Annotated in this window: 40 protein-coding genes and 2 pseudogenes (1 of these 42 running past the window's edge); 26 read left to right on the top strand and 16 right to left on the bottom strand. The window is 71.9% G+C overall.

The annotated features are described in order from the left end of the window. Together AC07DW_RS26145 and glxA are read left to right on the top strand one after the other, a co-directional pair. Positions 1 to 1257, top strand: partial view of a glycosyltransferase family 2 protein gene (locus AC07DW_RS26145; RefSeq protein WP_478860132.1) — the 3' portion only. Its footprint begins 540 nt before the window's first position; 1257 of the gene's 1797 nt are visible here — the last part of the coding sequence; its start codon lies off the left edge, out of view; it ends in the stop codon at positions 1255 to 1257. 3 nt (positions 1258 to 1260) lie between these two features. After that, positions 1261 to 3219 carry a radical copper oxidase GlxA gene (glxA, locus tag AC07DW_RS26140; RefSeq protein ID WP_478860131.1) on the top strand — a complete coding sequence of 653 codons (1959 nt, stop codon included), beginning with the start codon at positions 1261 to 1263 and terminating at the stop codon, positions 3217 to 3219. Positions 3220 to 3225: 6 nt separating this feature from the next. Here glxA and AC07DW_RS26135 read toward each other — a convergent pair whose 3' ends face one another. Then, positions 3226 to 4275, bottom strand: coding sequence for a glycoside hydrolase family 6 protein (locus AC07DW_RS26135; RefSeq protein WP_478860130.1), 1050 nt, complete (start codon positions 4273 to 4275; stop codon positions 3226 to 3228). A 159-nt stretch (positions 4276 to 4434) separates the two neighbouring features. Here AC07DW_RS26135 and AC07DW_RS26130 point away from each other — a divergent pair, with 159 nt between their 5' ends. The 5 genes from AC07DW_RS26130 to AC07DW_RS26110 all read left to right on the top strand — a co-directional run bounded on the left by AC07DW_RS26130 (position 4435) and on the right by AC07DW_RS26110 (position 8089). Beyond that, on the top strand, positions 4435 to 4944 hold the full coding sequence (locus AC07DW_RS26130) for a MarR family winged helix-turn-helix transcriptional regulator (protein ID WP_189551834.1): 510 nt from the start codon (positions 4435 to 4437) through the stop codon (positions 4942 to 4944). Between the two features lie 53 nt (positions 4945 to 4997). Next, entirely contained in the window at positions 4998 to 5330 is a 333-nt protein-coding gene (locus tag AC07DW_RS26125; RefSeq protein ID WP_478860129.1) for a DUF3817 domain-containing protein, read from the top strand. 74 nt (positions 5331 to 5404) lie between these two features. Further along, positions 5405 to 7105: an acyl-CoA mutase large subunit family protein gene (locus AC07DW_RS26120; protein WP_478860128.1), complete on the top strand. Its 1701-nt coding sequence runs from the start codon at positions 5405 to 5407 to the stop codon at positions 7103 to 7105. A 10-nt stretch (positions 7106 to 7115) separates the two neighbouring features. Beyond that, a complete protein-coding gene (locus tag AC07DW_RS26115) occupies positions 7116 to 7505 on the top strand; it encodes a hypothetical protein (protein WP_478860127.1) in 390 nt (129 codons plus the stop codon). Positions 7506 to 7597: 92 nt separating this feature from the next. Further along, positions 7598 to 8089 carry an N-acetyltransferase family protein gene (locus tag AC07DW_RS26110; RefSeq protein ID WP_478860143.1) on the top strand — a complete coding sequence of 164 codons (492 nt, stop codon included), beginning with the start codon at positions 7598 to 7600 and terminating at the stop codon, positions 8087 to 8089. Between the two features lie 31 nt (positions 8090 to 8120). On the opposite strand, the gene AC07DW_RS26105 is transcribed toward AC07DW_RS26110, so the two are convergent. Next, on the bottom strand, positions 8121 to 8747 hold the full coding sequence (locus tag AC07DW_RS26105) for a TetR/AcrR family transcriptional regulator (protein ID WP_189551830.1): 627 nt from the start codon (positions 8745 to 8747) through the stop codon (positions 8121 to 8123). A gap of 383 nt (positions 8748 to 9130) precedes the next feature. On the opposite strand from AC07DW_RS26105, the gene AC07DW_RS26100 reads away from it, so the two are divergent. From AC07DW_RS26100 to AC07DW_RS26085, 4 genes are all read left to right on the top strand, one after another. Further along, positions 9131 to 10099, top strand: coding sequence for a tetratricopeptide repeat protein (locus AC07DW_RS26100; RefSeq protein WP_478860126.1), 969 nt, complete (start codon positions 9131 to 9133; stop codon positions 10097 to 10099). Positions 10100 to 10687: 588 nt separating this feature from the next. Continuing rightward, positions 10688 to 11353: a DUF6230 family protein gene (locus AC07DW_RS26095; protein WP_478860125.1), complete on the top strand. Its 666-nt coding sequence runs from the start codon at positions 10688 to 10690 to the stop codon at positions 11351 to 11353. Positions 11354 to 11445: 92 nt separating this feature from the next. Further along, positions 11446 to 11961 carry a DUF6114 domain-containing protein gene (locus AC07DW_RS26090; protein WP_478860124.1) on the top strand — a complete coding sequence of 172 codons (516 nt, stop codon included), beginning with the start codon at positions 11446 to 11448 and terminating at the stop codon, positions 11959 to 11961. Further along, positions 11951 to 13231, top strand: coding sequence for a DNA polymerase III subunit gamma/tau domain-containing protein (locus AC07DW_RS26085; RefSeq protein WP_478860123.1), 1281 nt, complete (start codon positions 11951 to 11953; stop codon positions 13229 to 13231). The genes AC07DW_RS26090 and AC07DW_RS26085 overlap by 11 nt, the downstream gene beginning before the upstream one ends. Before the next feature lie 183 nt (positions 13232 to 13414). Here AC07DW_RS26085 and AC07DW_RS26080 read toward each other — a convergent pair whose 3' ends face one another. The 5 genes from AC07DW_RS26080 to pta all read right to left on the bottom strand — a co-directional run bounded on the left by AC07DW_RS26080 (position 13415) and on the right by pta (position 23289). Then, positions 13415 to 13813 carry a hypothetical protein gene (locus AC07DW_RS26080; protein ID WP_478860122.1) on the bottom strand — a complete coding sequence of 133 codons (399 nt, stop codon included), beginning with the start codon at positions 13811 to 13813 and terminating at the stop codon, positions 13415 to 13417. A 16-nt stretch (positions 13814 to 13829) separates the two neighbouring features. Next, the gene (locus AC07DW_RS26075; protein WP_478860121.1) at positions 13830 to 17675 is read right to left on the bottom strand and encodes a hypothetical protein; all 3846 of its coding nucleotides are present in this window, start codon (positions 17673 to 17675) and stop codon (positions 13830 to 13832) included. A gap of 767 nt (positions 17676 to 18442) precedes the next feature. Beyond that, on the bottom strand, positions 18443 to 19873 hold the full coding sequence (pyk, locus tag AC07DW_RS26070; protein WP_478860120.1) for a pyruvate kinase: 1431 nt from the start codon (positions 19871 to 19873) through the stop codon (positions 18443 to 18445). 87 nt (positions 19874 to 19960) lie between these two features. Further along, the gene (locus AC07DW_RS26065) at positions 19961 to 21181 is read right to left on the bottom strand and encodes an acetate kinase (protein WP_478860119.1); all 1221 of its coding nucleotides are present in this window, start codon (positions 21179 to 21181) and stop codon (positions 19961 to 19963) included. A gap of 29 nt (positions 21182 to 21210) precedes the next feature. Next, positions 21211 to 23289: a phosphate acetyltransferase gene (gene pta, locus AC07DW_RS26060; protein WP_478860118.1), complete on the bottom strand. Its 2079-nt coding sequence runs from the start codon at positions 23287 to 23289 to the stop codon at positions 21211 to 21213. A gap of 265 nt (positions 23290 to 23554) precedes the next feature. Between pta and AC07DW_RS26055 the strand changes: the two genes are divergently transcribed. Both AC07DW_RS26055 and AC07DW_RS26050 read left to right on the top strand, forming a co-directional pair. Further along, positions 23555 to 24580 (top strand): ATP-dependent 6-phosphofructokinase, encoded by a 1026-nt coding sequence (locus AC07DW_RS26055; RefSeq protein ID WP_478860117.1) that lies wholly within the window; start codon positions 23555 to 23557, stop codon positions 24578 to 24580. Positions 24581 to 24750: 170 nt separating this feature from the next. Next, complete coding sequence (locus AC07DW_RS26050) at positions 24751 to 25737, top strand: helix-turn-helix domain-containing protein (RefSeq protein ID WP_478860116.1); 987 nt, start codon at positions 24751 to 24753, stop codon at positions 25735 to 25737. A 3-nt stretch (positions 25738 to 25740) separates the two neighbouring features. Here the strand turns inward: AC07DW_RS26050 and AC07DW_RS26045 are convergent, their stop codons facing one another. From AC07DW_RS26045 to AC07DW_RS26035, 3 genes and pseudogenes are all read right to left on the bottom strand, one after another. Then, positions 25741 to 26427, bottom strand: a complete 687-nt coding sequence (locus AC07DW_RS26045; protein ID WP_478860115.1) for a helix-turn-helix domain-containing protein — start codon at positions 26425 to 26427, stop codon at positions 25741 to 25743. Positions 26428 to 26536: 109 nt separating this feature from the next. After that, positions 26537 to 27248 (bottom strand): annotated as a pseudogene (locus AC07DW_RS26040) (response regulator). Beyond that, positions 27245 to 28954 (bottom strand): sensor histidine kinase, encoded by a 1710-nt coding sequence (locus AC07DW_RS26035; RefSeq protein WP_478860114.1) that lies wholly within the window; start codon positions 28952 to 28954, stop codon positions 27245 to 27247. The pseudogene AC07DW_RS26040 and the gene AC07DW_RS26035 overlap by 4 nt, the downstream one beginning before the upstream one ends. Before the next feature lie 124 nt (positions 28955 to 29078). Between AC07DW_RS26035 and AC07DW_RS26030 the strand changes: the two genes are divergently transcribed. Continuing rightward, positions 29079 to 30425, top strand: coding sequence for a cation:dicarboxylate symporter family transporter (locus tag AC07DW_RS26030; RefSeq protein ID WP_478860113.1), 1347 nt, complete (start codon positions 29079 to 29081; stop codon positions 30423 to 30425). A 130-nt stretch (positions 30426 to 30555) separates the two neighbouring features. After that, positions 30556 to 31743, top strand: a complete 1188-nt coding sequence (locus AC07DW_RS26025; RefSeq protein ID WP_478860112.1) for a YncE family protein — start codon at positions 30556 to 30558, stop codon at positions 31741 to 31743. A gap of 2 nt (positions 31744 to 31745) precedes the next feature. Here AC07DW_RS26025 and AC07DW_RS26020 read toward each other — a convergent pair whose 3' ends face one another. Then, on the bottom strand, positions 31746 to 32345 hold the full coding sequence (locus AC07DW_RS26020) for a TetR/AcrR family transcriptional regulator (protein WP_478860111.1): 600 nt from the start codon (positions 32343 to 32345) through the stop codon (positions 31746 to 31748). A gap of 102 nt (positions 32346 to 32447) precedes the next feature. Between AC07DW_RS26020 and AC07DW_RS26015 the strand changes: the two genes are divergently transcribed. The 5 genes from AC07DW_RS26015 to AC07DW_RS25995 all read left to right on the top strand — a co-directional run bounded on the left by AC07DW_RS26015 (position 32448) and on the right by AC07DW_RS25995 (position 38937). Beyond that, positions 32448 to 34067, top strand: a complete 1620-nt coding sequence (locus AC07DW_RS26015; protein ID WP_478860110.1) for an MFS transporter — start codon at positions 32448 to 32450, stop codon at positions 34065 to 34067. A 217-nt stretch (positions 34068 to 34284) separates the two neighbouring features. Then, positions 34285 to 34674: a MerR family transcriptional regulator gene (locus AC07DW_RS26010; RefSeq protein ID WP_478860109.1), complete on the top strand. Its 390-nt coding sequence runs from the start codon at positions 34285 to 34287 to the stop codon at positions 34672 to 34674. Continuing rightward, positions 34671 to 35006 carry a thioredoxin gene (trxA, locus tag AC07DW_RS26005; RefSeq protein WP_478860108.1) on the top strand — a complete coding sequence of 112 codons (336 nt, stop codon included), beginning with the start codon at positions 34671 to 34673 and terminating at the stop codon, positions 35004 to 35006. The genes AC07DW_RS26010 and trxA overlap by 4 nt, the downstream gene beginning before the upstream one ends. A gap of 137 nt (positions 35007 to 35143) precedes the next feature. Continuing rightward, positions 35144 to 37366: a HelD family protein gene (locus AC07DW_RS26000; protein WP_478860107.1), complete on the top strand. Its 2223-nt coding sequence runs from the start codon at positions 35144 to 35146 to the stop codon at positions 37364 to 37366. Positions 37367 to 37659: 293 nt separating this feature from the next. Next, positions 37660 to 38937 (top strand): phospholipase D-like domain-containing protein, encoded by a 1278-nt coding sequence (locus tag AC07DW_RS25995; protein WP_478860106.1) that lies wholly within the window; start codon positions 37660 to 37662, stop codon positions 38935 to 38937. 160 nt (positions 38938 to 39097) lie between these two features. On the opposite strand, the gene glgB is transcribed toward AC07DW_RS25995, so the two are convergent. The 5 genes and pseudogenes from glgB to AC07DW_RS25970 all read right to left on the bottom strand — a co-directional run bounded on the left by glgB (position 39098) and on the right by AC07DW_RS25970 (position 48128). Continuing rightward, positions 39098 to 41401, bottom strand: coding sequence for a 1,4-alpha-glucan branching enzyme (gene glgB / locus AC07DW_RS25990; RefSeq protein ID WP_478860105.1), 2304 nt, complete (start codon positions 41399 to 41401; stop codon positions 39098 to 39100). 29 nt (positions 41402 to 41430) lie between these two features. Further along, positions 41431 to 42813: a maltokinase N-terminal cap-like domain-containing protein gene (locus tag AC07DW_RS25985; protein WP_478860104.1), complete on the bottom strand. Its 1383-nt coding sequence runs from the start codon at positions 42811 to 42813 to the stop codon at positions 41431 to 41433. A gap of 436 nt (positions 42814 to 43249) precedes the next feature. Further along, positions 43250 to 44941 (bottom strand): annotated as a pseudogene (gene treS / locus AC07DW_RS25980) (maltose alpha-D-glucosyltransferase); the annotation flags it as partial. After that, positions 44938 to 46923 (bottom strand): alpha-1,4-glucan--maltose-1-phosphate maltosyltransferase, encoded by a 1986-nt coding sequence (locus AC07DW_RS25975; RefSeq protein WP_478860142.1) that lies wholly within the window; start codon positions 46921 to 46923, stop codon positions 44938 to 44940. The pseudogene treS and the gene AC07DW_RS25975, both read right to left, overlap by 4 nt. 263 nt (positions 46924 to 47186) lie before the next feature. Beyond that, entirely contained in the window at positions 47187 to 48128 is a 942-nt protein-coding gene (locus AC07DW_RS25970; protein ID WP_478860103.1) for an SDR family oxidoreductase, read from the bottom strand. A 129-nt stretch (positions 48129 to 48257) separates the two neighbouring features. On the opposite strand from AC07DW_RS25970, the gene AC07DW_RS25965 reads away from it, so the two are divergent. The 6 genes from AC07DW_RS25965 (at position 48258) to glgP (ending at position 57551) form a co-directional block, all read left to right on the top strand. Beyond that, the gene (locus tag AC07DW_RS25965; RefSeq protein WP_478860102.1) at positions 48258 to 49229 is read left to right on the top strand and encodes an AraC family transcriptional regulator; all 972 of its coding nucleotides are present in this window, start codon (positions 48258 to 48260) and stop codon (positions 49227 to 49229) included. Between the two features lie 118 nt (positions 49230 to 49347). Then, positions 49348 to 50799, top strand: a complete 1452-nt coding sequence (locus AC07DW_RS25960; protein ID WP_478860101.1) for a 4-hydroxyphenylacetate 3-hydroxylase family protein — start codon at positions 49348 to 49350, stop codon at positions 50797 to 50799. Between the two features lie 133 nt (positions 50800 to 50932). Then, positions 50933 to 52324 (top strand): MFS transporter, encoded by a 1392-nt coding sequence (locus tag AC07DW_RS25955; RefSeq protein ID WP_478860100.1) that lies wholly within the window; start codon positions 50933 to 50935, stop codon positions 52322 to 52324. A gap of 61 nt (positions 52325 to 52385) precedes the next feature. Further along, entirely contained in the window at positions 52386 to 53522 is a 1137-nt protein-coding gene (locus AC07DW_RS25950; RefSeq protein WP_478860099.1) for a monodechloroaminopyrrolnitrin synthase PrnB family protein, read from the top strand. After that, a complete protein-coding gene (locus AC07DW_RS25945; RefSeq protein ID WP_478860098.1) occupies positions 53519 to 54799 on the top strand; it encodes an FAD-dependent monooxygenase in 1281 nt (426 codons plus the stop codon). Before AC07DW_RS25950 ends, AC07DW_RS25945 begins: the two co-directional genes overlap by 4 nt. 124 nt (positions 54800 to 54923) lie before the next feature. Next, complete coding sequence (gene glgP, locus AC07DW_RS25940) at positions 54924 to 57551, top strand: alpha-glucan family phosphorylase (protein WP_478860097.1); 2628 nt, start codon at positions 54924 to 54926, stop codon at positions 57549 to 57551. The last annotated feature ends 120 nt before the right edge of the window (positions 57552 to 57671 follow it).

Raw genomic sequence — 57671 nt, 5'->3', positions numbered from 1 at the left:
ACCCGGGCCGGTGTGGCCGCGTGGAACCGCCCCAGGGGCGTCCACAAGGCCAAAACCAAGCACGGCAACTACAACGCCTGGATCGCGATGCACGGCGACGACTACGACTTCTTCGCCTCCGTCGACACCGACCACGTGCCGCTGCCCAACTTCCTGGAGCGGACCCTCGGCTACTTCCGCGACCCCGACGTCGCCTTCGTCGTCGGCCCCCAGGTGTACGGCAACTACACCTCGCCCGTCACCAAGGCCGCCGAGTCCCAGCAGTTCCTCTTCCACGCCCTCATCCAGCGCGCCGGGAACCACTACCGCGCCCCCATGTTCGTGGGCACCAACAACGTCGTACGCGTCGGTGCCGTCAAGCAGATCGGCGGCCTGTACGACTCGATCACCGAGGACATGGCCACCGGCTTCGAGCTGCACCGCACCGTGAACCCGCGCACCGGCCACCTCTGGCGCTCCGTCTACACACCCGACGTCCTCGCCGTCGGCGAGGGACCGGCCTCCTGGACGGACTTCTTCACCCAGCAGCTGCGCTGGTCGCGCGGTACGTACGAGACCCTCCTCCAGCAGTACGGGAAGGGGTTCTTCCGGATGCCACCCGGCCGGCTGCTCAACTACACCCTGATGCTCGTCTACTACCCGATGACCGCCGTCAACTGGTTCCTCGGCATCCTCTCCTGCGTCCTGTTCCTGTGGTTCGGCGCCTCCGGCACCCAGGTGTCGACCTCCGTGTGGCTGATGCTCTACAGCGACGCCGCCGCGCTCCAGATCGGCCTGTACCTGTGGAACCGCCGCCACAACGTCTCGCCCCACGAACCGGAGGGCTCCGGCGGCCTGGCAGGCATGGCGATGTCAGCGCTCTGCGCGCCCATCTACCTCAAGTCGCTGTCCTCGGCCCTGCTGCGCACGCAGGGCCGCTTCGTCGTCACCCCCAAGGGCGGCGAAGCGAGCCCCGACCGCCTGACCACCTTCCGCGTCCACCTGTACTGGGCCGCCGTGCTCGCCGTCTCGCTCGTCGCCTCTACCGTCCTCGGCCACACCCACGCGGCCATGCGCACCTGGGCGGTGCTCGCCCTGGGCATCGCGCTCGCCCCGGTCGGCGTGTGGGGCTGGGGCCTGTTCCAGGAGCGCCGCTCGCGCGCCCGTCTGCGGGCCCGGGAGGCGGCGTCGACCGTGGTGGCGGCCACCACGAAGGTCGCCCCGAAGACCGGCGACGAGCCGGAGCCCGCGTTCGCCTCGACGGCAGGAGGGAACTGAACCATGGCCTACCGGCCGTCGAAGAAGCTCAAGAAGACGCTGCTGGGCGGCGGCGCGGTGGTCGTGCTCGCGGGGCTGAACGCGCCGGCCGCGGTGTCCTTCGCCGAGGCGAAGTACCACGCGTACAAGATCGCCCAGCCTGGCTACAAGGCCAGGTACGGCTCCTGGCAGCAACTCGACGTCCCCGGCGAGTTCCGGCTCAACGCCATCCACGCGGCCCTCCTGCGCACCGGCAAGGTGCTGCTGATCGCGGGCTCCGGAAACAACCAGAAGAAGTTCGACGCGGGCACCTTCGACACCATCCTGTGGGACCCGGTCAGGAACACCTTCAAGAAGATCCCCACCCCGGAGGACTTCTTCTGCGCGGGTCACAGCCAGCTGCCCGACGGACGGCTCCTGGTGGCGGGCGGCACCGCCCGCTACGAGGTCCTCGACGGCGAGGTGAAGCGCGCCGGCGGCGGCATGCGCGTCAAGAACGAGAGCCCCGACAAGGCCGTCACCCTCAAGAAGGGCACCGTCTTCCGCTCCCCGTCGGGCGTCGAGTACGTCTCCAAGTTCGACGTGACGGTCCCCAAGGCCAAGCGCGACTTCAAGATCTCGTACTTCAAGAGCGGCCAGATGAAGCCCTGGGAGACCAAGGTCGTCGCCGCCGAGGCGCGGGTCTTCGTCGAGGCCAGGAAGGAGGGCCCCAAGGCCCTGACCACGGAGGCCGCGCAGTACAAGGTCCTCGGCCTCAAGGGCAAGGACGCGGACAACGTCTACGGCATCGCCCAGAGGCTCACCACCGAGAAGCAGGACTTCCAGGGGATCAAGGCGGCGTACGAGTTCGATCCCAGGGCCGAGAGGTACGTCCCCGTCGCCCCCATGAAGGACGCCCGCTGGTACCCCACCCTGGTGACCCTCCAGGACGGCCGGGTGCTCGCCGTCTCCGGTCTCAACGACGTCGGCGACGTCGTCCCCGGCGACAACGAGATCTACGACCCGCGGACGAAGAAGTGGGGCAAGGGCCCCTTCCGCTATTTCCCCACCTATCCCGCGCTCTTCCTCACCCAGGGCGGCAAGCTCTTCTACACCGGCTCCAACGCCGGCTACGGGCCCGCCGAGAAGGGGCGCGTACCGGGCCTGTGGGACCTGAAGAAGAACACCTTCCAGGAGATCAGGGGCATCACCGACCCCGACCAGCTGGAGACCTCCGCCTCCCTGCTGCTGCCGCCCGCCCAGGACCAGAAGCTGATGGTGCTCGGCGGCGGCGGCGTCGGCGAGTCGGAGCTGTCCACCGCCCGGACCGCGCTCATCGACCTGAAGGCCCCGCGCCCCGCCTTCCGTACGGGCGCCTCGCTGCCCCGGGGCACCCGCTACCTCAGCAGCGTGCTCCTCCCCGACGACACCGTCTTCACCACCGGCGGGTCCGAGCAGTACCGGGGCCGCAGCGGCAGCGACATCCTCAAGGCGCAGTTCTACGAGCCGAGGTCCGACTCCTTCCGGGAGGCCGCCGAACCGACCGTGGGCCGCAACTACCACTCCGAGGCGCTGCTGCTGCCGGACGGGCGGGTGGCGACCTTCGGTTCGGACCCGCTGTTCGACGACAAGGACAACACCAAGCTGGGGACCTTCGAGCAGCGCGTGGAGGTGTTCACCCCGCCGTACCTGCACGGTGGCGGCGCCGAGGCCCGGCCGGTGCTGGGCGAGGGCCCCGAGGAGCTCGACCAGAACGGCCGGGCGACCTTCCGCACCAAGGACGCCACCCGCATCACCAAGGCGCGGCTGATGCGGCCCAGCGCGGTGACGCACACGACCGACGTGGAGCAGCGCTCCATCGAGCTGCGCCTGATCAAGGGCGAGGACGCGGTGACGGTCGAGGCGCCGCTGGACCGGAGCCTGGTGCCGCCCGGCTGGTACATGCTCTTCGTGGTGGACAAGGACGGCCGGCCGTCGGTGGCCAAGTGGGTGCGGGTCGACTGACCCGGGTCACCCCTTGGCCCGGCGGGCGAGGCCCAGGGCGTACTCCGGCCACCAGGTCCCGGCGGCCGGGCCGCCCCGGCAGGTGCCGTCCGACTCGCCGGGGCGCTTGATCCACAGGTAGGCGTCGGCCCGGGCGTCACCGGTGCTCTCGGTCGGCGGGGTGCCCAGCGCCCGGCCGGGCGGGTTGCACCAGGCGTCCTCGCCGTCGCCGGGGAGCGGTCCGGCGCCGTTGCGGCTGGTGTCGACGACGAAGTGGGCGCCGCCCAGCAGCGCGGACAGCTCCGTGCCGAAGGCGGTGACCACCGGCGTGGTCTGGAAGTTCGACACGTTGAGCGAGAAGCCGTCCGCCTTCGTGACACCGGCGCGCCGCAGCGGTTCCACCAGCTTGCCCGGGTCCTTGATCCAGGCCGGGTTGCCCGCGTCCAGGTACACCTTGGTGCGCGGCTGCCGCTTGAGCCGGTCCACCGCCTCGGCGAGCAGCTGGTAGCGCTCCTCGTGGTACTGGGCCGGGGTGCAGCCGTCCACGACGTGCGGCACGGCGTCCGGCTCCAGGACGACGATCGCGGGCGCGCTGCCCACGGCCCGGGCGAAGGAGCCGATCCACTCCCGGTAGGCCTCCGCGTTCGCGGCGCCGCCCTTGGAGTACATGCCGCAGTCGCGGTGCGGGATGTTGTACGCCACGAGGACGGCCGTCTGCTTCTTCGCCGCGGCACCGCGCACGGCCCGCCCGATGTCGGCGACGGGGTCGTTCCAGAGGGGCCACAGGGCGGCCGGGCGTTCCGAGATCCGCCGCAGCAGCGTGGCCTCCTCGGTGCGGCCCTGCGTGCGGTACACCTCGACCTGGCGGGCGGCGGCGCTGTCGGGGTCGACCCAGAACGGCGAGGTGTCGGCGGGCGCGCTGCGGCCGACGGGCTCCTGGGCGGGAGGCCCCTCGCCCGTGGCGGCGCCCTTGCCGCCGGGCAGGCAGCCGGCGCCGGCCAGGGCCCCGGCGCAGAGCGCGGCGGACAGGAGAAGGCGGGTGCGTACGCGGAACGATCTGTGGTGCCGGCCGGACATCCAGCCCCCTCGTATGGCTGCGAGCTACGGACGAACAGACGCGGCAATCGTGACATAAGCGACATGAAGCGCCCGGCTGCGACACCTCGGGGCGACGGCGGGGGACCGAACCCCGAGACGGGGCTGCTCGGCATGTGACCAGTCGGTAAGGTCGTCGGCGTGCCGAAGCCGCTCAGTCTCCCGTTCGACCCCATCGCCCGCGCCGACGAGCTCTGGCAGCGCCGCTGGGGGCCCGTCCCCTCCATGGCCGCCATCACCTCGATCATGCGCGCGCACCAGATCCTGCTCGCGGAGGTGGACGCGGTGGTCAAGCCCTACGGGCTGACCTTCGCCCGGTACGAGGCGCTGGTGCTGCTCACCTTCTCCAAGGAGGGCGAGCTGCCGATGTCCAAGATCGGCGAGCGGCTGATGGTCCACCCCACCTCGGTGACCAACACGGTCGACCGGCTGGTGCGGTCCGGCCTGGTGGCCAAGCGCCCCAATCCCAACGACGGGCGCGGCACCCTCGCCTCCATCACCGACAAGGGCCGCGAGGTCGTCGAGGCGGCGACAGCGGACCTCATGGCGATGGACTTCGGTCTGGGCGCGTACGACGCGGAGGAGTGCGCCGAGATCTTCGCGATGCTGCGGCCGCTGCGGATCGCGGCGCACGACTTCGAGGAGAAGTGACGACGGGGTCCCCGCGCGAAGATCGCCCGGAACGGGCGGTTACGCTCGTCCCCATGAAGAGGAGCGTGCTGACCCGCTACCGGGTCATGGCCTATGTGACCGCCGTCATGCTGCTCGTGCTCTGCACGTGCATGGTGTTCAAGTACGGGTTCCACACGGGCGAGGATGTGACCTTCATGGTCTCCCAGGCCCACGGCGTCCTCTACATCATCTACCTGATCTTCGCCTTCGACCTCGGTTCCAAGGCGAAGTGGCCGTTCGGCAAGCTCCTGTGGATCCTGCTCTCCGGCACCATCCCCTTCGCCGCCTTCTTCGTGGAGCGCCGGGTCGTCCGGGACGTCGAGCCGCTGCTCGCCGGCGCCGCCCCGGTCGCCGTCAAGGTCTGACCCGAGGGCCGTGCGCCACGCGTACGGCCTTCAGCCATCGACATTTACTAGGACGTCCTAGTAAATTCGAAAGCATGGACGCTGACGCCATCGAGGAAGGCCGCCGACGCTGGCAGGCCCGCTACGACGCCGCACGCAAGCGCGACGCCGACTTCACCACGCTCTCCGGGGACCCCGTGGAGCCCGTCTACGGGCCCCGGCCCGGTGACACCTACGACGGCTTCGAGCGGATCGGCTGGCCCGGTGAGTACCCCTTCACCCGAGGTCTGTACCCGACCGGCTACCGGGGCCGCACCTGGACCATCCGCCAATTCGCCGGCTTCGGCAACGCCGAGCAGACCAACGAGCGCTACAAGATGATCCTCGGCAACGGCGGTGGCGGCCTGTCCGTCGCCTTCGACATGCCGACCCTCATGGGGCGCGACTCCGACGACCCGCGCTCGCTCGGCGAGGTCGGGCACTGCGGTGTCGCCATCGACTCCGCCGCCGACATGGAGGTCCTGTTCCGGGGCATCCCCCTCGGTGACGTCACCACGTCGATGACGATCAGCGGCCCCGCCGTCCCCGTCTTCTGCATGTACCTCGTCGCCGCCGAACGCCAGGGCGTCGACCCGGGCGTCCTCAACGGCACCCTCCAGACGGACATCTTCAAGGAGTACATCGCCCAGAAGGAGTGGCTCTTCCAGCCCGAGCCGCACCTGCGCCTCATCGGCGACCTGATGGAGCACTGCGCCCGCGACATCCCGGCGTACAAGCCGCTCTCCGTCTCCGGCTACCACATCCGCGAGGCGGGCGCGACGGCCGCCCAGGAGCTGGCGTACACCCTCGCCGACGGCTTCGGGTACGTCGAACTGGGCCTCAGCCGCGGCCTGGACGTGGACGTCTTCGCCCCCGGCCTGTCCTTCTTCTTCGACGCGCACGTCGACTTCTTCGAGGAGATCGCCAAGTTCCGCGCCGCCCGCCGCATCTGGGCGCGCTGGATGAAGGAGGTCTACGGCGCGAAGAGCGACAAGGCCCAGTGGCTGCGGTTCCACACCCAGACCGCCGGCGTCTCGCTCACCGCGCAGCAGCCGTACAACAACGTCGTCCGCACCGCCGTCGAGGCCCTCGCGGCCGTCCTCGGCGGGACGAACTCCCTGCACACCAACGCCCTCGACGAGACCCTCGCGCTGCCCAGCGAGCAGGCCGCCGAGATCGCCCTGCGCACCCAGCAGGTGCTGATGGAGGAGACCGGCGTCGCCAACGTCGCCGACCCGCTGGGCGGTTCCTGGTACGTCGAGCAGCTCACCGACCGCATCGAGGCCGACGCCGAGAAGATCTTCGACCGGATCAAGGACCGGGGCCGGCGGGCCCACCCGGACGGGCAGCACCCGATCGGGCCGATCACCTCCGGCATCCTGCGCGGCATCGAGGACGGCTGGTTCACCGGCGAGATCGCCGAGTCCGCCTTCCGCTACCAGCAGGCCCTGGAGAAGGGCGACAAGCGGGTCGTCGGCGTCAACTGCCACCACGGCTCCGTCACCGGCGACCTGGAGATCCTGCGGGTCAGCCACGAGGTCGAGCGCGAGCAGGTGAAGGCGCTCGGGGCGCGGAAGGCCGCGCGCGACGACGCGAAGGTGCGGGCCTCCCTCGACGCGATGCTCGCCGCCGCCCGGGACGGCTCCAACATGATCGGGCCGATGCTGGACGCCGTCCGCGCGGAGGCCACGCTCGGCGAGATCTGCGACGCCCTGCGCGACGAGTGGGGCACGTACACCGAGCCGCCCGGCTTCTAGACTCGGCCGCATGACAGCCCTCCCCGTACCGGTCCCCGGCGTCGCCGTCCGCTACTGGTACGTGGGGGCCTGCGGGCCGTTCGCGCTGTTCGACGCAGACTTCGAGCCGCCGGGGCCGGACGGGGAGAGCGAGTTCCTCAACCCGGTCCCGGCGCGGCTGCTGCCGCCGGAGTACGCGGACGCCCTCTGGGAGGGCATCCGGGAGGGACTGCGCGGGACGGCCGCCGCCGTCCTGCTCACCCGTGCGCGCCACCACGAGGCCGACTCCTCCGAGTGGGGCTTCCGGCGGGCCGGCGAGATGGCCGGCCGCGCCGCGCTCGTACGGGCCGGACTGCTGCCGCCCGAGGAGGGGCCGCCCGCCCGCTTCGTACGTCCACCCGGGTGGCGCGGCGGCGCGTGAGCGTGGGTGTGCCCCCGGCGACGCCATGGGCGGGCCGGGAGGAAACCCGGCTGCGCCCGAGGTCACGGGGCGGGCATGCTGGACGGATGCAGATCAGCATCAGGGAAGCGACCGCCGGCGACTGGCCCGCCATCTGGCCGTTCTTCCACAGAATCGTCGCCGCCGGTGACACGTTCACCTACCCGACCGACCTGTCGGAGGAGGACGGCCCCGGCTGGTGGCTGCTGGACGCCCCCAACCGGACGGTCGTCGCCGTGGACGACGGGACCGGCACCGTCCTCGGCACCGCCAAGATGAACAACAACCAGGGCGGCAACGGCGCGCACATCGCCAGCGCCAGCTACATGGTCGACCCGGCGCACGGCGGCCGGGGCGTCGGGCGGGCGCTCGTCGAGGACAGCCTGGAGTGGGCGCGTGGGCGCGGCTTCCGGGGCATGCAGTTCAACGCGGTCGTCGAGACCAACGTGCACGCGGTCCGGCTGTACGAGCGGCTCGGGTTCCGCGTGGTCGGCACGGTCCCGGAGGCGTTCCACCACCCCGTGGAGGGGTACGTGGGGCTGCACGTCATGCACCGCCCGCTGTGACGGCGGGGGCGGGCGGCGGCCGAAAAGGTCCTCAGGTCCGGGCGGCCGCCGAAAGGCCCCCCAGCAGCAGGGCGGTGAAGCGCTGGACCCACTCCGCGTCGACGGGTTCGGCGCTCACCAGCGCCCGGTGGACCACCGCGCCGGCGATCACGTCGAAGATCAGGTCGTCGGTCCCGGCGGCGGACGCCGGGCTCTCGGGCAGCTCACCACGGGCCTGGGCACGCCGCCGCCCCGCCAGGACCAGGCGCTTCTGCCGCTCCACGATCGAGGTGCGGATCCGCTCGCGCAGCGGCTCGTCGCGGGTGGACTCGGCGATGACGGCCATCAGCGCCGTCTTGGTCTCGGGCCGCTCCAGCAGGGCCGCGAACTGCACCACCACGCCCTCGATGTCGGCCATCAGGCTCCCGCGGTCGGGCAGTTCCAGCTCGTCGAACAGGACGGCGACGGCGTCGACGACGAGCTCGTTCTTGCCGGCCCAGCGCCGGTAGAGGGTCGTCTTGGCGACCCCCGCGCGGCCGGCGACGTCGCCCATCGTCAGCTTCGACCAGCCCAGCTCGACCAGCGCGGCCCTCGTCGCCTCGAGTATCGCGGCGTCGGCCGCCGCCGAACGCGGGCGCCCGCCGGTACGACCCGGTGAACGGCTGGAGCTTCTGCACATGACGCTCGACCATACCGGCGAGTACGCCGGTTGTTACCCGCCCGTACATGTGAGGCAGTTCACCGGCCGGTCCCGGCCCCGGAGGGTCTCGATCGGGGTTACGCTACGAGGCGTAGCGAAAGGCTTTGAGCGGCCAGGAGCGACAACCACAGGCACCGGGTGGGGACCCGGCGCCGACACAGGCACCGGGTGGGGACCCGGCGCCGACACAGGCACCGGGTGGGGACCCGGCGCCGACACAGGCACCGGGTGGGGACCCGGCGCCGAAAACACTGCCGGACCGCGTACGTCCGTACGCCCCGCATACCGGCGGGGGGCGTACGGACGGTCGTGGTTCGGCCATGGCTTAACGGTTACGCGCGCGGAGGGGGGAGGATGTACCCATGCAGCCTAGGAACATGTCCATGAGCGGCGTCGTCGACCTCGCCGCGGTGAAGGCGGCCGGAGAGGCCAAGGCGAAGGCGGAGCAGGCGCGCGCCCAGGCCGCCCGGCAGGGCGGCGGCGGAGCGGTACCCCCGTCGGCCCTGGTGATCGATGTCGACGAGGCCGGGTTCGAGCGCGACATCCTCCAGCGCTCCACCGAGGTCCCGGTCGTCATCGACTTCTGGGCCGAGTGGTGCGAGCCGTGCAAGCAGCTCGGCCCGCTGCTGGAGCGGCTGGCCGCCGAGTACAACGGCCGATTCGTTCTGGCCAAGATCGACGTCGACGCCAACCAGATGTTGATGCAGCAGTTCGGGATCCAGGGGATCCCGGCGGTTTTCGCGGTGGTCGCCGGCCAGGCGCTGCCGCTGTTCCAGGGGGCCGCGCCGGAGGCGCAGATCCGCCAGACCGTGGACGAGCTGATCCGGGTCGGGGAGGAGCGCTTCGGCCTCACCGGCATCACGGTCGACACGGACGCGGCCGGTCCCGCCGCGGCACCGGCGCAGCCGGCCGGCCCGTACGACGCGCTGCTGGAGGCGGCGGTGCGCGCGCTGGACGCCAACGACTTCGGCGGTGCGATCCAGGCGTACAAGAACGTCCTGGTCGACGACCCCGGCAACACGGAGGCCAAGCTGGGCCTCGCCCAGGCGGAGCTGCTCTCCCGGGTGCAGGGCATGGACCCCCAGGTGGTCCGCAAGAACGCCGCGGACGACCCGTCCGACGTACCGGCCCAGCTCGCCGCCGCCGACCTCGACCTGGTGGGCGGCCATGTGGAGGACGCCTTCGGGCGGCTCGTCGACACCGTGCGCCGCACGGCGGGCGACGACCGCGACACGGCGCGGGTGCGGCTGCTGGAGCTCTTCGAGGTGATCGGCCCCGACGACCCGCGCGTCACCAAGGCCCGCTCGGCTCTGGCGCGGGTGCTTTTCTGACGCACTGACAGCTCGTCGGGGCACCGGCGATTTGGCGACACGGTGACAAAAGGCGGTCGCGCTTTACCAAAACTTGGTAATCGCGGCCGCCTGTTACTTGCAGTAAATCAACAGCCTCTTTATGTCCGGCTATTGCCGAAGAAATCACCTTCTGTCGAACCTGTGGGTAACACCCTGTGTGCCCGGGCGACATCACCCCGTCGTGACGTGGTTATCCACCCGTTACTAGCCAGTAACGAACCCCCTTGTGTCCGCGCCGTGAATGGACCACGATCGGCCACGCTCGGTCCAATCCCGTACCAGCCCGGCAACCCGCCGAGCTCACGGGAGCGGGTCCCCACCGAGCGGGCCGGCGGCACTGCCGCCGGTTCCGGACAGGGGGGTTCCTGCCCATCCCGGCAGGGCCTGTCCAAGCAGGGTTGCGCGAAGGCGTGGCCAGTGGTTGTCGCTCGGGGGTGATCGCCGGTGATTCGGACGCGGCTCGCGCCTGATCCACGGGCGCTCTCCTTCCCGAGGACGTAGCACTTCTCCCATCCCAGGACGGGCCCACGGCCCTTCCGGAGATGTACGTCCGAGAAGGAGGAACATATGAAGTCCCAGGTTCGTGGTGGCACCAGATGGAAGCGGTTCGCCGTCGTCATGGTGCCGAGCGTGGCCGCGACGGCCGCGATAGGCGTCGGTCTCGCGCAGGGCGCGCTCGCCGCGTCGTTCGCCGTGTCGGGACAGGAGTTCAAGGTCACGGCGAAGCACCTGGACGGTACCGGGTTCGCGCAGTACGGCGGCGTGGACATGGGCTACGCGAACGTCAAGGAGGGCAACCAGGTCGTTCCGCGGCCGGTCGCCATCTCGACGTTCAAGAACGCCACGATCACCGCGATGTGCCAGTCGGTGGTCACCCCGGACGTCCCGGTTTTCGGCAAGATCACGCTGAAGCTCACGGCCGGACAGAACCCGAAGAAGCCGGTCGTCGCGGAGAACCTCTACCTCGATGTCACCGACCTTGACGCCAATGCCAAGTTCACCAACATCGACATCGGCATGGCGGCCAAGGACACCGACAACGAGGGCATCGGCAAGGGCCCCGTCGTCAAGGACAAGAACATCAACCAGAACGGCTTCGCCCAGCAGGCGGAGCGAGCCGTCCTGACCGATGTCAGGCAGAAGGCGTGGGCCACTACCGCGGGCTCCTTCGAGCTCAGCGGTCTCAGCATGCGTCTGCACCGGGGCGACGGTCCCGACGTCGAGTGCTACTGACCGGTGATCCATGCGGGCGGGCAAGGATGCCGAGGCGACCGTGCCCGCCCGTCTCCCTCTACAGATAGCAATGCCAGTTCCAGGGAGCTTCCATGAGCGCCGAGTCACCGGGTCAGAACGAGCACTACCTCCGCGTCCTCAGGGGACGATTCCGCGAGTGGCGGGAGACCCGTCCGTTCTGGGCCGGTCTTTTCACCTTGCTGGGCGGAATCCCCATCGCCTACTTCCCGTACGCGAGCCTCAAGCTCGGGCAGATGACGCTCTCGATGGCGACCACGGCCGGTGCCGGTTCGCTGATCATCGGCGTCCTGCTGATGACGCTCGGTCTGACCATGTGGTTCCAGGCGATCGTGCGTGTCTTCGCGGGTGTCGCCACGATTCTGCTGGCGCTGGTCTCCATCCCCGTGGCCAACATGGGCGGGTTCCTCATCGGATTCCTGCTCGCCCTCACCGGTGGAGCCATGTCCATCGCCTGGGCGCCGGCCACTGAGGCGGCCGCCCCAGCAACGGCCGAGCCGGCTGCGCCGGAGGACGGCCCGGGTGAGGTTGATGTGTACGGGACCGAGACGACAGTCGACGCCAACGGCGGGAGGAACAGTGCGGGGTGACGAAACCCAGCCGGTGACGAGAAGCGGGCCGCGTCACGCGGCGCCGAAGAAGTCGCTGCTGGCCAAGCTCCAGGCGCCGGCGGGCAAGGCGATGGCCCTGGCCGCGATGCCCACCGCCGTACTGGTCGGCCTCGGTATGACGCCGAAGCTGGCCCTCGCCGACGAGAAGGACATCCCCTTCGCTCCCGGCCCGTGCGTGACGCGGTCGGACGAGCCGTCGGAGACCGAGGAACCTTCGCAGTCCGCCTCTCCGACGCCCAAGCCGTCGCAGAGCGCGACCGGGACGCCCGGGACGGACGAGGAGAAGGAGCCAGTACCGGCCGCCAGTCCGTCCGCGAGCGAGACGGATAAGGACGCCGCGGAAAAGGAGACCACCGAGCCGAAGACGGGCACGACGAAGCCTCCGGCCGTCACGGCTCCCGCTCCGCCCGCCACCCCTGAAGCCACCGAGTCCAGGAATCCGCTGGACCCACTGGGCATCGGCGACGCGATCAAGGACGTCTTCGACGGCGCGGACGAGGAACCTACGGCCACCCCGTCGCCCTCCGCCCCCGCCACGGCAGTCCCGTCCACGGAGCCCGCGGCGGAGAAGCCGTCCACCGCCCGGCCTGTCGACGACCCCGTGGCGAAGCCGGCCGAGAAGGACGACGCGGTCGTCGACAAGGCGAAGGACGCGATCAAGGAAGCCGCCGACAAGGCGGGCGCCAAGGTCGAGGAGCTGCCGGAGGAGGTCAAGGGACTCGACCCCAAGAAGGACGAGGACATCCCGGACGGCGCCAAGCCGCGCTTCCCCTGCCCGACCGCCGACCCCGAGGCCCTCGCCGCCGCCGAGCTGGAGCCCGGCATCCCGCTGCTCGCGGACGAACCCTGGAAGCTGGAGAGTTCGCTGCTCACCCTCCGGGGCCTGGACTACCAGGGCATCGTCGAGGTGAAGACCGGCAGCGGAAAGATCAAGAAGGTCCTGAAGTTCACGGCGGACTCCGTCGACATCAAGGACCTTCACCAGATCACCGTCCACTCCGAGGGCCGGACGGGCCACGTGACATCCCGCCCCGGTTCCACGTCCACCATCACGGGCGGCACGGTGACGATGTACACGGAGGAGCTGAAGGGCAACCTCTTCGGCCTCATTCCGATCACCTTCAGCCCCGAGACCCCGCCCCCGCTGAACGTCCCCTACGCGTTTTTCACCAACGTGAAGGTCACACAGGCGGGCCAGTTCGGCGGCGACCTCACGGTGCCGGGCCTGAAGAACTTCATCGAGGGCTGAGTCCTCGAACCTGTCAGCGAGCCGCGCAGCGCCATGGCCTCGCCGTCCTGTGGGCGGGGAGGCCATGGCGCTGCCGGTCGGCGGCTGATGGCGTCACCCACCTCGGCGGACGAGCCCCCGCCGAGGTCCGGCAGGGGCCCTCCCGCTTCCGGGCAGGTCACCGAAGAAGTGACTGCGCTCCCCTCAGGGCATGACCGCCCCCGCGACCGCCTGGGCGAGGTGCGCGGCCAGGGCGTCGACGTCCTCACGGAAGACGCCCAGGGTGGTGTGGAACGGCTCCTCCGAGAAGTGGCGTCCGTGCGCCAGGAACGCCGTCGCGACTGTGGTGAGCGCGGCGTGGATCACGTGCAGCTCACGGGGGCGCAGGCGGAGGTCGCCGGAGGCCGCCCGGAGTTCGCGCAGCCGCGTGATCAGCTCCTCGACCTCCGCGGGGCCGGCTCCCAGCCGCAAAGCCAGGACCTCGTCACCGAGGCCCCGGTTACGGAGGAATTCCAGAGCGTTGCCGATGGCCGCCGCCTGGGACGGCGCGAGCCGGACGACGAAGACGTCGCCGTCACGGGTGACGCGGATCTGTGCTCTCATTGCGCAATTCCTCGCCCTACTTCGGCAGTTCCAGGTACCGGCCCGAGTGCAGCCAGTCCGACTCGGACTTCTTGTGTGCGTGGATGTAATTCTGCTTGATCACCACGAGGAACCCGGTGTTGGAGTCGTAGGCAACCTTGTTGTTGGTGTCCTTGTCCAGGTGCGTGGCCTTCCCGCGCCACTGCTGGAGGTACTTGGCCATCTTCTCGATATCACGGCCGACGCCCGGGATGTGGTGGTTCGCCGCGTCGCTCGACGTGGACATCATCCGGCGCCACTGGTACTCGATGCCGTCCGCGATGTCCGAGCCATAGCGTTGGTCGATGTCGTCCAGCAGTTCGAAGGGCAGCTCCTCGTCGGGGTCGAGGTCGCAAATGTCCGGGCCGTTCGACGACGCGGCGGCCGCCCTCGCGGAAGAGGCCGTGGTGGCCGAGGCGAACGACGCCGCGACGGACGAACTGCGGTGCACTGCTGGGGCGGCGGACTTCGGCTTGCAGCCCGGGAACTCCGGCTCCTTCTTCGCCTTGTCAATCAGCTTCTTCAACTTGCCGAGGGTGTGCTTCGCCTTCGCCGACTTCTCGAAGAACCCGATGACCCCTGTACTGATCCTCAGGATCGCCTTGCCGAGCGGCAGGATCTTGGAGACCGGGATGGCCATCCCGAGGACGTTGACCAGCGTCCACAGGCAGCCTTCGACGTCACCCTTGGTCAGACAGGCTTTCAGGTCCGGCCAACCGATGTACTCGAGAAGGATCTGCCCGCCGTTCGCCTTGACCCAATCCAGCAAATCCTGGCCCGCCAGCGCGCGGGCGGCCCGGAACTGGTCCACGCACTCCTGGCCGCACAGGCGCATCAAGACGGCCTCGTCATCGGCCGAGAGCGCCGGGCCCACGTCGGGGCTTCCCGCGTCCGCCCGCTGTTCGCGCAGCTTCGCGAGGCGCTCCCGCTCCGCTTCCTCGGCGCGGGTGGCAGCGGCGTCGGCGTCCTGCGCCGCCCCCTGGGCGTTGGTGGCGGCCGTCTCGGCCTTCGTGGCGTCCCGCTCCGCCGTGGTCGCCACGCTCTGCGCGACTGCCGCGTCCTTCTCCGCCGCACCGGCGGCGGAACGGGCGCTCGAAGCGTCGCGCTCGGCGTCGGTGGCCTCGCGGTCGGCCTGCGCCGCGGCCGACTCGGCGTCGGTCGCGGCGGCCGACGCGTAGAAGGCGTCCGTACCGGCCTGGGCGTCGTACTGCTGAGCCCGGGCATCGGCTGCCTTGGCCGCTTCCGCTGCCTTGGTGGCCTCCGCGGCGGAAGCGCGGGCGGCGGCGGCCGACTGAAGAGCCTTCACCGCGTCCGCGGCGGCCGCGGCTGCCGCCTGTGCGGCGATCTTGGCGTCCCCGGCCGCCTTGTCGGCCAGCGCCTTCGCCTCAGCGGCGGCCTTCGATGCCTCGTTCGCCTTGGCCTGGGCGGCCGTGGCCTGCTGCTCGGAGAGCGTCTTGGACGTCTGGCCCACCAGCACGGCGAACGCCGCTGATGTGTCCGTCTCGCGGTAGGGCAAACCCACCGTGATGGCCTCGTTCGCGGCCTTCACCACCGCGTTCGCCGCGTCCCTGGCACCCTGAGCCGCTTGTCCGGCTGCGTAGGCGAAGCCGGCGGTCTTGGCTGCCCAGGCTGCGGTCTTCGCTGCCTCGAGCTTGGCAGCCGTGGCTTCCTGCCGCGCCTTGACCGCCGCGGCCTGGGCCTTCTTCGCCTCCGCCTCGGCGTTGTCGGCGTTGACCTTCGCGGCCGACGCCGCGTCGATGGCATCGGCCGCCGCCGCGTGAGCGGTCGCCGCCGCCGCGCGGGTCCTTTCGTAAGCGGACCAGGAGGCGTCGGCGGCCGAGCGTGACCGCGCGGCCGCCCCCTCCGCCCTCGTGGCCGCCGCGCGCGCGTTCACGGCCGCCGTCGACGCCTCGTTCGCCGCCTTGCGGGCACGGGTCGCCGCACCGGACGCGTCATTGGCGGCGGCACGCGCCTCGGTGGCCGCCTGCCGGGTATCGGCCGCTGCCTCCGTACCGACGGCGGCCGCGGCCGCCGCTTCGAGCGCTGCGGCGCGGGACGCCGTGGCATCGCGGGCGCGCTCGGCGGCGACCGCCCGGTCGCGGGCCTTGTACGCCTCGTTCTCCGCCTGCTGCGCCACCTGCCGTTGCGACGCGGCCGTCGCTCCCGCGGTCTCGGCGGCGGTACGGGCCCGGCCGGCGGCGTCGCGCTCGGTCTGGGCACGCTGCTCGGCGGCCGCAGCCTTCGTTCGCTCGGCGGCTGCGAAGTCCCGCTCGCGCTCGGCGTTGGCCTTCTCGGCCTCCGCGATGGCGCGCTGCTTCTTCGCCTCGGCGGCGCCGGCCTTCGCGGTCTGCTCCGCGGCCTCGGCCGTGGCTTGCGCGTTCTTGGCCTTGGTGGCGTTGGCGGCGGCTTCCTTGGCCTGGGCGTCGGCGGCCGTTGCGGCGGCTTTCGCCTGGGCGGCGGCCTCCTGGGCGGCGGCCTTGCGGAACTCGGTGTTCAGGGCGTGCGCCTGCGTCTGGCTCAGCGCGTAGAGCGCGTTGCTGTTCGCGACGGTGGCCTTGGCCGCGTTGGAGGCGGTCAGGGCCGTCTTGGCGGCGGCCTGGGTGGCGGCGTACGACGCCTTGGCGACCTGGACGGACTGCTGCGCGTACATCAGGCCGCGGCCACGCGGCAGCTTGGCCTGGTCGGCGATCGCCCACGCGGCGGTCTGCTGCGCGTCGGCCTTCTCAGCCGCCGCCTTCGCCCGGGTCACGGCGGCGTTGGCGACGCCCACCTGGGCGGCGGCCGCGGCCTTGGCGGTGTTCAGGTCGGCGGTGGCCTTGGTGAAGACGGCCGGCTTGGGGTAGCCCAGGTCACCCTTGTTGGCGCCCCAGTACTTCTGCCAGAAGAGAATCTGATCTGCCTGCCAAGCCTGACGGATCGCCTCGATCATGGCATCGGTGGCGGTGCGCAGTTCCTTGGCCGCCGCCATTTCGGCGGTGACGATCTCCTTGCGCTGTGCGGCCTGCGACGCGTACTCCGACTCCCACTCCAGGTGGGCCTGGAGAACCACACCGGTCAGCGCGCGGTAGTGGTCGATGGGGTTGGCGCTGTCACATCCGGCCCAGGCGAGCTTCAGCGTCTCGACCTCGGAACGGAATTCGGGGGAGTCCGGTTCCGGAGCCTTCGTCGGGAAGCCACCGAAGCGCAGGAACGTGGCGACGTCATTGGCAGAACCGGGCGTCTCGTTCGGCTTGCCCAGCAACTCGTCGCCCGCGAAGGGCTTGTAAGCGGTCGCCCAGGAGTCGTCCGGCGTCGACAGGGCGTCGAAGACCTGCCGCGCCCTGTCCAGCGACGGCTTGCCCGGCCGGGGCGTGGGGTCGCTCCAGGTCTTGTAGTACAGATCTCGCTGATCGCGAAGGGTGAAGGTGAGGATGTTGCGGCCGAATTCGGGCGCGTGGTAGTCCCGGCCCTCGAACGAGTTCTCTGCCGCGTAGGGCTTGTTCGTGTCGTCCAGCTTGATCTGGCGGGCCCGATACGCGTCCGCGTATGCGTCACCCGACGCCTTGTCCCGGTCCTGGGCGTCGCCGAGGGTGCCGAAGCTCCAGTCGGCGACGACCCGGCGGAGATCGGCGTCCGTTCCCGCGAGTTTGTCGCGGGCGTGGGTCTTCATCTCCGGTCCGCCGTAGTGGACGGCGCGCGCGACCTGGCATCGGTCGCTGCGAGGCATCGCTCCCAGGCTGATGCGCAGGGAGCGTTCCCAGGGGTTCGCCGGGTTGTCGCCCGGCTCGTCGGCGGTGGCCGGGACGGCCGTCACCAGGCCTCCAAGGAGGGCGGCCGTCGTCGCCAGGACAATGCCTGACGTCATGCGTTTCACCGGTCCGGCGCGTCTGCCGCGCCGCTTTGCGGGCGGGGGAACTGTTCGCACTTCGCAGCCTGTCTGCTCGACTTACGGGTCAGCCCAGGGGAGAAGTACGCAAGAGGGCCCCGGGTCGTAGGCGTTGGGGCGTGCCGCGTGGATGCGTGGTGGTCGTACCGGAAGGTGCCGCTGGTCAGTGCGGCGTTCTTGGATGTGCGCGGTTCCGCGCACGGTTCCCCCGCCTTCCCCCCGAAGGCCCGGCGATCATTGCACGCCGGTGGCCGCGAAATAAAGGGTGAATACCCGCCAGTACGACGATGGGCCGCACCCTTCGCGTCCACCACCTGGGCGGCGGTGTCACCAAGGTCGAGAACGCCGGGCGTAGTACTTGAACGCGGATTCCACCCGGCTCCTGGTGAGGACCCCGGCCGACCTGATGGGGTAGATCGTGAAGAACCGGTGGGCAGATGCAGTCGCGAGCATCGGCGGCAGAGGCGCCAGTCACCGTTCAGTTCGAGCCATCGGGGGATGGAGTGCGAACTGCCCCGGGGGAGCACATGGACGTGGAGTGCCGCCGGTGGCGCCCGGTGAGATCGCCGGTGTCATCGAGTACGGGCCCGGAACGGTGACCATCGTGGAACGGGGCCGCGGCTTCAGCCGCGCCCGGAACTCCGCGGGCGAGGAAGTCACCACCTGACGTGAGCGGCCGGGAACAGCGGAGGGCGGTGCCCCGGTTCGCGGGAACCGGAGCACCGCCCTCGCCGCTCAAGAGGCCGTCAGGAGGCGGACTGGCCGCCCAGGTGGTGGACGCGGACCATGTTGGTGGTGCCGGGGACGCCGGGGGGCGAGCCGGCGGTGATGATCATGGTGTCGCCGGCGTTGTAGCGCTGGAGCTTCAGCAGCTCCGCGTCGACGAGGTCGACCATCGCGTCGGTGTTGTCGACGTGGGGCACCACGAAGGACTCGACGCCCCAGCTCAGGGCGAGCTGGTTGCGGGTGGAGACCTCAGTGGTGAAGGCGAGGATCGGCTGCTGCGCGCGGTAGCGGGAGAGGCGGCGCGCGGTGTCGCCCGACTTGGTGAAGGCGATGAGGGCCTTGCCGTCCAGGAAGTCCGCGATCTCGGCGGCCGCGCGGGCGACCGAGCCGCCCTGGGTGCGGGGCTTCTTGCCGGGGACCAGGGGCTGGAGGCCCTTGGAGAGCAGCTCCTCCTCGGCCGCCACGACGATCTTCGACATCGTCTTGACCGTCTCGATCGGGTAGGCGCCGACGGAGGACTCGGCGGACAGCATGACCGCGTCCGCGCCGTCCAGGATCGCGTTGGCGACGTCGGACGCCTCCGCGCGGGTCGGGCGCGAGTTGGTGATCATGGACTCCATCATCTGGGTCGCCACGATCACCGGCTTGGCGTTGCGGCGGCACATCTCGATGAGGCGCTTCTGCACCATCGGCACCCGCTCCAGCGGGTATTCGACGGCCAGGTCGCCGCGGGCCACCATCACACCGTCGAACGCCATCACGACGTCCTGCATGTTCTCGACGGCCTGCGGCTTCTCCACCTTGGCGATGACCGGCACGCGGATGCCGACCTCGTCCATCACCTTGTGGACGTCCTTGACGTCGTCGGCGTTGCGCACGAAGGACAGGGCGACCAGGTCGCAGCCCATCCGCAGCGCGAAGCGCAGGTCCTCGACGTCCTTCTCGGACAGCGCCGGGACGTTCACGGCGGCACCCGGCAGGTTGATGCCCTTGTGGTCGGAGATGACCCCGCCCTCGACGACGATCGACTTGACGCGCATCCCGTCGACCTCGATGACGCGCAGCTCGACGTTGCCGTCGTTGATCAGGATCTGGTCGCCCTTGGAGACGTCGCCGGGCAGGCCCTTGTAGGTGGTGCCGCAGATGGACTTGTCGCCGGGGACGTCCTCCGTGGTGATGGTGAACTCGTCGCCGCGGACCAGTTCGACCGGCCCCTCGGCGAACGTCTCCAGGCGGATCTTGGGGCCCTGGAGGTCGGCGAGGACCCCCACGGCCCGGCCCGTGTCCGCGGCGGCCTGACGGAGACGGTGGTACCGCTCCTCGTGCTCAGCGTGGGATCCGTGGCTCATGTTGAAGCGGGCCACGTTCATACCGGCCTCGATGAGAGCTTTCAGCTGCTCGTACGAGTCGACGGCGGGGCCCAGTGTGCAGACGATTTTGGAACGGCGCATAAGGCGGATCCTATCGGTTTGTTTCACTGCGGAATATTCCGTCTGGTGGAATGTACAAATGGGCGGACCGGCGCTCAATCGTGGGGCTCAATGGGCCGGCGAAGTGACCAGTGAGTAGGTTTGCCGGGCGATTTCCAGCTCCTCGTCCGTCGGCACCACGGCGACCGCCACGCGCGCGTACTCGGGCGAGATCAGCCGGGGCTCACCGGAGCGCACCGCGTTGAGCCCGGCGTCCACCGCCAGGCCCAGCTCCTCCAGGCCGGCGACGGCGGCCTCCCGCACCGGGGCCGCGTTCTCGCCCACACCGGCCGTGAAGACCACCGCGTCGACCCGGCCGAGCACCGCGTAATAGGCGCCGATGTACTTCTTCAGCCGGTGGATGTAAATGTCGAACGCGAGCCGGGCCCGCTCGTCACCCTCGTCGATCCGCCGGCGGATCTCCCGCATGTCATTGTCGCCGCAAAGCCCCACCAATCCGCTCTTCTTGTTCAGCAGGACATCGATCTCATCGGTCGACATTCCGGCCACCCGCTTCAGGTGGAAAACGACCGCCGGATCGATGTCGCCCGAGCGGGTACCCATCACGAGCCCTTCCAAGGGGGTCAGGCCCATCGAGGTGTCCACGCACCGGCCGCCGCGCACCGCCGACGCCGAGGCCCCGTTGCCCAGGTGCAGCACGATCACGTTCACCTCGGCCGGGTCCTTGCCCAGCAGCCCCGCCACCCGGCGGGAGACGTACGCGTGGGACGTGCCGTGGAAGCCGTAGCGGCGGATGCGGTGCGCGTCCGCGGTCTCGACGTCGATGGCGTAGCGCGCCGCGTGCTCCGGCATGGTGGTGTGGAACGCCGTGTCGAACACCGCCACCTGCGGCAGGTCCGGGCGCAGCGCCCGGGCCGTGCGGATGCCGGTGACGTTCGCCGGGTTGTGCAGCGGCGCGACCGGGATCAGCCGCTCGATCTCCGCCAGCACCTCGTCCGTGATCACGGTGGGCGCGGTGAACTTCAGGCCGCCGTGCACCACCCGGTGCCCGATCGCCGCCAGTTCCGGCGAGTCCAGGCCCAGTCGGTCCGCGGCCAGCTCCTCGGCGACCGCCTTCAGCGCCGCCTCGTGGTCGGCGATCGGTGCCGTGCGCTCCCGCCGGGCCGCCCCGTCGCCGGTCAGCGGGGTGTGGACCAGGCGGGAGGTCTCCTCGCCGATCCGCTCGACCAGCCCGACCGCCAGGCGCGCGCCGTCGCGCATGTCGAGGAGCTGGTACTTCACCGACGAGGAGCCGGAGTTGAGGACGAGGACCCGGGTCGGGTTGCTCATGGGTTCGGTGCCTTCTGCCGTACGGGCGGTCATGCGGACGTGGTGGGCTGGGCCTGGATCGCGGTGATCGCGACGGTGTTCACGATGTCGCTGACGAGCGCGCCGCGAGACAGGTCGTTGACCGGCTTGCGCAGGCCCTGGAGGACCGGGCCCACCGCCACGGCGCCGGCCGAGCGCTGGACGGCCTTGTAGGTGTTGTTGCCGGTGTTGAGGTCGGGGAAGATCAGCACGGTCGCCTGGCCGGCGACCTCCGAGCCCGGCAGCTTGGTCGCCGCGACGGACGGCTCGACGGCCGCGTCGTACTGGATCGGGCCCTCGATCTTCAGCTCCGGGTGCGCCTCGCGCACCAGCTTCGTCGCCTCGCGCACCTTGTCGACGTCCGCGCCGGAGCCCGAGGTGCCCGTCGAGTACGACAGCATCGCGATCCGCGGCTCCACGCCGAACCGGGCGGCCGTGGCGGCCGACTGGACGGCGATGTCCGCGAGCTGCTCGGCGTTCGGGTCCGGGTTGACCGCGCAGTCGCCGTACACCAGCACCCGGTCGGCCAGGCACATGAAGAAGACCGAGGAGACGATCGAGGCGTCCGGCTTGGTCTTGATGATCTCGAAGGCCGGCCGGATGGTCGCCGCCGTCGAGTGGACGGAGCCCGACACCATGCCGTCGGCCAGGCCCTCCTGCACCATCAGCGTGCCGAAGTAGTTGACGTCGGACACCACGTCGTACGCCAGCTCCACACTGACGCCCTTGTGGGCGCGCAGCTGGGCGTACCGTTCGGCGAAGCGCTGCCGCAGCTCGCTCGTCGCCGGGTCGATCAGCTGCGTGTGCTTCAGGTCGATGCCGAGGTCGGCGGCCTTCTTGCGGATCGCCTCGACGTCACCCAGCAGCGTCAGCTCGCACACGTCGCGGCGTACGAGGACGTCGGCGGCGCGCAGCACGCGCTCCTCCGTGCCCTCCGGCAGCACCACCCGGCGCCGGTCCGCCCGCGCCTGCTCCAGCAGGTCGTGCTCGAACATCATCGGCGTGACCCGGCCGGTGCGCGCCACCGAGATCCGCTTCAGCAGGTCGCCCGTGTCCACGTGCCGCTCGAACAGCCCGAGCGCGGTCTCGGCCTTGCGGGGCGTCGCCGCGTTCAGCTTGCCCTCCAGCGAGAACAGCTCCGCGGCCGTCGGGAAGCTGTTGCTGTTCACGGAGATCACCGGGGTGCCCGGCGCCAGCCGTCCGGCGAGGGTGAGGATCTCCCTGCTCGGCCGCTCGTTCAGGGTCAGCAGAACGCCCGCGATCGGCGGCGTCCCGGCCGAGTGCGCCGCCAGCGCGCCCACCACCAGGTCGGCGCGGTCGCCGGGGGTGACCACCAGGCAGCCGGGGGTCAGGGCGTTGAGGAAGTTCGGCAGCATGGCACCGCCGAAGACGAAGTCCAGGGCGTCGCGCGCCAGCCCGGAGTCGTCGCCCAGCACCACCTCGGCGCCCAGCGCCTGGGTGATCTGCGCGACCGTGGGGGCGGAGAGCGCCGGCTCGTCGGGGAGCACGTAGCAGGGGACGGGCAGCCGGGCGGCGAGCCGCTCGGCGATCGCCTCGCGGTCCGCGGGCGCCACCCGGTTGGCGACCATGGCGAGGATGTCGCAGCCGAGGCTCTCGTACGCCCGGAACGCGTTGCGCGTCTCGGCGCGGACCGACTCGGCGGTCTGGCCCTTGCCGCCGACCACGGATATCACCGAGGCGCCGAACTCGTTGGCGAGCCGGGCGTTCAGCGCCAGCTCCTCGGGCAGCTGCGTGGCGTGGAAGTCCGTGCCGAGCACCAGTACGACCTCGTAGTCCCGCGCCACCCGGTGGAACCGCTCGACGAGCTGCGCGACCAGCTCGTCGGTGCCCTTCTCGGCCTGGAGGGCGGCCGCCTCCCGGTAGTCCACGCCGTACACGGTGGCCGGGTCCTGGGACAGCCGGTAGCGCGCCCGCAGCAGGTCGAAGAGGCGGTCGGGGCCGTCGTGCACCAGGGGCCGGAACACCCCCACGCGGTCCACCTGGCGGGTGAGGAGCTCCATGACTCCCAGCTCCACGACCTGCCGGCCGTCCCCGCGGTCGATCCCGGTCACGTACACGCTGCGCGCCACGCAAGCTCTCCTGTCGATGGTGAAGGTGAAGATCGGACATCCGGCAAAGGTGTGAACAAAAAACCCCGCAGGGGTGGCCATACCCTCTTGACAATACCTCCGGCGCTGGGTAGGGCGCCCCCCGGGCGTCTGGCCTGCGGAGAGGGGGGAACCCGGGGGCGGGAGGCCCCTCCGGGCGGGCGCCGTGAGCGCGAGCGGCACGCCCGTCGTGGGACAATTCGGTAAGGCTCCCCCCGTACCACTACCGAGCAGGAGACACGGCACGATGCGCATCGGAGTTCTCACCGCAGGCGGCGACTGTCCCGGCCTGAACGCAGTGATCCGGTCGGTCGTGCACCGTGCCATGACCGGCCACGGCGACGAGGTGATCGGCTTCGAGGACGGGTTCAAGGGCCTGCTCGACGGCCACTACCGTCCCCTCGACCTGAACGCGGTCAGCGGCATCCTGGCCCGGGGCGGCACCATCCTCGGTTCCGCCCGCCTGGAGCGCGCGCGGCTCCAGGAGGCCGCCGAGAACTGCGAGGAGCTGCGGGAGCGGTACGGCATCGACGTCCTCATCCCCATCGGCGGCGAGGGCACGCTGACCGCCGCCCGGATGCTGTCCGACGCGGGGATGCCCGTGGTGGGCGTACCGAAGACCATCGACAACGACATCTCCTCCACCGACCGCACCTTCGGGTTCGACACGGCCGTGATGGTGGCGACCGAGGCCATAGACCGCCTCAAGACCACCGCCGAGTCCCACCAGCGGGTGATGGTGGTGGAGGTGATGGGCCGGCACGCCGGCTGGATCGCCCTGGAGTCCGGCATGGCGGGCGGCGCGCACGGCATCTGCCTGCCGGAGCGGCCCTTCGAGGTCGACGACCTGGTGAAGATGGTGGAGGAGCGGTTCGCGCGCGGCAAGAAGTTCGCCGTCATCTGCGTCGCGGAGGGGGCGCACCCGGCGGAGGGCTCGATGGAGTACGCCAAGGGCGCCATCGACCAGTTCGGCCACGAGCGCTTCGAGGGGATCGGCAACCGGCTCGCCACCGAGCTGGAGCGGCGCCTGGGCAAGGAGGCCCGGCCGGTCATCCTCGGCCACGTCCAGCGGGGCGGCGTGCCTACCGCGTACGACCGCGTCCTCGCCACCCGCTTCGGCTGGCACGCGGTCGAGGCGGCGCACCGCGGGGAGTTCGGCAACATGACGGCGCTGCGCGGGACCGACGTGGTGATGGTGCCGCTCGCGGAGGCGGTCACGCGGCTGAAGACGGTGCCCGCGACCCGGATGTACGAGGCGGAGTCGGTGTTCTGACGCCTTTTCTCCCGGTTCGTCCCGGACGGCCCTGACCGCTTCCCGCCGGCGATCAAGGCCGTTTCCCCCTCTTGAGCCGCGTCGTGCGATCGGCAAGGCTTACCGCTGTCCGGGACGGGCTCCGACCGCCTCCCGCCGCGGGGGGTGGTGGGGCGACGCAGGGAGGGCGCATGGCCGACGGGGAGCAGGCCCCCGATCCGCGAGGGGCGCGTGACCCCGCCCGGTTCGTCGAGCGCCTTCAGGCGCTCAAGGACTGGTCGGGCCTGACCTACCGCGAACTGGCGGCCCGCGCGGAGGCGGTCGGCGACGTCCTGCCCCGCTCGACCGTGGCGAACATGCTCGCCCGCCCCTCGGTGCCCCGCGAGGAACTGCTCCGGGCGTTCGTCCGCGCGTGCGGCGCCGGGCCCGAGGCCCTGGAGGTCTGGCTGGCCGTGCGCGAGGAGCTGGCGGCACGGGGGAGTCACGGCGGTACGGACGGCCCGGCCCTCTCCTGGCCGGGAGCCCCGCGGGGCGGCGGGGGCGCCGGCCGGGGGGACGGCGGCGGGGACGGCGAGGGCGCCGGCCCGGGGGCGGCCGGGTGGCGGCGGCTCGCCGTGCTGGTGCCGGCCGTCCTCACCCTGGTGGTCGCCCTCCTCACGGTCGTGGCGTTCCTGCGGGGCGACGGCGACGGCGCGCACCGGGCGCCGGACGCCGGGGTGACCGCGCCGGCCGCCGGGCCGGTGCGGGTGCGCGCCGTGCACTCGGGGCTGTGCCTCAACGAGCGGCGGGGGCAGCGGAGCGGACAGGTGTACCAGGTGCCGTGCGCCGGGGCGGTCGTGCCGCGCTACTCCCTGGTGCCGCTGGACGGCGGCCTGTGGGCGCTGCACTCCGACCACCCGGACTTCGGACCGGGCTGTGCCGGGATCCCCGTCGAGTCCGGGCGGCAGGACGGGGCGCCCCTGGTGGACCAGGAGTGCGGCCGCCGGGGCCCGCGCGAGTCGTTCCGCGTCGAGCCCGTCACCGGCCCCCACGACGGTTACCGCGTCCGGCCGGCCCACTCGGGGCTGTGCCTGGAGGTACGGGACGGCGCGGCCGAACCCTGGGCGGAGGTCGTCCAGCGGGCGTGCGACGACACCGGTGCCGGGCAGGTGTTCAGCTTCGACCGGCGCCCGGCATAGGGGTCACAGCCGGGCCAGCTCCCAGAAGTGCTCGACCACCCGCGCCAGGTACTGCCGGCCCGCCTCGCCGCCGCTGTCACCGGTCACGTCCGAGCCCCAGCTGTTCGTCGCCACCATCCGTGACTGGTAGTCCGCGTACAGCCGCTGGAGCACGTGCTCCAGGTGCCGGCGGTCCATCGGCAGCAGCTTCGCCGCCGGTTTGACGTACGCCTGCCAGCGCGTCGTCGCCGCGCTGCGCAGCAGGTCCGCCAGCTCCTCGTCGCGGCCGGTCGCCGTGATCAGCTCGCGCGGGCCGAGGGACAGCGCCTCCGCGAGGGCGGCGGTCTGCCGCTCGTTGCCGCGCCAGCGGCCGGACTCCTCCATGCGGAGGTACGCCTTGGTGTCGAGGCCGACGCGGCGGGCGAGGTCCTCCGGCGCGATGGCCCGCGCGATGCGGTGCTCGCGCAGCGTGGTGGCGGCGGCGAGCAGCTCGCCGGGCGAGCACCACAGGACCCCGGCGAGGGCGGTGAGCTCCCGTGCGTCGGGGGCGGAGACGCCGCGCTCCCAGGCGACGACCGTCTCGGGCGGTACGCCGAGGCCGTACTGGGCCCGCAGCCCGTAGGCCACGTGGGCGGGAGCCATTCCCAGCGCCTCACGCAGTCGGCGCGCGGCGAGGGCGTTGAACGGTGGGGACGGGGGAGAGGGGTGCACGCCGCACACCGTAGGAGCGGAGGGTCACCTTTGGCTACGGTCGGTTCGCCCAAGGCCAAATGTCGTAGGAACGTCCAGAAGCGCCGCTCCTGCCCTACCTGTCGGTAATTTACCCCGGTCCGCCCGCCGTCGGGGAGACGATCCAGCGGTATTGCAGCTCCGGGCGGGCCCACCTGGCCGTACTGCGGGCTGCGCTCGGCCCGCCCGGACGCGACGAGGTGCTCCAGGTAGCGCCGGGCGGTGATCCGCGAGATGCCGACCGCCGCCCCCGCCTCGGTCGCCGTCAGCCCGGTGGCCGACTCGCGCAGGGTGCGGGTGACGGCGGTCAGCGTCGGGGCGCTGAGGCCCTTGGGCAGGGCGGCGGGCTGCGGGGTGCGCAGCGCGGCGAGCGCCCGGTCGACCTCCTCCTGGCCCGACGCCTCCCCGGCGGCGGCGCGGAACTCGGCGTACCGGGTCAGGCGGTCGCGCAGGGTGGCGAAGGTGAACGGCTTCAGCACGTACTGGACCACGCCCAGCGAGACGCCCTCGCGGACGATCGCCAGGTCGCGGGCGGAGGTGACCGCGATGACGTCGGCGTGGTGGCCGGCGGCCCGCAGCGACCGCAGCAGGTGCAGGCCGTGCCCGTCGGGCAGGTACAGGTCGAGCAGGATCAGGTCGACGGCCGTCCGTTCCAGCAGGCGTACGGCGGCGGCCCGCGAGTGGGCCACCCCGACGACGGTGAAGCCCGTCACCCGGCCCGCGTACAGCGCGTGGGCGTCCGCCGCGACCGGATCGTCCTCCACCACCAGGACCCGGATGGCCGCCCCGGGTGCCGCGGTCACGGCGCCACCCCGGCGCCCCGCCCGGCCCCGCCCGGCGCGGGTTCCGGCACGTGGCCCGGGGCCCGGCCCGCATCGGCGGGCCCCGCCGCCGCGCCCGGCGCGGTACGGACCCGGCCCGCCCCGGCCAGCGGCAGGCGGACGGTGAACTCCGCGCCCCCGTCGGGCCCCTGGCCCAGCTCGACGGTGCCCCGCGCCCGGTGCGCGGTCTGGCGGACGAGGGCGAGCCCCAGGCCCCGGCCCGGGCCGCGGGTCGACCAGCCGCGCTCGAAGACGGCCTCGTGGTCGTCCGGGCCGACGCCGGGGCCGGAGTCGGCGACGCGCAGCAGCAGTTCGCCGGCGTCCTCGTCCGCCCGCGCGGTCACCGTGACCCGCGGGACGGCGGTGCCGCGGGCGGCCTCCAGCGCGTTGTCGATCAGGTTGCCCAGCATCGTCACCAGGTCGCGCGCCGACAGCGACGGCGGCAGGACACCGTCGTCGATCCGGCTGTCCTCCGTCAGCACCAGCTCCACGCCCCGCTCGTTCGCCCGGGCCGCCTTGCCCAGGAGCAGGGCGGCCAGCACCGGCTCGGCCACCGCGTCGACCACCCGGTCCGTCAGCACCTGCGCCAGCTCCAGCTCGGCCGTCGCGAACCCGACCGCCTCCTCCACGCGACCCAGTTCGATCAGCGACACCACCGTGTGCAGCCGGTTCGCCGCCTCGTGCGCCTGCGACCGCAGCGCCTGGGTGAACCCGCGCTCCGAGTCCAGCTCGCCCGACAGCGCCTGCAACTCCGTGTGGTCCCGCAGCGTCACCACCGTCCCGCGCCGTTCCCCGCCCACCACCGGCCGGGTGGACACCACCAGCACGCGGTCGGCCGTCAGGTGCAGCTCGTCCACCCGCGGCTCGGCGGAGAGCAGCGCGCCGGTGAGCGACGGCGGCAGCCCGAGCTCCGCGACCGACGCGCCCACCGCCCCGGAGCCCAGGCCCAGCAACTCCCGCGCCCCGTCGTTGATCAGCGCGATCCGCCGCCGCCCGTCCAGCATCACCAGGCCCTCGCGCACCGCGTGCAGCGCGGCCTCGTGGTAGTCGTGCAGCCGGCTCAGCTCGGCGGCGTTCATCCCGTGCGTGTGCCGCCGCAGTCGCGCGTTGATCACGTACGTACCGGCGCCGCCGAGCGCCAGGGCCGCGCCCGCCATTCCGAGCAGCGCGGTGACCTGCCCCCGCAGCTGCGCGCTGATCCGGTCGACGGTGATGCCCGCGCTGACGAGGGCGACGACGCGGCCGCGGTCGTACACCGGCGCGACGGTCCGCACCGAGCGCCCCAGCGTTCCCCGGTACGTCTCGGAGTACGTCTCGCCGCGCCGGGCGGCGCCGATGTGCCCCAGGTACCTGCCGCCGATCTCCTCCGGCTGCGGATGCGTCCAGCGCGTCCCGTCCGGCGACATGATCGTCACGAAGGTCACCCCCGGCTCGCCGACCAGTGAGACGGCGTACGGCTGGAGGGTGGCGGTCGGGTCCTTGGAGCGCGCCGCGGCCACGACCGCCGGGGAGCGGGCGACCGCCGTCGCGGTCGCCGTCGTCTGCCGGCGCGCGGTCTCCTCGGCCTGGCCGCGGTCGTCGGCGTACGCGAACAGGGCGCATCCGGCCACGACGGCGGCGACCAGCACGACCTGCATGGCGAAGAGCTGGCCGGCGAGGCTGCGGGGGCGGGCGTGCGAGATGCGCATGGGCCAAGTCTGCCTGTCCGAAAATGTGTGAACGAAAGGTACGCAACGGTGACCGCCGTCACAAGGTGAGAGATGGTCTCGGGGATCCACAGGGACAGTGGAGCGACTCACCGAGGAGGACCCCGTGGCCGCACGACGGGACCGTACCCACTATCTGTATCTGGCCGTCATCGCGGCGGTCGTGCTCGGCATCGCCGTGGGCTTCGCCGCCCCCGGGGTGGCCGTCGAGCTGAAGCCCCTGGGTACCGGCTTCGTGAACCTGATCAAGATGATGATCTCCCCGATCATCTTCTGCACGATCGTGCTGGGCGTCGGCTCGGTCCGCAAGGCCGCCAAGGTCGGCGCGGTCGGCGGACTGGCCCTGGGCTACTTCATGGTCATGTCGACCGTCGCCCTCGCCATCGGCCTGGTCGTCGGCAACCTGCTGGAGCCCGGTTCGAGCCTGCGCCTCACCGACGAGGTCGCCGCCGCGGGCGAGAAGCAGGCGTCGGGCGCCGGCGAGGGCACCGCCGACTTCCTCCTCGGGATCATCCCCAAGACCCTGGTCTCCGCCTTCACCGAGGGCGAGGTCCTCCAGACCCTGCTGGTCGCGCTGCTCGCGGGCTTCGCGCTCCAGGCCATGGGCAGGTCCGGCGAACCGGTGCTGCGCGGCATCGGGCACATCCAGCGCCTGGTCTTCCGCATCCTCGCGATGATCATGTGGGCCGCCCCGGTGGGCGCGTTCGGCGCCATCGCCGCCGTGGTGGGCGAGACCGGTGTCGACGCGCTGAAGTCGCTCGCCGTGATCATGATCGGTTTCTACCTCACCTGCGCCGTGTTCGTCTTCGTCGTGCTGGGCACGCTGCTGCGGCTGGTGGCGGGCGTGAACATCCTGACGCTGCTGAGGTACCTGGGCCGGGAGTTCCTGCTGATCCTGTCCACCTCGTCCTCCGAGTCCGCGCTGCCGCGCCTGATCGCGAAGATGGAGCACCTGGGCGTGAGCAAGCCCGTCGTCGGCATCACCGTGCCGACCGGCTACTCCTTCAACCTGGACGGCACCGCCATCTACCTGACCATGGCGTCCCTCTTCGTCGCCGAGGCGATGGGCGACCCGCTCTCGGTCGGTGAGCAGATCTCGCTCCTGGTCTTCATGATCATCGCTTCGAAGGGCGCGGCCGGTGTGACCGGCGCCGGGCTGGCCACGCTGGCCGGCGGCCTCCAGTCGCACCGCCCCGAACTGGTCGACGGCGTGGGCCTGATCGTCGGCATCGACCGCTTCATGAGCGAGGCCCGCGCGCTGACCAACTTCGCGGGCAACGCGGTCGCCACCGTCCTCGTCGGCACCTGGACCAAGGAGATCGACAAGGCGCGGGTCGCCGAAGTCCTGGCCGGGAAGGTGCCGTTCGACGAGAAGACCCTGGTCGACGACCACGCCCCGGCGGCGGACGACGCCGACGACCTCCCCGAGCCGCGCGAGCCCGCCAGGGTCTGACGTACGGACGGGACGACCGGACCGCGCGGGAGGCCGCCCTCCGCGCGGTTCGGCCGTTCCCGCCCGTACCGCCGGTAACAGGAACGTGTCATCGTAGGAGCACTTCTGGCATGTGCATGAAGGGACCCCCATGACGCGTCTTCCCGCACTGCTCGCGCTCACCCTGACGCTCGCCCTCGGCTCGGTCACCGCCTCCGCCGCCGAGGAGCCCCGGACCGCCCTGCGCGACGTCGTCGTCGTCGGCAACAGCGCCGACGGCACGGTGAGCTTCATCGACGCCCGTACGTACGAGAACCTCGGCTCCCTCGACGTCGTCCCCGACCTCGACGCGATCCTCGCCGGCATGGACCCGATCCGCCGGGCCGCCTACGAGATCGTCAAACAGCAGGCGGGCGGCGACAAGTTCGTCGACGACGCCCACCTGTCGCCCGACGGCCGCACCCTGTACGTCTCCCGGGGCAACCTCGGGGACGCCGCCGCCTACGACATCGTCTCCGGCCGCCAGCTGTGGCGCACCCATCTCGACGGGCTCAAGGCCGACCACGCCGCCCTCTCCCCGGACGGCCGCACCTTCGTGGTCTCCGCCATCACGGCCGCCAAGGCCCAGGCGCTGGACGCCGCGACCGGCCGTGTCACGGGGGAGTTCGCGACCGGCACCTACCCGCACGAGAACATGTACTCGGCGGACGGCAGCCGCATCTACAACATGTCGATCGGCATCACCTCCTTCCCCAAGGCCCTCAACGCGCTCAAGGGCACCAAGCAGGTCACCGTCGCCGATGCCACCACGCTGAAGGTGCTGCGGAAGTACACCTTCGACAGGGGGGTGCGCCCGGCCGTGATCACGCCCGACGGCAGGACGATGTACGCCCAGCTGTCCTACCTCAACGGCTTCATCGAGTACGACCTCGAAGCCGGGCGCACCGTACGCACGGTCGAGATGCCGTTCAGCGCGGCGGGCGCGGCCCTGAAGGCCGACGACTACCCGCAGAACTCCGCCCACCACGGCATGGCCATGAACGGCGCGAACGACAAGCTCTGCGTGGCGGGCACCATCGACGACTACACGGCCGTCGTCTCCCGCCCCGGCCTGACCACCGACGGGTTCGTCCACTACGAGCAGGGCGCCCTGCCCTACTGGTCCCTGACCGGCCCCGGCGGCGACCACTGCTTCGTGACGCTCTCCCAGCGCGACGAGGTCTCGGTCGTCGACTACCGCACGGCCAGGGAGGTCGCCCGGGTGAAGGTGGGCGACTTCCCGCAGCGCGAGCGGGCGGGGAAGGTGGCGGCGGACGCCCTGTCCGGGCTGGACCGCTGAGCTCACGCCTCCAGCGACGCCACCAGCTCCGCCGCCCGCCCCGCGGGCATCCCCGCCGAGATCAGCATCGTCTGCGCGGCGGACCGGCCGGCCCGGTCCGCCGCGAGGGCGCCCGCGTTGACGGCCTCCATCAGCCCGAACAGCACCTGCTCGTGCACGTAGGCGAGGGCGGCGGCGGACAGCGGGGAGGCGAACACACCCGCCTCCAGCCCCCGCCGGAGCACCGCCGCGCAGGCCTCGCGCACCGGCGTGAGCCGCTCCCGGATGCCCTCCATCGTGACGCTGCGCTGGGCGAGCGCCACCAGGAGCCGGTAGCGGTCGGCGATCTCCCACACCGCGAGCGTGGCCCGGGCCAGCGCCTCCGCCGGGTCGTCCACACCCTCGCGGCCGCTCTCGTGCGCCCGGGCCACCGACTCGACCGCGCTGTCGACGAGGGCGGCGATCAGCGCCTCCCGGCTGGGGAAGTGTCCGTAGACGGTCCGGCGCACCACGCCGGCCGCACGCGCGATCTGGTCCATGGAGGCGTCCGGGTCGCGCAGCAGCTCGGTGAGGGCCACCTGCTCGATGCGGCGCCGGTTGGCATCGGCTCGTCCAGAAGTCACGCCCTCATTTTGCACATGACTGTGCAGTCGCGTAACTTGCACAGCAGTGTGTAATTGCACACCTCTGTGCAAGAGAGCGTCGTCGGAAGGGTGGAACAAGCCATGCGTCTCGTCATGAACGAGCCGGTGGAGAGGATGGAGCAGCCGTACGCCAAGCGCTGGTGGGCACTGCTCGTGCTGTGCCTGAGTCTGTTGATCATCGTGATGGCGAACACCGCCCTCACCGTCGCCGCACCCGACATGACCCAGGACCTCGGGCTGACCAGCTCCGACCTCCAGTGGGTCATCGACGGCTACACCGTCCCGTACGCCGCGCTGATGCTGCTGCTCGGCGCGATCGGCGACAAGTACAGCCGGCGCGGCGCGCTCGTCCTGGGCCTGGTCGTCTTCGGCGCGGGCTCGGTCGCCGGCTCGCTCGTCGACTCCTCCACCGGGGTCATAGCCGCCCGGGCGGTGATGGGTGTCGGCGCGGCCATGATCATGCCCGCCACCCTGTCGCTGCTCGCCGCGACCTTCCCGCGCGCCGAGCGCGCCAAGGCCATCGTGCTGTGGACGGCCACCGCGGGTCTCGCCATCGCCGCCGGGCCGCTGGTCGCGGGCGCGCTGCTGGAGAACCACGGCTGGGCGTCCACGTTCCTGATCAACGTCCCGGTCGCCGCCCTCGCGATCGTCGGCGCCCTCACCCTCGTGCCGCCGTCGAAGGCCGCCCGGCACGGACGCATCGACTACGTCGGCGGGCTGCTGTCCGTCGTGTGGACCGGCGCGCTCGTCTACATGATCATCCAGGGGCCGCACTTCGGCTGGGACGCCAAGGCCGTCGGGGCGGCGGTCGTCGCGGGCGCCGGGCTCATCGCCTTCGTCGCCTGGGAACTGCGCCACCCGCGCCCGGTGCTGGACGTCCGCCGCTTCCTGAACCGCGGCTTCGCCGGCTCCAACCTGGCCGTGGCACTGTTCTTCCTCGCCGTCTTCGGCGCCTTCTACTACCTCACGCAGCACCTGCAGTTCGTGCTCGGGTACGACCCGTTCGACACGGGCGTGCGGATGCTGCCGCTGGCCGGCGCGGTGTTCGTCGGCTCGGCCCTGACCGGCTTCCTCACCCCGCGCCTCGGCATGAAGGTCACGGTCACGGCCGGCATGGCCCTGGGTACGCTCGCCCTCGCGCTGCTGACGCGGGTGGACGCGGCCTCGGCGTACGGGGACTTCGTCGCCCCGCTGGTCATCCTGGGCGTTGCGATCGGCCTCGCGCTGTCCCCGTGCACCGACGCCATCATGGGCGCGTTCCCCGAGTCGGAGCTGGGCGTCGGCGGCGCCGTCAACGACACGTCGCTGGAGCTGGGCGGCTCGCTGGGCATCGCGCTGCTCGGCTCGGTGCTGGCCTCCTCCTACTCCTCGCACCTCGCCGACGCCGCGCACGGCACGGGGCTGCCGGCCGCCGCCCTGGAGACGGCCCAGGACTCGGTGGGCGCCGGGTACGCCGTGGCCCAGGGCGTCGCCGACAAGGCCGCCCACGCCACCGCCCCGGAGCAGGCCGCCCAACTGGCCGAGGGTGCCCGGCGGATGACCGAGGCCGTCGGCTCGGCCTTCTCCGACGCGGTCGCCCACACCAGCCTTGTCGGCGCGGCGATCCTGGCCGTCGGCACGGTCCTGGTGGCCGTCCTCCTGCCGGGCCGCACGGCGCGTGCGGAGGCGCGGACCGAGGCCCGCGAGCCCGAAGCGGTCTGAGCCCCCGCGGGGCCGGGTCCGTGACGTGCCGCCGGGGGGCGGCACGTCACGGACCCGGTGCTTCCGGCTCCCGTCCTCGCTCGTCCACCGGCCGGGCAGCCGTCCCGGCCACGCGGCGCCGGGCCGCCGTCACCGGTGCTCCCGCGAACCGCTGCCGCTCCGGCGTCCCCCGAACCGCTGTTGCCTTGACGTCCACGTCAAGCAATACCGTCGGGGCATGCGAATCGGCGAGCTGGCGAAGCGCGCGGGTACGACCACCCGCACCCTGCGCTACTACGAGTCCCGTGGCCTGCTGCGCGCCAGGCGCGCGGAGAACGGCTACCGCACGTACGGCGAGGAGGATCTGCGGCTGCTCCAGCAGATACGGACCCTCCAGGACTTCGGGTTCGAGCTGGAGGAGACCCGCCCGTTCGTCGACTGCCTGCGCGCCGGTCATCCGGCCGGGGACGCGTGTCCCGCATCGCTCGACGTCTACCGGCGCAAGCTCGACGAGCTGGACGGCCTGATCGGCCAGTTGCGGTCGGTACGCGCGGAAGTCGCGGCCCGGCTCGCGCTGGCGACCGGATCGCCCGAACCCCGCTGTCAATTCGAGAGGACGACGGAATGATCCACGCCCACGGAGTGCCCGAGGTGACGGACGCGGACTTCGACGCCGAGGTCCTGTCCGCCGACCGCCCGGTGCTGGTCGAGTTCACGGCCGACTGGTGCGGCCCCTGCCGCCAGCTCGCCCCGGTGCTGAGCGCGGTCGCCGAGGAGGAGGCCGACCGTCTGAAGGTCGTCCAGATCGACGCCGACAGCAACCCCGGGACCGTGACGCGCTACGGCGTGCTGTCCATGCCGACCCTGCTGGTCTTCCGGGCCGGTGAGCCGGTGAAGGCGATGGTCGGCGCCCGCCCCAAGCGGCGCCTCCTCCAGGAGCTGGAAGACGTGCTGGCCTGACCGGCCCGACAAGAAAGAACGCCCCGGTCGATTGACGACCGGGGCGTTTCTTCGCGTATATTGAGATATTCGTGTGCGGACAGAAAAGAGCGCACACGGAAGTTCAATAAACGCACTGTATCGCGTCAGGAGTCGGATTGTCAACCGAGGAATATCGGAAAGAGCAGCAATTCATCAATGAGCTCTACGCGCGACTCGACCACCTGCGCGACCAGGCCGAAACCGCCGTCGCGGCCGCCCTCAAGGACGCGGGGACCGGATTCCAGGCGCGGCTGGAGCGCGATGTACTGGTAGCCGAGCAGTCCGGGCTGCTGGCCGCGTTCGACGCGGGCGAGAACGGGCTGTGTTTCGGGCGGCTCGAATTCCGGGACGGCCGAGACCACCACATCGGGCGCATCGGCATTCGCGAGGACGACGAGGAGCGCACCCCGCTCGTCGTCGACTGGCGCGCCGAGGTGGCCCGGCCGTTCTACCTCGCCACCGGGTACGAGCCCATGGGGCTACGCCGCCGGCGCCACATCACCACCAAGGGGCGCGACGTCACCGCCCTGCACGACGAGATCCTCGACCTCACCGACACCACCCGCACCGGACACGAGGGCCGCGACGCCGACGAGGTCCTGCTCGCCGCGCTCGACGCCGCCCGCACCGGGCGCATGAGCGACATCGTCCAGACCATCCAGGCCGAGCAGGACCGCGTCATCCGCGCCCCGCACCAGGGCGTCCTCGTCGTCGAGGGCGGCCCCGGCACCGGCAAGACCGCCGTCGCGCTGCACCGCGCCGCGTACCTGCTCTACGCGTACCGCGAGCAACTCGCCCGCCGCGCCGTCCTCGTCGTCGGCCCGAACCCGGCCTTCCTCGGCTACATCGGCGAGGTCCTGCCCGCGCTGGGCGAGACCGGCGTCCTGCTGGCCACCATGGGCGAGCTGTTCCCCGGGGTGCGTGCCACCGGCACCGAGACCCCCGAGGCCGCCGAGATCAAGGGTCGCGCGAGCATGGCCGACGTCCTCGTCCGCGTCCTGCGCGACCGGCAGACCGTGCCGCCCACCGACGCGCCCCTGGAGATCGACCACGACGACTACGGCACCCTCCTGCTCGACCGGAACATGGCCGAGGACGCCCGCTGGGACGCCCGCGGCACCGGCCTGCCGCACAACCTCGCCCGCCCGCGCTTCGCGTTCCGGATCATCGACGCGCTCACCGACCAGCTCGCCGAGCGGCTCGGCGCCGACCCCTTCGGCGGGCCCAACCTCCTCGACCCCGCCGACATCACCCAGATGCGCAAGGAGATCGCCGCGAGCCCCCACGTCCACGCCGCGATCGAGGAACTCTGGCCCACGCTCACCCCGCAGGAACTCGTCGGCGCGTTCCTCGCCGCCCCCGACGGCTACCTCCCGGACGGCGAGGCCGAGTTCGTCCGCAGGGCGGAAGGACCCTGGACCGAGTCCGACGTACCGCTCCTCGACGAGGCCGCCGAACTGATCGGCGAGGACGACACCGCCGCCCGCGCCGCCGCCGAGCGGGAGCGCAGCGCCCGGATCGCCTACGCCCAGGGCGTGCTGGACGTCAGCTACGCCTCCCGGACGTACGAGTTCGAGGACGAGGAGTCCGAGGTGCTCGGCGCCCACGACATCATCGACGCCGAGCGGTTCGCCGAGCGCCACGAGGAGGCCGACCACCGCAGCGCCGCCGAGCGCGCCGCCGCCGACCGCACCTGGGCGTTCGGGCACGTCATCGTCGACGAGGCGCAGGAGCTGTCCGCCATGGCGTGGCGCCTGCTGATGCGCCGCGTCCCCACCCGCTCGATGACGCTCGTCGGCGACCCGGCCCAGACCGGCGACGCGGCCGGCTGCGGCTCCTGGCAGGACATCCTCGGGCCCTACGTCGGCGACCGCTTCGCGCACGTGCGCCTCGGTGTCAACTACCGCACGCCCGCCGAGATCATGGAGGTCGCGGCGGCGGTGCGCCGCGCCGAGGACCCGGACTTCACCCCGCCCCGCTCGGTGCGCTCCACGGGCGTGGCCCCCTGGGAGACGACCACGACCGACCTGGCGGCCGAGGTCGCCGGCGCGGTACGCCGCGAACGGCCCGCCGAGGGGCGGCTGGCGGTCATCGCCCCGGCGGGCCGGCTCGCGGCCATCGGCCAGGCCCTGCCCGGAGCCACGCACGGCCCCGACCCCGACCTCACCCGGCCGGTCGTCCTGCTGGAGCCCCGGCAGGCGAAGGGCCTGGAGTTCGACACGGTGATCGTCGCCGACCCGGACGGCATCCGCTCCGGCGGCCCGCACGGTGTCAACGACCTGTACGTGGCGCTGACCCGCGCCACCCAGCGGCTGGGGGTGATCCGGGTCGGCGGATGAGAAGGAGGCCGGCGCGGGGGTCACCCGCGCACGGCCGCCGGTCCACCCGTAGCGAGGGCGACCACCGCGCACGTGACCGGGTGGCAGCCCGGTGAAGCGGTGGGGCGGGACCGGCTGGGCCGCCCTGACGGACGGTCATCGTCCGACGGTGGCCGCGGTGCACGCCGGCCGGCCGCTCGCCTGGCCCCGCCCCACGCCGATCTGACAAGATCCCTCCCCGTCGCAGCCGCGGCACACGAACGCGTGGACGGATGCCCAGGTCAGGGCCGTTCGAGCCACCAGGGAGGGACTCGATGCGCTTCGCATCCCTGTGCAGATCACCCAGGATCGCCGCCGTACTCAGTACGGTTCTGCTGATCGCGGGGCTCCAGTTGACGGGAGCGTCACCGGCCGCCGCCGCGGTGGCCGAGGGGCCGGTCTTCAACAAGCCGACCGGCACGGTGGCCGAGCAGAAGGCGATACGTACGCAACTGCTGACGTACATCGGCACCGCCGCCCCGGCGTCGGACATCAAGGTCGCGATGTACCACCTGTGGGACGAGGGCGTCGCCCGGGCCCTGGCCGACGCGCACACGAACCGCGGGGTCAACGTGCAGGTGATGCTCGATTCCACCAGCGCCGCCTCGACCACGGACACCTCGTACGCCATTCTGGAGAGCGCCCTCGGCACCGACCGGACGCGACCGTCCTTCGTCGGCACGTGCCCGCAGAAGCGGTCCTGCCTCGGTGACCCCGACGCTCTGACCAGCAACGGCATCAACCACAACAAGTTCTGGCTGTTCTCGCAGGTCGACGGCGCCGCCAACCTGGTGGTGCAGAGCTCCTCGAACATGTCACCGTCGGCCTACAGCCGCATGTGGAACAACGCCTTCGTGCTGCCGTCCAACGCGCCCCTGTACACCGCGTACGCGAACTACTTCGCGAAGCTGAAGGGGATGGACTGGCAGAGCTGGTCCTACAGCACCACCACGTCCAGCCCGTTCAAGGCGTACTTCTTCCCGTACCCGGGCTCGGGGAACACACAGGACACCATCTGGAACGTCCTCGACAACGTGACCTGCAAGTACACCTCCGGAGGGGTGGCCAGGCAGACGAAGGTCCGCGTCGCCGTACTCAAGATCACGAGGCAGGGGGTGGCCCAGAAGCTGACGGATCTGCAGCGGGCCGGCTGCTCGGTCGAGGTCGTGTACGCGGAGGCCGACAGCCTCGCCGGCAGCGGCGGCACGTCGACCGGCACCTGGGAGGCGCTGCACGCCTCGGGCGGTCCCAGCGTGCGGTGCCACAACTGGGACGAGGACGGGGACCCGAGCACCACCAACTCGGTGATCCACTCCAAGTACCTGCTGATCGACGGCATGTACGACGGCACGGCCAACAAGGTGCTGTGGACCGGCAGTCACAACTACTCCGGGCCCGCGCTCCGGGAGAACGACGAGGCGCTGCTCAAGGTCGACGTCACCGCGTACCACGACGCCTACGTCGCCAACTTCGACCAGGTGAGGACCGCCGCCGTGCCCGGCACCGCCGACGCCACCGACGAGTGCATGGGCGTCAAGAGGACGGCGGACTGATCACATGAGCGCCACCGCGGCGGGCCACCCGGCCGCGTGAGCGGCTGAGGCGGCGGCGCGGAGCCCGGGAAGGCCGGTCATGACGGTGATCGTCACCCGCTGGCCGGCCTTCCCGGACACCGTTTCCGGCCGCCGGTACGCACCCCGGCGGCCCGTCCGGTCAGGCCGGCTTCAGCCACACCGTCGCCAGCGGCGGCAGCGTCAGCCGGACGCGCCCGCCCTCCGGCTTCACCGGGTCGGCGTTGCGCACCCCGCTGCCGCCGTACTCCGCCGCGTCGGAGTTCAGGACCTCCGCCCACGCGGCGATCCGGTCCGGCACCCACAGCCCGTAGTCCTCGCGCACCACCGGCGAGAAGTTGCTCACCGACAGCAGCGGAGCGCCCTGCGCGTCGTAGCGCAGGAAGGCGAAGACGTTGTCCTCGGCGGCGTCGCCCAGCGACCACTGGAAGCCCTCGGGGACGGTGTCCCGCTCCCACAGCGCGGGCGTCGCCGTGTACACCGCGTTGAGGTCGCGGACCAGGTCCCGCACACCCCGGTGGTCACCCGCCGAGTGATAGCCGTCCTCCGTCAGCCACCACTCCGGGCCGTGGGCCTCCGACCACTCGGCGCCCTGCGCGAACTCCTGGCCCATGAACAGCAGTTGTTTGCCCGGGTGCGCCCACATGAAGCCCAGATAGGCACGCTGGGTGGCGCGCCGCTGCCACCAGTCGCCGGGCATCTTCGTGACCAGCGCCTGCTTGCCGTGCACCACCTCGTCGTGCGAGATCGGCAGCACGTAGTTCTCGCTGTACGCGTACACCATCGAGAAGGTCATCTCGTTGTGGTGGTACTTGCGGTGCACCGGCTCCTTGGAGACGTACACCAGCGAGTCGTGCATCCAGCCCATGTTCCACTTCAGCCCGAAGCCCAGGCCGCCGGTGTCGGTGGGGCGCGTGACACCCTCCCAGGCCGTCGACTCCTCGGCGATGGTCACCACACCCGGGCAGCGGCGGTAGACGGTGGCGTTCATCTCCTGGAGGAACGCCACCGCGTCGAAGTTCTCCCGCCCACCGTGCTCGTTGGGCACCCATTCGCCGGCCTCGCGCGAGTAGTCCAGGTACAGCATCGAGGCGACGGCGTCGACCCGAAGGCCGTCGATGTGGAACTCCTCGCACCAGTAGACGGCGTTGGCCACGAGGAAATTGCGCACCTCGGTGCGGCCGTAGTCGAACTCCAGGGTTCCCCAGTCGGGGTGCTCCGCGCGCCGGGGGTCGGGGTGCTCGTACAGCGGTGTGCCGTCGAAGCGGGCCAGCGCCCAGTCGTCCTTGGGGAAGTGCGCGGGCACCCAGTCCACGATCACACCGATCCCGGACCGGTGGCAGGCGTCCACGAAGAACCTGAAGTCGTCCGGGGTGCCGAGCCGGGCCGTGGGCGCGTAGAAGCCGGTGACCTGGTAGCCCCAGGACGGGCTGTAGGGATGCTCGGCGACCGGCATCAGCTCCACGTGCGTGAAGCCCAGCTCCTTCACGTAAGCGGGCAGCTCCTCGGCCAGCTCCCGGTACGACAGCCCCGGCCGCCAGGACGGCAGGTGCACCTCGTACACCGAGAAGGGGGCCTCGTGGACCGGGCGGTCGCCGCGGTGGGCCATCCAGTCGCCGTCCTGCCACGCGTAGTGCGAGGCGGTGACGATGGACGCCGTCTCCGGCGGGCACTGGGTGCGGCGGGCCATCGGGTCGGCGCGCAGCGAGCAGTGGCCGTCGGGCCCGGTGACGGCGAACTTGTACAGCTCGCCCTCGCCCAGCCCGGGCACGAACAGCTCCCACACGCCCGTGGCGCCCAGTGACCGCAGCGGCAGGCCGGTGCCGGCGTCCCAGTAGTTGAACGCGCCGACCAGCCGCACCCCGCGCGCGTTGGGCGCCCACACCGTGAAGCGCGTGCCGCTGACGCCCTGGTGGGTCATGGGGTGGGCGCCGAGCGCCTTCCACAGTTCCTCGTGCCGGCCCTCGCCGATCAGGTACAGGTCCAGCTCGCCGAGCGAGGGCAGGAAGCGGTACGGGTCGTCCGTCTCGACGACCCCGGAGTCGTAGGCCACCCGGAGCGTGTACTCCGGCACCTCGGACAGCGGCAGCACCGCGGAGAACAGTCCGTCACCGTCGTCGCGCAGCTCCGTGCGGGCCCCGTCCACCAGCACCGCCACACTCGTGGCGCACGGGCGCAGGGCCCGGACGGCGATCCCGCCCTCGACCGGGTGGGCACCCAGCAGGGCGTGCGGGTCGTGGTGCTCGCCGGCGAGCAGCCGCCCCCGGTCGGCGGGATCCAGCGGCGGCGCGGCGGGGACGCCGTCGCCGCCGGTCCGGGGGCGGGGCGTCGCGCCGGGCGGCGGCACCGGCAGGGCGGTGGCGTCCCCCAGCGGGGTCTGCTTGACGGCCGGGGCCTTCTTGGCCGCCGGGGCGGCGGGGTTGCGGGTGGGACGACGGGGGGTCACGGGGGAAAGCCTCCTCAAGGGCGTTCACATCACGGAGTGGTGGTCTGCGAGGCCAGGCGGTGGATGGCCGCCATCGGGACCGGAAGCCAGTCGGGGCGGTGCCGGGCCTCGTACAGCACCTCGTACACGGCCTTGTCCGTCTCGTACGCGCGCAGCAGCGCGGGCTCGTCGCGCGGGTCGGTGCCCGAGGTCTCGGCGTACCCGGCGCAGTAGGCGTCCCGGCACCGCTCGGCCCAGTCCGGGTTCCACGGGTGGTGCGAGCGGGCCGCGTAGTCGAAGGAGCGCAGCATGCCGGCCACGTCCCGCACCGGTGGCTGGGGGCGGCGGCGCTCGGCGAGCGGCTTCGCGGGCTCCCCCTCGAAGTCGATCAACGACCAGTCGCCGTCCCGGGTGCGCAGGGTCTGCCCCAGGTGCAGGTCGCCGTGGACGCGCTGGGCCCGCCACAGCCGGCTGCCCGAGCGCATCCCGGCGACCGCCTCGAACGCGGCGCGGAGCCCGGGGACGTAGGGCGTCAGCGTGGGCACCGCCTGCGCGGCGGCGTCCAGGCGGCGGCTCATCCCGTGGACCAGGTTCTCGGTCTGCGGGCGGCCCAGGGCGACCGTCGGCAGGGCGTCGGCCAGCGCGGTGTGCACCTCGGCGGTGGCCCGGCCGAGCGCCCGCGCCTCGGTGGTGAAGTCGCTCCCCGTGCCGAGCGCGTCCAGGGCGAGCCGCCAGCCGTCCCTGGATCCGCGCAGGTACGGCTGGAGCACGCCCAGGGTGCTGGCCTCCGGCCGGCCGTTGCCGGTCTCGTACCAGGCGACGGGCGCCGGGACGCGGGAGCAGCCGGCACGGGCGAGCGCGAGCGGCAGCTCCAGGTCCGGGTTGGCGCCCGGGTAGACCCGGCGGAACACTTTCAGGATGTACGAATCGCCGTACACCAGCGAGGAGTTGGACTGCTCGGCGTCCAGGACGCGGGGCGTGAGGCCCTCCGGGATGGCGACGGTCCCGGAGAACCGCAGCGGACCCAGCGGGCCGGGTGTGCGCAATCGTTCCAGCAGGAGCGCGGCGAGCCGTGGATCGTTGAGCCCCTCGTAGATCGTGCGCCCGGCGAGCGGGCCGTCCTGGACGCGGCCGATCCGGGCCGACGCGAGTTGCGGCGGCAGGCTGGTCCGGACGCCCAGCAGCAGTTGGTAGCAGTCGCCCTGGGCGGCTGCGTCGGGGCCCGGCTGCTGGACCCGCACGAGCAGGTGCAGCAGGCCGGGGCCGGTGGAGTCGAGCGGGAGCAGTTCGGTCACCGAGACCAGGGCGAAACCGGTGACGGGGCGCCCCTTGCCGGCGAACCAGCGTTGGCGTGGCAGCCATTCGTGGAGCAGTGGCACCAGTGAGGGGAGCAGGGCGACCGGGGCCCGGGCGGTGGATGCGGTCTCCGACATGGCAGCGCGTCCTTTCCCCGGGCACTACGAAATGCACAGAACGTGCAGAGTGTCCCGGAATGCGGCGAGTGCTGTCCGGCTGTGCGGGACGTGTCGGGCGGGGATGGTCGAGATAGACCCGAATCGACGTATGAGGGGGAGAGTGCCCAGGGCGGGGCGACGGAAACGCCCCGCCCTGATGTCCTCACTCCTTCCAGGCCGCCCGGCCGGCGGACCGGTCGGTCACCACGGGCCGCGCCTTGCCCGCCGGCGGTTCGGGTGCCGCGCCCGGTGACGGTCCGTCGGGCGCCCCGGCGGGCGCGGGCGCCCCGGGAGCCGAGTCCGTGGCGGCGGGGGCCACGGGGGTTCTGGCCGCCATGCCGGTGGTGGCCGAGCCGGGCTTGCCCGGCGCCACCGACGCCTCCGTGACCGTTCTGCCGGTGCCCGGCTTCGCGGTGTCCTTGCGGAGGCGGAACCAGTAGAAGCCGTGCCCCGCGAGGGTGAGCAGGTACGGCCATTCGCCGATCGCGGGGAAGCGCACCCCGCCGATCAGCTCCACCGGGTGCATCCCGTTGAACCGCCGCAGGTCCAGCTCCGTCGGCTGCGGGAACCGCGAGAAGTTGTGCACGCACATCACCAGGTCGTCCCCGTACTCGCGCAGGAACGCGAGGACCGCCGGGTTGGACGACGGCAGCTCGGTGTAAGAACCGAGGCCGAAGGCCGGGTTCTGCTTGCGGATCTCGATCATCCGCCGCGTCCAGTGCAGCAGGGACGACGGCGACGCCATGGACGCCTCGACGTTGGTGACCTGGTAGCCGTAGACCGGATCCATGATCGTCGGCAGGTACAGCCGTCCCGGGTCGCAGGACGAGAAGCCCGCGTTGCGGTCGGGCGTCCACTGCATGGGGGTGCGGACGCCGTCGCGGTCGCCCAGCCAGATGTTGTCGCCCATCCCGATCTCGTCGCCGTAGTAGAGGATCGGCGAGCCGGGCAGGGACAGCAGCAGCGCGGTGAAAAGCTCGATCTGGTTGCGGTCGTTGTCGAGGAGCGGGGCCAGCCGCCTGCGGATGCCGATGTTGGCCCGCATGCGCGGGTCCTTGGCGTACTCCGCGTACATGTAGTCGCGCTCTTCGTCGGTGACCATTTCGAGCGTCAGCTCGTCGTGGTTGCGCAGGAAGATGCCCCACTGGCAGTTCACCGGGATCGCCGGGGTCTTGGCCAGGACTTCGGAGACGGGGTAGCGCGACTCCCGGCGCACCGCCATGAAGATGCGCGGCATCACCGGGAAGTGGAACGCCATGTGGCACTCGTCGCCGCCGGCCGCGTAGTCGCCGAAGTAGTCGACGACGTCCTCGGGCCACTGGTTGGCCTCGGCCAGGAGCACGGTGTCCGGGTAGGCGGCGTCGATCTCCTTGCGGACGCGCTTGAGGAAGGCGTGGGTGGCCGGAAGGTTCTCGCAGTTGGTGCCCTCCTGCTGGTACAGGTAGGGCACGGCGTCCAGGCGGAACCCGTCGATGCCCAGGTCGAGCCAGAACCGCAGCGCGGACAGGATCTCCTGCTGCACGGCCGGGTTCTCGTAGTTGAGGTCGGGCTGGTGGGAGAAGAACCGGTGCCAGTAGTACTGCTTGCGCACCGGGTCGAAGGTCCAGTTGGACGTCTCGGTGTCGACGAAGATGATCCGCGCGTCCTGGAACTGCTTGTCGTCGTCGGCCCAGACGTAGTAGTCGCCGTAGGGGCCGTCGGGGTCGCTGCGGGATTCCTGGAACCACGGGTGCTGGTCGCTGGTGTGGTTCATCACGAAGTCGATGATCACTCGCATGCCGCGCTGGTGGGCGGCATCGACGAACTCGACGAAATCGGCCAGGTCGCCGAATTCGGGCAGTACGGAGGTGTAGTCCGATACGTCGTAACCGCCGTCCCGCAGGGGGGACTTGAAGAACGGCGGGAGCCAGAGGCAGTCGACCCCGAGCCACTGCAGGTAGTCCAGCTTGGCGGTGATGCCCTTGAGGTCGCCGACGCCGTCGCCGTTGCTGTCCTGGAACGAACGCACCAGAACCTCGTAGAAGACGGCTCGTTTGAACCAGTCGGGATCGCGGTCCTTCGCCGGGGTGTCCTCGAACGTGTCGTGGACGGGCTCGTTGACGATCATGATGTGGGTGACCCTCCGATCGGCGGGGACGGTCGCAGGACGAGGATGTGCGCGGGCGTGACGCCCGGCTCGAGGCGCACATAGTTGGCCCTGCCCCAGTGATAGGTCTCACCGGTGAGCTCATCGCGCACCGGCACGGTCTCGTGCCAGTCGAGGCCGAGTTCCGGCATGTCCAACGACACCGTCGCCTCGTGGGTGTGGCGCGGGTCGAGGTTGACGACCGTCAGAACAATGTTCGAACCCGCTCGCTTGCTGTACGCGATGACGGCGTCGTCGTCGGTGTGGTGGAAGTGCACCGAGCGCAGCTGCCGCAGGGCGGCGTTGCGGCGCCGGATCCGGTTCAGGCTGGTGATCAGCGGGGCGATGGTGCGGCCCTCGCGCTCGGCGGACTGCCAGTCGCGGGGGCGCAGTTGGTACTTCTCGGAGTCGAGGTACTCCTCGCTGCCCTCCCGCACCGGGGTGTTCTCGCACAGCTCGTACCCGGCGTACACCCCCCACGTGGGCGACATGGTGGCGGCGAGGACCGCCCGGACCTCGAAGGCGGGGCGCCCGCCGTGCTGGAGGTAGGCGTGCAGGATGTCCGGGGTGTTCACGAAGAAGTTCGGCCGCATGTACGCGGCGGCGTCGCCGGACAGCTCGGTGAGGTACTCGGTGAGCTCCTGCTTGTTGTTGCGCCAGGTGAAGTACGTGTACGACTGCTGGAAGCCGATCGCGCCGAGGGTGTGCATCATGGCGGGGCGGGTGAATGCCTCGGCCAGGAAGATCACGTCCGGGTCGGTCTTGTTGATCGCCCCGATGACCTTCTCCCAGAACACCACTGGCTTGGTGTGCGGGTTGTCGACCCGGAAGATACGCACCCCGTGCGCCATCCAGTACCGCAGGACCCGCAGCGTCTCGCGGACGATACCCCGCATGTCCCGGTCGAAGGCTACGGGATAGATGTCCTGGTACTTCTTCGGCGGGTTCTCGGCGTACGCGATGGTGCCGTCCGGCCGGTGGTGGAACCACGCCGGGCGCTTCTTCACCCACGGGTGGTCCGGCGAGCACTGGAGCGCGAAGTCCAGCGCCACCTCCAGCCTCAGCTCGCGCGCCCGTTCGACGAAGGCGTCGAAGTCCTCGATGGTCCCGAGGTCCGGGTGGACGGCGTCGTGGCCGCCCGCGGGCGAGCCGATCGCCCAGGGCACGCCGACGTCGTCCGGGCCGGCCACCAGGGTGTTGTTGGGACCCTTGCGGTGGGTGGTGCCGATGGGGTGGATGGGCGGCAGATACAGGACATCGAACCCCATCGCGGCGATGGCCGGAAGTCGCTCCATGGCCGTACGGAAGGTTCCCGAGACCATCCGCCCGTCGATCTCCCGGGCCCCCTCGGAGCGCGGGAACATCTCGTACCACGAGCCGTACAGCGCCCGCTCGCGCTCCACGAGCAACGGCAACGGCCGTGACACGGAGACCAGTTCGCGCAGCGGATGGGCGGCGAGCGCCTGGACGGCCCCGGTGTCCAGGGCGGCGGCGAGCCGGTCCTGGGGGGAGCGCCGTTCGTCGCGCAGGGCGTCCACCACGGCGAGCACGGCCTCGCGGCCCTCGCCCTTCGGTACGCCGTCGGCGGCCCGCTCGTGCAGCGCGGCGCCCTCGGCCAGCACCAGGTCGGTGTCGATGCCGGCCGGGATCTTGATGCCGGCGGTGTGGCGCCAGGTGGCGACCGGGTCGCTCCAGGCCTCGACGGTGTAGGTCCACCGCCCTTCGGCCGTCGGAGTGACCTCGGCGCCCCAGCGGTCGGTACCGGGCGCCAGTTCGCGCATCGGGGTGAAGGGGCCGGAGCGTCCGGCCGGGTCCGTCAGCACCACGTTCGCGGCCACGGCGTCATGGCCTTCGCGGAACACCGTGGCCGTAATCTGGAAGGTTTCGCCGACCACCGCCTTGGCGGGCCTTCTGCCGCAGTCGACGAGCGGGCGTACATCGAGAACGGGAATGCGACCAATCAGCGGGTTCACGGCATCACCTGAGGGTTGCGTAACGGGTATCGCTCTTTGTACTTGCTCCGTTGACGAGTGGCAGAGCGCAGGCATCACCGCTCCTGTCCGGGTTCACTCGGGTGGGCGGGTACCGGTGGAGCCCTACCCACACCCTTCGGGTAGGCAATCCGGCGCGTTGTTAACTACTCCGGGCGTAGGTGAACACGAAAAGAACCGGCCCCGTTCGAGTGGAAAATGGAGGCCGGTTCCTGCTCGGGTGTGTCCGGTGGCGTTCAGGTGAGCGTCTGGGCGCCCCGCTCCTCCGGATCGCTCGCCCAGATCTGCCACGGCTGGCGCGCCACCCACTCGTCCACCTGAGCCGGCGTCACCGACAGGGCCCGGGCGGACAGGCCGTCGTCCCCGGCCAGCAGCAGCGGATCCCGGCCTGCCGCCATGTGGTGGTAGATACCCGCCACCCCGGCCGCCCCCGCCGGGCCGATGGCCTGCGCGAGGGCCTGCTCGAAGACGTGTGGCGCCAGCGCCCGGTACCGCACCGCACGGCCCAGGCCCTTGCCGAACTCCTCCGCCAGCTCGTCACCCGTCAGGGTCCGGGCGCCGCCGATGTCGTACACCCGGCCCTCCAGGCCCGGCACGGTGAGCGCCGCGTACACCGCGTGGGCCAGGTCCCGGTGCGACAGCCACGCCGCCGGCACGTCGGCCGACAGCGGATAGGCGAGGATGCCCTCGTTGACCAGGGCCGGGCCGTTCCACGGGCTGAAGAGGTTGTCCAGGTAGACCGGCGGGCGCAGCACCACCAGTGGTACGCCGCTCTCCCGCAGCTCCTCCTCGGCGATCCGGCGCGTCTCGAACGCCGCCACCTCCGTGGGCGTGCGCGGCACCCGGGTGTTGGCGTTGTACACCAGCCGCCGCACCCCGGCCTCCACGGCGGCGTCGGCGATGTTCCGGGCGTAGGCGCGCACCCGCATCGCCTCGTACACCAGCGGCATCACCACCGCCGCGTGCGTCGCGCCGGTGAAGAGCTGGCGCACGGCCTCGGCGTCGCCGAGGTCGCCCGTGGCGCACGAGACGCCGGGCAGCGGAGGCCGGTCGCCCTGGGGACGCCGGGACAGGGTACGGACCCGGTGGTCACGCTCCGTCAACAGCCGGGCGACCGCCCCGCCCTGGAAACCGGTCGCGCCGACCACTGCTACCCGCATCTGATTCTGCTCGGACATTGGCTCGGACATATGCCTGATTGGCCCTTCGATAGGGTGTGACTGCTGCCATGACGGCTCCTCACAGGCTGGCGGCGGCGGCTTTGGCCGATCAATTAACAATTCGGGGCGGGGGTTGAAGGATCGTCCATGGACACCGTGCGCACCGAAACCGGGAACGACGACCGGAACGACGACCTCCTCAGTGAGCTGTTGCAACCGTTGCGCCTCACCGGCGTCTTCGACAGCCGCTGGCACGTCAGTGCCCCCTGGGCGATCGAGGGCGACGCCGAGCAGGGGTGCGCCGTCCTCCACTACATCGTCGAGGGCGGCTGCTGGATCACCGCCGACGGCCAGCCACCTCAGGAACTCCACGCCGGTGACCTGGCCGTCTTTCCCACCGGTACCGCGCACCGGCTCGCCGACCGGCCCGACCGGCAGGGCGTTCCGCTCAAGGCGGTGCTGCCCGAACGCCAGCCCGGCACCTCCGGCGAGATCCGCATCGGCGGCACCGGGCCGGAGAGCCGGCTGCTGTGCGCCGGGCTCCACTACGATGCCAGCGCCGCCACCGGTCTGTACAAGGCGCTGCCCTGGGCCCTGGTGCTGGACGGCTCGCAGGTCGACCGCGAGCCCCTGCTGCGCGACACCCTGCGGCTGCTCGCCGCCCCCGACCGGCCCATCGGCCCCGGCGACCGGCTGATCACGCTGCGGGCCTTCGAGATGGCCCTGGTGCTCGCGCTGCGCCCGCTGCTGCGGGAGTTCGCCGAGAACCCGGCCTCCCTGCCGGTCCTGCGCCACCCGGGGGTCAGCCGCGCCCTGGTGATGATCGCGACCCGCTTCGCCGAGCCGTGGACCATCGAGTCGCTCGCCCGCGAGGTCGGCATGTCCCGCTCCGCGTTCACGGCCGCGTTCCGCGCCCTGGTCGGCGAGGCGCCGGCCCGCCACCTGACCGGGCGGCGGATGCAGGAGGCGGCGCGGCTGCTCGGCGAGACGTCCCTGCCGCAGTCGGCGGTGCCGGAGCGGGTCGGCTACCAGAGCGCGGTCGGTTTCCACCTTGCCTTCCGCAAATGGTTCGGCGTCACTCCGGGTGAGTACCGGGCGGGTTCGGCGAGCGCCGCGTAATGGTTTCCGGCCGTCGGCTGGCCGGTTCTTAAGGACCATTGGACGGACGTTCATTGCCGTAGGTGTGGACCAGCGGACAGGCTCTCCTGCGGCGATGACGTCCGCAGGAGGAGAAACGGTGACGAGGTCCGGTCAGGAGTATCTGGCGTCGCTGCCCGACGGCCGGGAGATATGGCTCGACGGGGAGCGGGTCGGGGACGTCACCGCGCACCCGGCGTTCCGCAACACCGCCGCCTCGATCGCCCGCCTGTACGACCTGGCGCACGACTCCCAGTACACCCCGGTCCTCACCCAGGGGGGCGTCCACCGGGCCTTCGCGATCCCCCGTTCGTACGGGGACCTCGTCGCCCGCCGCGAGGCGTACAAGGTGTGGGCGGAGGCGAGCTTCGGGTTCCTGGGCCGCACACCCGACTACATGGCGGGCGGCGCGGCGGGCTTCGCGGCGCTGCCGTCCCTGTTCGCGACGGAGGCGTACGACGGATCGGCCGCCGCCCTCGCGTACCACCGGCGCCTCGCCGAGGGCGACCTGTACCCGGCCTTCACCATCACCAACCCGCAGATCGACCGCACCCGGTCCGCCTCCGGGCAGGAGGAGGACGACCTGGTGGTGCGGGTCGTCGCCGAGAAGGACGGCGGGATCGTGGTGCGCGGCGCCAAGATGATCGGCACCGCCGCGGCCTTCGGCAACGAGGTGATCGTCGGCACCATCGAGCCGCTCGCCCCGCAGGACGTCGAGCACGCGGTGTGCTTCTCCGTCCCGGTCGGTACGCCGGGGCTGAGGTTCGTCTCCCGTACCTCGTACGAGGCGCAGGCCCGCAGCGTCTTCGACAACCCGCTCTCCTCCCGCTTCGACGAGAACGACGCCCTGCTGGTGTGCGACGACGTGTTCGTGCCGTGGGAACGGGTCCTGGTGTACCGGAACGTCGACGTGTCGTTCCGCATGTGGTGGCGGACCCCCGCGTACCTGAACTTCGTCCACCAGGCCGCCACCCGGTTCTGGACGAAGCTGGAGTTCCTCACCGGCATCGCGATCCTGATCACCAAGGCCAACAACACCTACGAGCTGCCGCCCGTCACCCAGGTCATCGGCCGTCTCCTCGGCCGCGTCGCGCAGGCCAAGGCGTTCGTGCTGGCCGCCGAGGCGTCGTGCCAGGAGGTCGACGGCGGCCGCGGCGGCGTCGCGCCCGGCAAGGACATCTCCTTCGCGCAGCGCATCATGGCCGGTGAGCTGTATCCGCAGGCCCTCCAGGAGATCAAGCTGCTGGCGGGCGGCGGGGTGATCCAGCTGCCCGCGTCGGGCCAGGACCTGCTGCACCCCGAGCTGGGCCCGCTGATCCGCAAGTACATCCGCTCGCCCGGCACCCCGGCCGAGGACCGCGTCAAGCTGCTGAAGCTGGCCTGGGACGCGCTCGGTTCGGAGTTCGCCGGCCGCCACGAGCAGTACGAACGCTTCTACCACGGCGCCCCGCACGTCTACCTCACCCAGCAGGCATGGGAGGGCGGCGGCCCCGCCTGCGAGGCCCTCGCCCAGAGCTGCCTGGACGGCTACGACCTCGGGGGCGCCCGATGACCGCGCCGGCCCGGCTGCGCGCGGCCGACCCGGGGCAGTGCGCGCGGGGCGGGCGCGCGGTCCGACCTCCGAGCTCCCCGTGCCGGACCGCCCGGCCCGCCGACCCCGGGTGGACCCGGGCCGGGGGTGACCGGTGAGCGGCGCGGGGGGGAAGCGCGGCGCGCTCGCGCTGCTGGCGGCCACCCAGCTCTTGATGATCATGGACACGGCGATCATCAACGTGGCACTGCCGTCCGTCGGCCGGGACCTGGGAACCGGGTCCGAGGGCCTGTCCTGGGTGGCCAACGCCTACCTCATCACCTTCGGCGGACTGCTCCTCCTCGGCGGCCGCACCGCCGACCTGTTCGGCCACCGGCGGTTGTTCACCGTCGGACTCGCCCTGCTCGCCACCGCCTCCGCCGCCGGCGGCCTCGCGCAGTCGACCGGCGCGCTGATCGCCGCCCGCGCCGCGCAGGGGGTCGGGGCGGCACTCGCGGCCGCCGCCGCCTTCGCCCTGCTGCTGATCCTCTTCCCGCACGGCCCCGCCCGGCACAGGGCGCTCGGCGCCTTCGCCGCGATGGGCGGCCTCGGCGGCGTCCTCGGTACCGTCCTGGGCGGGGTCCTCACCGACCTGCTCGGCTGGCGTTCCACCTTCTGGCTGAACGTGGCCGTCGCCGCGGTGCTCGGCGCCCTCGCGCCACACCTCCTCGACGGCCGGACGCGCGGCACCGAGCCCGGATTCGACCTGCTCGGTGCCCTCACCGCCACCGGCGGCCTCGGCCTCGTCGCCTACGCGCTCGTCGGCCGCAGCCCGCTGGCGGGCGCCGCCGGGCTCGCCCTGCTCGCCGCCTTCGCCGTCGTACAGACCCGAGCCGCCCGGCCCCTCGTACCGCCCGCCGTGCTGAAGCGGCCCGCGCTGCGCCTCGCCAACGGCCTGAGCGCCCTCGCCCAGATGGCGCTGTTCCCCATGTTCTTCCTGGTCAGCCTCTACCTCCAGAGCGTGCTGGAGCAGTCCCCGCTGGCCGGTGGACTCGGGCTGCTCCCGCTCTCCCTGGTCGTCGTGGCCACCGCCCCGCTGACCGGCCGCCTCATCCTCCGTCTCGGCCTCGGCCGGACCATGACCCTCGGCTTCGGGCTGCTGCTCGCCGGGATGGTCTGGCTCGCCCTGGCCCTGAGCGCCGACGGCACCTTCACCACCACCGTCCTCGCACCCAGCCTGGTGCTGGGGGCCGCCCTGCCGCTGGTCATGGTCACCACCAATGTGGCCGCCACGGCAGAGGCCGCGCCAGAGGAGACCGGCCTGGCCTCCGGGCTGATCAACACCAGTCAGCAGTTCGGATCCGTCCTGGGCCTGGCCGTCCTCGTGGCCGTGGCCACCACCCGCACCGGCACGGCCACACCCCAGGCCGAAACCGCGGGCTACCAAGCGGCGCTGCTCGTCGGCGCCGCGTTCGCCGCAGCGGCCGCAGTGCTGTCCGTGCGGCTGAGCCTGCCCGCGCCCGCACCGGCGCCGCCACGCCAGGACCGGGTGGGCGACCCGCGGTGACCGCCTGACCAGCCGGCGCCGCGCCACTCCCGAACCCACACTGCCCGAGGGGGGCATCCCGTTGACCCTGTACGACCTTGTCGCGCCGTGTCTGGATACCTGCGCCGAACCGCGCTACCGCATCACCGAGATACGTGAGGCCGACCCGCTCGGCGCCGACGCCCTGCTCGCCGCGCTCCCCGCGATGAACCGCGACGCCGACGTGCCCGCGCTCACCGTCGCCCTGCGTACCCTCGTACCCGACCTCGACCGGGCCGCCGAGTGGTGCGTCATCGAGGCGCTCGCCGCGATGCGGGACCTCGGCATGCTGCTCGGCTCCCTCAAACGGCACGGCGTCCAGCCGGTCGCCGTCGTCCCCGAGGTCCTCCCCGTGCTGGAGGAGCTGGCCCGGCGCACCGACATGGTGCCCCGGGACACCGTGCACCACTACACCACCTGGAACCCGCTCGGCTCCCGGCAGCGGATGTACACCGGCCACGAGATGGAGGCCCACCTCCAGGAGGCCGTCCGGATGGTCTTCCCCAGCCTGGTCGCCGCCCTGGACACCTGCGGCCAGCTGGCCCGCCTCGAACCGTACGACCCGGGCTTCGCCCTCGCCCTGGACCGCACCGCACAGCACGTCCAGGCGATGGTCGACTCCATCGACTTCACCATCGACAACGTCTCGCCGTCCTACTTCGCCCGCACCCTGCGCCCCTACTTCGAGGAGGTCGACGTCGCCGGCCGCGCCTACCTCGGCCCGGCAGCCGCCCAGGTGCCGCTCTGGCTCGTCGACCTGACGGTCTGGCAGTGCGACCGCCCCCACCCCGGCTACGACGCCTTCCTCGCCGAGTCCGTCGAGTACAGCCTCCCGTCGTGGCGGGCCTTCCACGCCGCGCACAAGGGCGGCGTCTCCGCCGTCAGCAAACTGTCCGCCGCCCTGAGCTGGGAGACCGTGCACCGGCTGCCGCCCCAGCTCGTCGCCTCCACCCACTCGCTGGCACGGGTGCTGCGCATCCTCAAGACGTTCCGCGCCCGCCACATCGGCATCGCCCGCAAGGCCTACAGCGACGACCTGCGGCTCTACGAGGAGGGCAGCGGCGGCGCGCCCGTCGCGCTGCTGCGCTCGGTACTCGACCTGACCCGGGACAACGAGACGCTGGTGCGTCAGGCCACCCAGCGGCCGCGCCCCACCGCCGGGTGCGGGGAGCGGCGATGACCCCGCACGTCCTCATCGCCGGCGGCGGTGTCGCCGGACTGACCGCCGCGCTCGCCCTGCACGCCGCAGGGTTCCCCCGCGTCACCGTCGTGGAGGCCGCCCAGGAGATCCGGCCGCTCGGCGCGGGGCTGAACCTCATGCCCAACGCCGTCCGCGAACTGGACGCGCTCGGCCTCCTCGACGCGCTGGAGGCCGACGCCGTACGCACCCGGGAGCTGCGCTACTACCACCGCTCCGGCGCACTGATCTCCCGCGAGCCGCGCGGGCTGCGCGCCGGGTACCACTGGCCCCAGCTGTCCGTCCACCGCGGCACGCTCCAGCGGGTCCTCGCCGACGCGGTACGCCGCCGGCTCGGCCCCTCCGCGATCGTCACCGGTGTCCGGGTGACGGGTGTGGGGCAGCGCCCCGACGGCCGCCCGCGGCTGAGACTCGCCCACCACGAGGGCACCGGGGGCGGACGGGCGTCACTGGAGCCGGACGTACTGGTCGGCGCCGACGGCATCCGCTCCGCGGTCCGTGCCGCGCTGAACCCGCGCGAGGGCGAGCCGCCCTGGAACGGCATGCTGGTGTGGCGCGGCGTCTCCCGGATGGACCCGCGCCGGGCCGGAACGTTCATGCTCATCGCGGGCGACGACCGGCGCAAGGCGGTCGTGTACCCGATGACCGAGCGCCCCGGTGGGGACGTCCTCGTGAACTGGGCGGTGGCGATGCCCGCCGACAGCACCGCCGCCGCCGCACACGGGGACTGGAACCGGGCCGTACCGGTGACGGACTTCCTCCACCACTTCGAGGGCTGGGAGTTCGACGGGGTGAGCGTCCCCGACGTCCTGCGCGCCGCCGGCGCCGCCTACGAGTACCCCATGGTCGACCGCGACCCCCTGCCGCGCTGGAGCCACGGCCGCACCACCCTGATCGGCGACGCCGCCCACGCCATGTACCCCATCGGCTCCAACGGCGCCACCCAGTCGATCATCGACGGCCGGGCCCTCGCCCACGCCATGTCCCGGCACCCCGACCCGGCCGACGCCCTCGCCGCCTACGAGGCGGACCGGCGCCCCGCCATGACGGAGCTTCAGCGCGCCAACCGGCACCTGGGCCCGGAAGTCGTCATCAATCTGGCCCACCGGCGCGCCCCCGGCGGCTTCACCGACATCGACGACGTGATCCCGCCGCGAGAACGGCGAGAAATCGCCGCCCGATACGCCGCGACCGGCGCGTTCGACGCGGAGACGGTCAACGCCGGGTCCCCGTACGAGGTCCCGGTGAGCGCGCCGTGAACGCGCCCCCCTGAGTGCGCCGTGGTTGCGGAGGGCGGCGTGCCGATAACGTCGAAGGGTGAAGGCGGACGCACACCGTGGTGCGTCCGCCCCGAAACGTACCTGCCCTGCGAAGGTGGAACACGTGAAGGCAATCCGTCGATTCACCGTGCGCCCCGTCCTCCCCGACCCGCTCCGGCCGCTCAGCGACCTCGCGCGCAACCTGCGCTGGTCCTGGCACGCCGAGACCCGTGAACTGTTCCAGGCCGTCGACCCCGAGGGGTGGCGGGCGGCCGGCTGCGATCCCGTCCGGCTGCTGGGCTCCGTGTCCGGCACCCGGCTCGCCGAGCTCGCCCGCGACCGGCGCTTCCTGCGCCGCCTGTCCGCCGCCGCGGACGACCTCGACGACTACCTGCGCGGCCGCCGCTGGTACCAGAACCACTCCCTGCCGGACGGCGACCTGCCCGCCGCCGTCGCCTACTTCTCGCCCGAGTTCGGTGTCACCGCCGCCCTGCCGCAGTACTCCGGCGGCCTCGGCATCCTCGCCGGCGACCACCTGAAGGCCGCCTCCGACCTGGGCGTACCGCTCATCGGCGTCGGCCTGCTGTACCGCCACGGCTACTTCCGCCAGTCCCTCTCCCGGGACGGCTGGCAGCAGGAGCACTATCCCCTGCTGGACCCCAACGAGATGCCCGTCAGCCTGCTGCGGCGGACGGACGGCTCCCCCGTACGGGTCTCCCTCGCCCTGCCGGCCGGCCGCTGCCTGCACGCCCACATCTGGGTGGCGCAGGTCGGCCGCGTACCGCTGCTGATGCTCGACTCGGACGTCGAGGAGAACGGCCCCTCCGAGCGCAACGTCACCGACCGCCTCTACGGCGGCGGCAGCGAGCACCGGCTGCTCCAGGAGATGCTGCTGGGAATAGGAGGTGTCCGGGCGGTACGCGCGTACTGCGAGCTCACCGGCCACGCCGCGCCCGAGGTGTTCCACACCAACGAGGGGCACGCCGGTTTCCTCGGCCTGGAGCGCATCCGGGAACTGAGCGGGGAGGGCGTCGAGTTCGACGCCGCGCTGGAGGCCGTCCGGGCGGGCACGGTCTTCACCACCCACACGCCCGTCCCGGCCGGCATCGACCGGTTCGACCGCGAGCTCGTCGCCCGCCACTTCGGCGATGGCGCGGAGCTGCCCGGCGTCGACGTCGAGCGGGTCCTCCAGCTCGGCATGGAGACCTACCCCGGCGGTGAGCCCAACCTCTTCAACATGGCCGTCATGGGCCTGCGCCTCGCCCAGCGCGCCAACGGCGTGTCCACCCTGCACGGCGCCGTCAGCCGCGGGATGTTCGCCGGCCTGTGGCCCGGCTTCGACGCCGACGAGGTACCGATCACCTCCATCACCAACGGCGTCCACGCCCCGACCTGGGTGGCGCCCGAGGTGTTCCGGCTCGGTGCCCGCAGGATCGGCACCCAGCGCGCCGAGGACGCCCTGAGCGTCGGCGGCGCCCAGCGGTGGGACGCCGTCGGCGAGATCGCCGATTACGAGATCTGGGACCTGCGCCGCGAACTGCGCGACCAGCTGGTGACGGAGGTACGGACCCGGCTGCGCGCCTCCTGGCGGCAGCGGGGCGCCGGCTCCGCCGAGCTGGGCTGGATCGACGGCGTCCTGGACCCCGACATCCTGACCATCGGCTTCGCCCGCCGGGTCCCCTCGTACAAGCGTCTGACGCTGATGCTGCGGGACCAGGACCGGCTGACGGAGATGCTGCTGCACCCGGAGCGGCCGGTGCAGATCGTCGTGGCGGGGAAGGCCCACCCGGCGGACGACGGCGGCAAGCGGCTGGTGCGGGAACTGGTGCGGTTCGCCGACGACCCGCGCGTACGCCACCGCATCGTCTTCCTGCCCGACTACGGCATGGGCATGGCGCAGAAGCTCTACCCGGGCTGCGACGTGTGGCTGAACAACCCGCTGCGCCCGCTGGAGGCATGCGGCACGTCCGGGATGAAGGCGGCCCTGAACGGCTGTCTCAACCTGTCGGTGCTGGACGGCTGGTGGGACGAGTGGTACGAGCCGGACTTCGGCTGGGCCATCCCGACCGCCGACGGCCCGACGCTGGACGAGGACCGGCGCGACGACCTGGAGGCGAACGCGCTCTACGAGCTGATCGAGAAGCGCGTCGCGCCCCGCTTCTACGACCGGGGCGCGAACGGGCTGCCCGAGCGGTGGATCGAGATGGTCCGCCGTACGCTCGCCAACCTGGGCCCGAAGGTGCTGGCGGGCCGGATGGTGCGGGAGTACGTGGAGCGGCTGTACGCGCCGGCCGCCCTCGCCCACCGGTCGCTGACCACCGACGCGGCCCGTGAACTGGCCGTGTGGAAGGCCCGGGTGCGGGCCGCGTGGCCGCTCGTGGCGGTCGACCACGTCGAGGTCGACGAGGCCAACGGCGTCGCGGAGCTCGGCTCGACCCTGGCGCTGCGGGTCCGGGTCGCCCTCGGGGACCTCCAGCCGGAGGACGTCGAGGTCCAGGCGGTCGCGGGCCGGGTCGACACCGACGACCGGCTGCGGGACGCCCAGACGGTGCCGCTGAAACCGGCGGGTGGACCGGACCAGCAGGGACGCTGGGTCTACGAGGGCCCCCTCACCCTCGACCGGACGGGCCCGTTCGGGTACACGGTCCGGATACTGCCGACGCACCGCCTGCTGGCGGCGGGCGCCGACCTGGGGCTGGTCGCTATGCCCACGGAGGCGACCGGTGAGGGCGCGGGCGTCCTGATGCGCTGACCGGCACGGCGCGGGGGGGGGGGGGCCCCCCCGGGGGGGGGGGGGGGGGGGGTGGGGGGGGGGTGGGGGGGGGGGGGGGGGGGGGGGGGCCCTGTTTCCCGTGGGGCGGGTCGCGGGTCC

This window comes from Streptomyces sp. NPDC045701 (genome assembly GCF_056432045.1).
This window is presented reverse-complemented; position numbering and strand designations above follow the sequence as displayed.

Bases quoted from the DNA above. Each gene is read 5' to 3' on its own strand.
- AC07DW_RS25945 (WP_478860098.1), top strand. From the start codon at position 53,519: ATGACCCCGCACGTCCTCATCGCCGGCGGCGGTGTCGCCGGACTGACC.
- AC07DW_RS26100 (WP_478860126.1), top strand. From the start codon at position 9,131: ATGCAGCCTAGGAACATGTCCATGAGCGGCGTCGTCGACCTCGCCGCG.
- AC07DW_RS26075 (WP_478860121.1), bottom strand. From the start codon at position 17,675: ATGACGTCAGGCATTGTCCTGGCGACGACGGCCGCCCTCCTTGGAGGC.
- AC07DW_RS25970 (WP_478860103.1), bottom strand. From the start codon at position 48,128: ATGTCCGAGCAGAATCAGATGCGGGTAGCAGTGGTCGGCGCGACCGGT.
- AC07DW_RS26055 (WP_478860117.1), top strand. From the start codon at position 23,555: ATGCGCATCGGAGTTCTCACCGCAGGCGGCGACTGTCCCGGCCTGAAC.
- AC07DW_RS26080 (WP_478860122.1), bottom strand. From the start codon at position 13,813: ATGAGAGCACAGATCCGCGTCACCCGTGACGGCGACGTCTTCGTCGTC.
- AC07DW_RS26120 (WP_478860128.1), top strand. From the start codon at position 5,405: ATGGACGCTGACGCCATCGAGGAAGGCCGCCGACGCTGGCAGGCCCGC.
- AC07DW_RS26125 (WP_478860129.1), top strand. From the start codon at position 4,998: ATGAAGAGGAGCGTGCTGACCCGCTACCGGGTCATGGCCTATGTGACC.
- AC07DW_RS26115 (WP_478860127.1), top strand. From the start codon at position 7,116: ATGACAGCCCTCCCCGTACCGGTCCCCGGCGTCGCCGTCCGCTACTGG.
- AC07DW_RS26015 (WP_478860110.1), top strand. From the start codon at position 32,448: ATGCGTCTCGTCATGAACGAGCCGGTGGAGAGGATGGAGCAGCCGTAC.
- AC07DW_RS25965 (WP_478860102.1), top strand. From the start codon at position 48,258: ATGGACACCGTGCGCACCGAAACCGGGAACGACGACCGGAACGACGAC.
- AC07DW_RS26105 (WP_189551830.1), bottom strand. From the start codon at position 8,747: ATGTGCAGAAGCTCCAGCCGTTCACCGGGTCGTACCGGCGGGCGCCCG.
- trxA (WP_478860108.1), top strand. From the start codon at position 34,671: ATGATCCACGCCCACGGAGTGCCCGAGGTGACGGACGCGGACTTCGAC.
- AC07DW_RS26065 (WP_478860119.1), bottom strand. From the start codon at position 21,181: ATGAGCAACCCGACCCGGGTCCTCGTCCTCAACTCCGGCTCCTCGTCG.
- pyk (WP_478860120.1), bottom strand. From the start codon at position 19,873: ATGCGCCGTTCCAAAATCGTCTGCACACTGGGCCCCGCCGTCGACTCG.
- AC07DW_RS26090 (WP_478860124.1), top strand. From the start codon at position 11,446: ATGAGCGCCGAGTCACCGGGTCAGAACGAGCACTACCTCCGCGTCCTC.
- AC07DW_RS25985 (WP_478860104.1), bottom strand. From the start codon at position 42,813: ATGTCGGAGACCGCATCCACCGCCCGGGCCCCGGTCGCCCTGCTCCCC.
- AC07DW_RS26035 (WP_478860114.1), bottom strand. From the start codon at position 28,954: ATGCGCATCTCGCACGCCCGCCCCCGCAGCCTCGCCGGCCAGCTCTTC.
- AC07DW_RS26050 (WP_478860116.1), top strand. From the start codon at position 24,751: ATGGCCGACGGGGAGCAGGCCCCCGATCCGCGAGGGGCGCGTGACCCC.
- AC07DW_RS26025 (WP_478860112.1), top strand. From the start codon at position 30,556: ATGACGCGTCTTCCCGCACTGCTCGCGCTCACCCTGACGCTCGCCCTC.
- AC07DW_RS25995 (WP_478860106.1), top strand. From the start codon at position 37,660: ATGCGCTTCGCATCCCTGTGCAGATCACCCAGGATCGCCGCCGTACTC.
- AC07DW_RS26135 (WP_478860130.1), bottom strand. From the start codon at position 4,275: ATGTCCGGCCGGCACCACAGATCGTTCCGCGTACGCACCCGCCTTCTC.
- glxA (WP_478860131.1), top strand. From the start codon at position 1,261: ATGGCCTACCGGCCGTCGAAGAAGCTCAAGAAGACGCTGCTGGGCGGC.
- AC07DW_RS26095 (WP_478860125.1), top strand. From the start codon at position 10,688: ATGAAGTCCCAGGTTCGTGGTGGCACCAGATGGAAGCGGTTCGCCGTC.
- AC07DW_RS26010 (WP_478860109.1), top strand. From the start codon at position 34,285: ATGCGAATCGGCGAGCTGGCGAAGCGCGCGGGTACGACCACCCGCACC.